Consider the following 57,671-nt stretch of genomic DNA (forward strand, 5'->3'; position numbering starts at 1 on the left):
GTAACAACCGCGCAAGCTGGCGCTTAAGCTGTGCTTTCTCCTGCTCCAGCCGGTCGACCTTATCCAGCAAGGTCAGCGCCACGGCAGTACCTGACCACTCCAGTTCCAGTTCAATACGCAGGCGACAGGCACGCTTCAGATAATGCAGCGCGTGGTAATCAAATATCCAGTCGGCTTGCGGTTGAAGCGGAGCAATCACCCCCAGCTCAACCACTTCAGTCAGCTCTTCTGGCGGGATATCCACCACCTGACAGATTTCAATCACTGTGTAGCGTTGTTCCGTCATCATTTTTCCTCCCATTGCGTGCGGGGATCAAAGGCGGCCTGCTTTGCCAGCTCGCGCCACAATTCTGCGATTTTGTCGTCCCCTTTTGGCGGCATGACTATCCTGAGAATGGCATACAGATCGCCAGTGCTGCTTTTACCGGCCAGTCCCTTACCCTTGATTCGCAGGCGTTGACCATTCTGACTTCCGGCGGGCACCGTCAGCGCTATTTTTCCGCTCAGCGTGGGAACCTGAACAGAAGCACCCAGCGCGGCTTCCCACGGAGTCAGCGGTACCACAATCTGCAAATTATGGCCGTCAATTTCAAACAGCGGATGCGGCGCAATTTTGATTATCAGATACAGGTCGCCGTTAGCTCCGCCGTTGATCCCAGCCACACCCTGACCTCTCAGGCGAATACGCTCACCATCCACCACACCTGCAGGAATTTTCACCTTCAGTGTTTTGGCGACTTCATCGGTCTGGCGACCCATCACGTCAAACACCGGCAGTGAATAGGATACGCTACGGCTCTCACTCTGCAGGGTTTCTTCCAGAAACAGCGGCACTTCCATTTCCAGATCCTGACCGCGCACCGGAACAGCCCCGTGGCTGGCACGCCGGTACCCGCCACCAGCAGCCTGACGGCCAAAAATGGACTCAAAGAAGTCTGAGTAGTCACCATGAGAACTCTGGCTGCCCTGCCGGTGGCCACTTTCGTAACTGTAATCCGGAGGAGGCTGAGAGAAACGGGGATCGTCACGATGCTGGCGGAGCAGATCGTATTCGGCACGCTTTTCGCTGTCTTTCAGCACCTCATAAGCTTCGGCCATCTCTTTAAATTTGCTTTCAGCGTCCTTTTCGCTACTGACGTCCGGATGATACTTGCGGGCCAGACGCCGGTAGGCAGTTTTAATGGCTTTCAGATCTGCAGAGGGATCAACCTCCAGCAGGGCATAATAGTCTTTAAATTCCATATTTTAACACCTTATAGTCACAACACTTGCGGAGAATCATCATCTTCCATCCCTGTTGGGTCTGGATCGCAGCAAGGGGGGTCACTACTCAGTGTAGGGCGAAAAAAGCAAAAAAAGATCATGCCATCCCGCCATTAGCACGGATCACCTGGCCGTTAATCCAGCCGCTCTGCTCGCTGGCCAGAAAAGCGATAACAGCTGCAATATCATCCGGCTGGCCAAGGCGCTGCAGCGGATTCATATTGGCCAGCGACTGGATCAACTCGTCGCTTTTACCGTTGAGAAAAAGCTCAGTAGCTACCGGTCCCGGCGCCACGGCATTGACCGTGATATTGCGGCCGCGCAGCTCTTTGGCAAAAGTACGGGTAAAAGCTTCCACAGCCGCTTTACTGCCGTTATAGATAGCATAACCCGGCATGTTCAGCGCCACTGCCGAGCTGGAAAGATTGATGATCCTGCCACCATCTTTCATGCGTTTTCCCGCTTCACGCAGAGTGTTAAATGTCCCCTGCACGTTGATGCCAAACGTCTGGGTGAACAGCTCATCTGAGTGCTCAACCAGCGGCTGCGTTTTCAGCACCCCGGCGTTATTCACCAGCAGGTCCAGACGGCCAAACTTGCTCTCTGCTGCATCGAACAGGGCGGCAACGGCGGCAGCATCAGAAACATCACCCTGTACCGCCAGCGCATCCACGCCCACGCCTTTCAGTTGCTCCACCACTTCAAGCGCTTCTTTCTCTTTGCTGACGTAGTTAACCACCACGTTGTAACCATCCTCTGCCAGGCGTAAAGCGATCTGCGCCCCGATACCGCGTGATGCACCCGTGACGATTGCTACTTTATTAGTCGAAGTCATGATCTCTTCCTCAATTGAATGTCAGTGTGCAAACAGCATGATTGATATTGCATAAAAGATAATTAAGCGCTAATGAGTAACTTTATTCCGTTTACTTTAACAATGAGGCTGAGATGGACCGTTTTCAGGAGATGCAGGTCTTTGTGAGAATTGCCGAGCGCGGCAGCTTTACCCAGGCGGCCGAAGATCTGCAGATCCCCCGCGCTACCGTCACTAATCTGCTGAAAAGAATGGAGGCGCGGATTGGCACCCGGCTGCTGGAGCGCACCACACGCACAGTTACGCTGACCGATGATGGCAAACGGTTCTACCGCAACTGCGTCAGGCTTCTGGCGGATATGGAAGAAGCGGAAAATCAGTTCCGTAACACCGTGCCGAAAGGTCTGCTGAGGGTCAATATGCAGGGCACGCTGGCAAAGAATTTCGTGGTGCCCGCGCTGGGTGATTTTATGGCCCGCTATCCCGATATTCGTCTGCAAATCAGCGAAGATGACCGTTTTGTCGATCTGGTCAGGGAAGGCATTCACTGCGTGCTGCGCGCCGGAAACCTGCAGGACAGTTCGATGGTGGGACGTCGGGTCACTCAGCTGGAACAGATCACCGTCGCCAGCCCGGGCTATCTGGAAAAATATGGTGTGCCTGAGTCGCTGGAAGAACTGGCAGGGCACTATGCGGTGAACTATATCTCCAGCGCGACCGGCCGGGCCATGCCACTGGAATTCGCTGTCGGCGATGAACTGAAAATCGTGCAGTTACCTGAGCTGGTAGCCGTTAACGGTGCAGACCTCTACACTGCCGCTTCCCTGGCAGGGATGGGCATTGTGCAAATCCCCCGCTATCGGGTTCTGCAGGAACTGGAAGAGAAGAAGCTGGCAATTGTACTGCCGGAGCTGTTACCACCGCCGATCCCGGTATCGGTACTTTACCCACAGAATCGCCACCTTTCGCAGCGCGTCAGGGTATTTGTCGACTGGATTAGCGAAATTTTTCAGTATGTCAGTTAGAGGAGCTGGATCAAGAGAAGTGCGACAGGGAAAGTGATAACCATCAGTCTTTCCCTGACCGCGGTTATCGAGGGTTTCTGGCCGGAACTGTTAATACATAGCGCCTGGCGGTACATGTTTAAACGTTTGAACATAGCAACGAAACACGTAGTTAAAGAATTTTTTCATACTGCCTCTGATTCAAATTTTTTTGGTATAACGCAAAAAAAGTATACAAGAAGGGTTATTTTCAGGCAATAAAATTTGAACCAGATCACAAATTTGACTTGAAGGCGGCAGAGCGAAAGGGAAACAAAAACGGAATAAGCGGAACTGCGCCCGCCACAGAGTGACAAAATCAATCAGGCCAGCAGACCTAAATGTTCCACCAGAATGCTGGTGCCGATGCCGATTAGCACCACGCCACCGAAGATCTCAGCCCATTTACCCATTACCGGTCCAAGGAAGCGGCCCAGCAGAATACCGGCAGACGCCATAATCATGGTGGAAGCACCAATCGCCAGCGCGGTGGTCACAATATTCACCTGCAGGAAGGCCAGACCCACGCCCACGGCCATCGCGTCCAGACTGGTTGCCACAGCGGTGGTCACCAGCAGCCAGAAACCGTGGCGTTTCGGCGCGTCTTCCGTTGCTTCTTTCTTGCGGAATCCTTCCACTATCATGCGTGCACCGAGCACAAACAGCAGTGTGAAAGCGACCCAGTGATCCCAGGCCATCACATAACGACTGGCCGCAATACCCACTCCCCAGCCAATCAGAGGGGTTAACGCTTCAATCACGCCAAAAATTAACCCGGTGCGAAGAGCTTCTTTAAAACTGGGACGATGCAGGCTCGCCCCTTTTCCGATTGCCGCCGCAAATGCGTCCATCGACATGCCAAAGGCCAGAATAAGCGTTGCATATAGATTCATTGTGGTTATACCAGCTTGACGGCCGTGTCACCGCGCAAGCATCAAAAGAACAGATCTCGCATAAAAAATAAGCGCAAGAGACTCATTGAGAAACGCATCCTGCCATGAATTTTCGTAAAAAAAAAGACAATAAAATCAGGGGTTTGAGTATAGCATTGGCTATACTTTTTAACGAATGCTATTTTCCGGTAAGAATAAAGGACAAAAAGGCTAAAAGAATTACTGCCTTAACCGGCACATCCCTGAAGGCATTGGGGGATTATCCGGCAGATAAAGGGTAAAAAGACGGGGGTTAACAAGGGGCAATTTTTTTACGGGATCGTTGCCGGGCGGCAGAGTCACCGCCCTGCATTCCTCACCATACGCGATAAACTTTACCGGTTTCCACGCCATCAATACTGCGGCGGTAGGCCAGAGCAACCCGGCTGGCATCAGCACTTTCAAACCCCGGAAAGAACGGCCCATAACTGTCCAGCGCTTCGGTCAGCACCGTCGGGCTGACGGCATTAATGCGTAATCCTGGCAGTTCGTTAGCCGCCGAGATTACAAAACCTTCCAGCGCCGCGTTCACCGCAGTGGCATTCACACCGGTGCGGATTGGCTGCTGCGCCAGAATACCGGTGGTCAGAGTGAACGAGCCGCCGGAGTTGAGAAATGCTTTCCCCAAAAGCACCAGGCGTACCTGTCCCATCAGCTTATCCTGCAGGCCGCTGTTAAACTGCTCAGTGGTCATCTCACCCAGCGGGCCAAAATGTACGCCACCGGTGGCTGATACAATTGCATCCACCTTGCCCGTTTTTGCAAACAGTTCACGGACGCTCTCTTCCGAGGTTAAGTCGACCTGGAAATCGCCCTGCGTTTTCCCCACGCGGATCACCTGATTGTCGCGGGCCATCTCCTCAACCACACCCTGACCTATCGTGCCCGAAGCACCGATCACTAAAATTTTCATGCTGTTCTCCTGATTAGTCGGATTTCATCATGAAGAAATGCAATCCGGGGATAAATAGCCGATAATTTCGCTCACTCCAAACCCAGAGTTTGTAACGATGGACAAATTACGCAGCATCAGCGCCTTTATTGTTGCCGTGGAAAGCGGCAATTTCAGCGAGGCCGCTAAAAAGCTCGATATCACGGCGGTGATGGTCGGTAAATACGTCAGCCAGCTGGAAAGCGAGCTGAATATCCGCCTGATTGAGCGCAACACCCGCCGCCAGCATCTGACGGAGGCCGGTAAGAGCTATTTTGATGAGTGTAAGCAGCTCCTCGCCCATCTAGGCCGGGCGGAGGCCAATCTGGAAAGCATGAAGCGCTATCCTTCCGGCACGTTGCGTATCAGCGCGCCGCTTAACCTGGGTGCCAGCGTAATTGCCGGAGTAATTGCCCGCTACCAACAGCACTATCAGGATGTGCGGATCGAGCTGGAACTGAGCGATAACTTTGTCGATTTGATTGGACAGGGATTCGATTTTGCACTGCGTATTGGCGAACTGACGGGGGATGAAACGCTGGTTGCCCAGCGACTGGGAGAGTACAAAATGACCATTTGCGCCTCGCCGGACTATCTTGCCCGCTACGGCACGCCGGAGAAACCTGAAGATCTGGCGCAACATCGCTGCCTGAGCAATATGCAATGGAACAAGCGCAACGCCTGGCAGCTGTCAGATACGGTATTCTGGCCGTCAGTGGGCACGTTCAGCAGCAACGATGGGCTGGCCCTTCGCCATGCCGCGCTGGCCGGAGTGGGATTATTGCTGCAACCGCGCATTCTGGTTGCCGACGATATTGCCGCAGGAAAGCTGGTTCCGGTTCTCAACAGCTGGCAACACAGCAGCCGTCCGGTTCATCTTTTATGGCGGCAGGATTTGCATCCTTCCGAGAAGCGCAGCAGCTTTATTCAGTGGCTGCGGAATGAAGTTCCCCCGGCGCTTAATGCCTGAGGATTGAACCGGCGGGCAGATTACCGGAAAATGGCCGCCACTGACCGGAATGGAAGACTAATGAAAAACCCTTTTCTGACTTTTTTAATGCCGATGAGCACGCTGATGCTGGGCTTTCTTTCCGCCCTGTTGTTGCCTGCGCCGTGGTTTGGCCTGAGCCTGACGCACAAACTGGTGGAGATATTCCACCTCAGCGATATCGGCCAGCTCTACACGCTGGTGTTTTGCCTGTGGTTTTTGCTGCTGGGTGCGGTGGAGTATTTCGTGATCCGCTTTATTTATCTGCGTTTTGTGAAGGTATAAAAAAAAGGGCGGATCGCCGATCCGCCCTGAAGTGGCCTGATGTCCACAGCCCGTCAGCCCTGAAGCTGATTCTGTACGCCAGGCAAGCCAGTATGTTTACGCGCTGAACACCATCAGCAGTCCGCTGGAAAAGATCAGCAGTGCGACAAAGAACAGCACAATCGCCGTGACGGCATTGTTATGTTTCATCCCTTCCTCCTCAGAACCACTGACCAAAGCGGCGCATATAAATCCGCTTCATACCCTGAGCCACCACGCAGTAGCCGAACAGCGTGGCCACCAGCCATGGGAAATAAGACCATGGCAGCGGTACCAGCCCGACGGCATGGCCCAGCGGCGAGAACGGAATATAAATGCCCAGCGCCATCACCAGCCCGGTCATCAGCATCACCGGCAGCGCTGCACGGCTCTGGATAAACGGAATTTTTTGCGTACGCAGCATATGCACCACCAGCGTCTGCGACAGCAATCCCTCAATAAACCAGCCGGACTGGAACAGCGCCTGATGCTCCACGCTGTTAGCAGCAAACACGTGCCACATGATCAGGAAGGTAGTGATATCGAACAGCGAGGAAGTCGGGCCAATCCACAGCATAAAGCGGCCGATATTCTTCGCATCCCATTTGCGCGGTTTACGCAGAAACTCTTTGTCCATTTTGTCCCAAGGTAGCGCCAGCTGGGACAGGTCATACATCAGATTCTGAATTAACAGGTGGATCGCCAGCATAGGCAGGAACGGAATAAAGGCGCTCGCCACCAGAACTGAGAACACGTTGCCAAAGTTTGAGCTGGCGGTCATGTTCAGATACTTAATGATGTTGCCAAAGGTCTCACGGCCCTTGATTACCCCCTGCTCCAGTACCATCAGTTTTTTTTCCAGCAGGATAATGTCGGCAGACTCTTTGGCGATATCCGTTGCGGTATCCACTGAAATCCCGATATCCGCATCGCGCAGCGCCGGAGCATCGTTAATCCCATCGCCCAGGAAGCCAACGGTATGGCCGTTATGCTGCAGCGCCTGTAACACGCGGGATTTCTGCTGTGGAGTCAGACGGCAGAAAATGGTCCGTGCTTCCACCAGCCGGGAAAGCTCACTGTCATCAAGACGGGCAATTTCACTGCCACACAGCGGTTCACCAGGCTCCAGCCCGACATCGCGGCAAATTTTGCTGGTGATAATGGCGTTATCTCCGGTCAGCACTTTCACCGTCACGCCGTTTTCATGCAGCGCGGCGATAGCCTGCCCTGCGCTCTCTTTTGGCGGATCGAGAAAAGTCAGCAGGCCGCAGATAGTCAGTTCACGCTCGTCGTCTTTGTTCAGCGGCAGCACCAGCGGAGTGCCTTCCAGGTTGCGCTCACCCACCAGCAGCACGCGAAAACCCTGCTGGTTCAGCGCTTCGACCTGCTGGCACCACTGCTGACGGGCAGCATCATTCAGCGGACGGCGCTCCCCGGCATCCAGCCAGTGGGTGGAAACAGACAGCATTTCATCCACTGCGCCTTTGCAGATCAATTTCTGCTGATTGTGCTCATCAGCGACCACAATCGACAGGCGGCGGCGTTCAAAATCAAACGGCAGCTCGTCGATTTTGCGATAGCGCCACAGTCCGCTGACCGCCATATTGCCCTGGCTGAAGCTGAGGATCGCTTTGTCCATCAGGTTCTTCACCCCGCTCTGATGGCGGCTGTTCAGCCACGCCAGCTGCAGAACCTGCTCATTGTTACGGCCATATGCGTCCAGATGCTGCTCCAGAATAATGCGATCCTGGGTCAGCGTGCCGGTCTTGTCGGTGCAGAGCACGTCCATCGCGCCAAAGTTCTGAATGGCATTAAGGCGTTTCACCACCACTTTGCGGCGGGACATGGCGATGGCTCCTTTCGCCAGGTTGGAGCTGACAATCATCGGCAGCATTTCCGGGGTCAGCCCGACCGCCACCGCCAGCGCAAACATCAGCGCATCGCTCCAGTCACCTTTGGTGAAGCCGTTGATGAACAGAACAATCGGCACCATCACCAGCATAAAGCGGATCAGCAGCCAGCTGACGCTGTTCACGCCGCGATCGAAAGCAGTCTGCGGGCGGGTACCCACCACGGATTTCGCCAGCGACCCAAGCCAGGTGTGATTGCCGGTCGCCACCACTACCGCAGTAGCCGTACCGCTGGCAACGTTGGTGCCCATCAGGCAAATGCCCGGCATCGACAACAGGTCATTCTCTACCGCCTTTTCTCCCATTACCTGAGCGCTGATGCCTGACATCGTGTCGTATTTCTCAATCGGGATGGCCTCTCCGCTCAGCGCGGCCTGGCTGACAAACAGGTCACGTGAGGAGAGCAGACGGATATCTGCTGGCACCATGTCTCCCGCAGAAAGGAAAATAATGTCGCCAGGCACCACGTCCTGCAGCGAAATTTCCATTTTCACCGGCTGAGAAGTTTCACTGCTGCGACGGATCACCGTAGCCGTAGTGCGCACCAGCGATTTCAGCGCTTCCGCTGCTTTGTTGGTACGGTATTCCTGCCAGAAACGCAGCAGGCCGCTGAGCGAAACCATAATCAGCATAATGGTCACACCAGTCAGGTCACTCTCTTCTCCGTGACGCAGCGGAATAAAGTAGTCGGTGAAAAAGCTGACCACAGCCAACACCATCAGCACCCAGATAAAGGGATTGTTGAAGGCCTGAAACAGCTGCACCAGCACGTGCGGCGCTTTTTCATTGGCGACCTGATTTTTACCGTGTTCCAGCAGACGCTCAGCAGCATCTTCTGAGGTCAGGCCATTACGTTGGGTGTTGAGACGCGCCAGGGTGTTATCCAGGCTCTGTGTCATTTCGCTGGCGATCGCTAAATCACGGGCGAGTTTTAAGTTGGCGTTATACATTTTCATCTGCCAGATCCTTAATTTTCTTTTTATTCAGGCGCGGGGAATCTCTCCTACGCATGAGGATTTTTAAGTTTTTTTGGGGATCGGGACGGGGGCAGCAAGCAGGAACGTGCAGGAGGATTACAGAGGGTAGTCACTCCTTATTCTGCTTGTGTACCATCGCCCGCCGCTGGTCGGAGGTTCTTTCATAGTGCGATCCTTGCCCGGCTTCAGCACGGGACAAAATTTAAGGGCAAAACGGGGATGTGACACAAAATTGAGGTGAAACATTGCCCGCCGGTTTTTCGGCAAGCAAACAATGGAGTTGGCTTACCTTAAAGGGTAAAACTTAAGGGGTGACTGTCCAATTGTGGTCTCCATTGATGATTTCGCCGCCACTATAATCCTGCCCGTTGGCGAAGTAAACCCTTAAAAAACGGCATGTTTTCCATAAACATCTTTAAATTAACCCTTTAAAACAATCAATTAGTTGGTAACATGACGTAATTACTTCCTGTTTTTTACCTAAACCATTTATCAACGCTTTGTATTTAACTGCCCGCCAGTGGGCTCTCCTCCCCGATGGCAGATGACGGCGATCAACGTCAGGCGGCGGATTCACTCTATACTTCAGGCGGATCATTGAGAGGACACCCTGTTATGCTGAGAAGGACAAGAATCTTGTTAAAGCGATCGCTGATCGCCCTGCTGCTTTTGCTGATCGTTCTGCTGACACTGCGCGTGGCGGTGACGGAGCGTGGACCCGATTTGCAGCCCTGGCATAAATGGGCCCCGGTTGAGCTGAGCGACAGCCAGATGGATCGGGATAACTGGGCGGATTATCTGCAAAACGAACAGAGGATCTTTGCCGATATGAAGCGCAACGTCAGCGATAAAATAGCTGACACGCCGGAAACGCTTAACCGCTATGCTGAAAATAGCCCGGTTTATCCGGAGCATTTCGCTACCGACTGGAATCGCTCTTATGAGCTGTTGCCACAGGGAACGCCGAAGGGCGCAGTGGTTTTGCTGCATGGGCTGACGGACTCACCTTACAGCCTGCGCCATTTTGCTTTTGATTATCAGCAGAAAGGGTATGTGGCGGTAGCCATTCGCCTGCCAGGCCACGGCACGGTGCCTGCGGCGCTAACCAGAGTGGAATGGAGTGACTGGATGGCGGCCACCCGACTGGCAGTACGTGAAGCGAAGCAGCGCATTCCGGCTGGCGCGCCGCTGCAAATTATCGGCTTTTCCAACGGCGGCGCGCTGGCGATGAAATATACGCTGGATGCTCTGGAAGACCCTTCACTTACCGTTCCCAGCCGCCTGATCCTGATTTCGCCGATGATCGGCGTCAGCAGCTACGCACGTTATGCCGGTCTGGCCGGGCTGCCTTCATTGCTGCCCGCTTTTGCCCGCTCGGCATGGCTCAGCATCCTGCCAGAATTCAATCCGTTTAAGTACAACTCCTTCCCGGTGAAGGCTGCCCGACAGTCATGGCTGCTGACCAGCGCGCTGCAAACTCAGCTGCACCGTGAAAGAGAGAATAATTTGCTGGATAAAGCCCCGCCGATACTGACTTTCCAGTCGGTGGCGGATGCCACGGTGAGTACGCCAGCGGTGATCCGGGCGCTTTACAACCTGCTCCCCAATAACGGCAGCGAACTGGTGCTGTTTGACGTGAATCAGTCAGTGCAGCTGTCGCCGCTGATGCGAAGCAGCGCCAGACACGCCGCAGAACATCTGCTGCCAGCCGCACCGCGAAATTACACCACCACGCTGGTGACCAATATCTCGCCACAGAGCAATGCTGCGGTGGCGGAGACAACCGCAGCCGGTGCCACATCGGCCACTCAGAAGCCACTGGGCATCAACTATCCCGGCGATGTCTACTCCCTGTCCCATGTGGCGCTGCCGTTCCCCTTCAGCGATTCGTTGTACGGCCGCACGCCTGAGCGGCCCAATGAGTACGGCATCAGCTTTGGTTCTCTGACACCCCGCGGTGAGCGTTCAGTGCTGATAGTCAGCCTGGATATGCTGATGCGCCAGACTTCCAACCCGTTCTTTCCATGGATGCTGCAGCGGGTTAACCAGACGCTGAATTAATCCTGCGGCTGGCCGCTGCTGTCACTGAGCAGCAGCGCCAGCGGTTGCCCACCCTGCGTCTGTTCCAGGGCAATTTTAGCTACGATGGTCAGCGGTACGGAGAGCAGCATGCCCACCGGACCCAGCAGCCAGCCCCAGAAGATCAGCGACAGAAACACCACCAGGGTCGAAAGTCCCAACCCGCGCCCCATCAACCGCGGATCCAGAATATTGCCGATCAACAGATTCAGCAGCAGATAACCGCCCGTCACCAACACCGCATCAGCAGTTCCGTTGAAAATCAGTACCTGAACAATCGGGGGAATGGCCGCAATGATTGAGCCAATATTAGGAATGTAGTTAAGTGCAAAAGCCAGCGCCCCCCACAGCAACGCAAAGCGGACATCCAGCGACAGCAGCATCAACCAGATAGCGATGCCGGTCAGCAGGCTGATGGCCGTTTTCAGCACCAGATAGCGGCTGACGCAGTCGAGCGCCCGCTGGATGGCGGCCATGCCCTCTGAAGGACGGCGAAACAGACGCTGTAATTTCCCCGTGAGTAGCGGTACCTCGAACAGCATAAAGACTACGGTCATCAGCAGCAGAAAAATACCGGAGACCGCACCGGAGAGCTGAGTAAGCAGCCGGCTGACCAGATTGATCGTCGCGTTGGGGTCGACCATGGTCATCAGCGCTTCGGTGGAAACCGGCACGCCCAGCTGGCCTGCATGCTGCTGAAAATCCAGTAGCGATTCCAGCATCACCTTACGATATTGCGGTAGCGTGCGGGCAAAATCATTCAGCATACTGACCAGAGAACTCAACAGCAGCGCACCGCCCAGCACAATCACTCCAACCAGCAGCGAAACGGCCAGCACCCGGGGCAAACCAGCGCGCTGTAGCAGCCTGACCAGAGGGTTGAGGATCACCGCCACAAAAAGGGCGAGGATAAACGGCACGACAATTTCAGCCCCGGCCCGGATGCCGGCCAGAATAATCACCAGCATCCCGAGCATAACCACTATTTTAAAGGTGCTTTCACGTGCAAGCGAAGACATCATCCCTCCCCACGAGGACGTTTACACCATTCACGCAGCCGTTGAATGTGCATATATAGCGCGGGAATAAACACCACGCCCACCAGCGTTGCCATCAGCATCCCGCTGAACACCGTCACACCGATGATCTGCCGACTGACCGCTCCAGCACCGCTTGCCAGCACCAGCGGTAGCACACCGAGGATCAGCGAGATGGCTGTCATCATCACGGCCCTGAAACGCTGTTTAGCGGCCTGTTCTGCCGCTTCAGCAATGCTGACCCCCTGCTCCCGGCGATCGCGGGCGAATTCGACGATCAGGATGGCATTCTTGGCCGCCAGCCCGGTCAGTAGCACCAGACCTATCTGCGCATAAACATCGTTAGCAAAGCCCATAAAGTGCAGGCCTGCCACCGCACCTGTCGCTGCGAAGATCACCGAGAACAGCACCGCCAGCGGCACGCTCCAGCTTTCATACTGCGCCACCAGGAACAGCCAGGCGAAGATAATCGCTGCCAGATAGATCAGCACGGCCTGGTTGCCGGTTTGCTGCTCCTGCAATGACATGCCGCTCCAGCTGTAGCTGTAACCGGCTGGCAGATGATCTGCCAGCACCGCTTCCATCGCCTTCATCGCCTGAGCAGAGCTGACTCCATCGGCTCCGGAGCCGCTGACGGCCAGCGCCGGAAACTGGTTGTACTGCATGATGTAAGGTGCCCCTACCGACGGCGTCAGCGTCACCAGCTGGCTCAGGCTTATCGCCGCACCGCTGTCGCTGCGCACCGTCAGCTGCATCAGCTGATCGCTGCGCTGACGGAAGCTCATCTCATTCTGCAACTGAACACGGAACTGGCGGTTGTTGAGAGTGAAATCCCCGACGTTCCTGCCGCCCAGCGCCGTTTGTAACACGGTGAAGATGCGGCTGACTGGCACGCCCATCAAGGCAGCCCGATCGCGATCCACCGTCAGATTCATCTCCGGAACGGTTGCACTAAAGGTGGTGAAAACCCGACTGAGCTGCGGATCCTGATTGGCAGCCATGATCACGCTCTGCCCGATACGCGCCAGCTCCTGTGGGGACTGGCCTTCCATCGCCTGAATCCGCAGGTCAAAACCTGCGGCATTGCCCAACCCGCTGATCGCTGGTGGCACAAAGGCCATCATTGTGGCGGAAGGTATCGTCGCCAGCTGCTGCTGGATCTGCGTCAGGATCCGATCTACTGGCGGGCGCGCCTGCCAGTCTTTCAGCAGCACGATGGCAAACCCACTGTTGGCAGCATTACCGCCGCCCAGCAGGCTGAAGCCGGTAATTTTTATCACGTCCTCTACCGCCGGGTTCTTCGCCACCAGGTTATTCATCTCCTCCATGACCTGCTGCGTTCGTTGCAAAGCCGCACCATCAGGCAGCTGCACGTTGATAAACACGTAGCCCTGATCCTCTTCAGGCAGGAAGCCGCCCGGCAGTTGCTGATAGCCCAGCCAGGTCACCGTTCCCGCCACCAGCATCACCACAACGGTGGTCAGCGCATAACGGCTGACCCTGCGCGACAGGCCTACATAGCCATCGCGGGTGCGGTCAATAACACGGTTAAACAACGCCAGAGGCCCCTTCATCGGCGCAGCACGTCTTTTCAGCAGGCAGGCGCAGAGCGCGGGAGTCAGCGTCAGCGCATTCACGCTGGACAGCACCATCGCCGCCGACAGCGTGACGGCAAACTGACGATACAGTTCTCCGACAATGCCGGGCAGCACGGCAATCGGCACGAAGACCGCCAGCAGCACCAGCGTGGTGGCAATCACCGGCCCGGCAATCTGCGTCAGTGCCTTGCGGGTTGCTCCGGCTGGCGTCAGGTCGGGCTCTTCCACCAGCAGCCGCTCAACGTTTTCCACCACCACAATCGCATCATCCACCACGATAGTCAGTGCGAGGATAATGGCGAACAGGCTGAGGGTATTGGCCGAATAGCCCGCCAACAGCAGCACAGCAAAGGTGCCGAGCAGGGAGACGGGAATAGTCAGCGCCACGATAAAAGTGGCGCGCAGGCTTTGCAGGAACAGCCACACTACGGCCAGCACCACGATCAGCGTCAGGGCCAGCGACACCACGATCTCCTGCAGCGTGGCGGAGATTGGCTGCGTGGCATCGAACTTAATCTGGTATTCCATATCCTGCGGGAAGTTCCGCGCCTGGCTGGCCATCTCCTCACGCACGGCTTTCGCCACGCTGAGAGCATTAGCCTGCGGCGCAGGATAAACCATCAGAAACGCCCCATCAGTGTTATTCAGCGCGGCATTCACCTGATAGTTTTGTGCGCCCAGCTCGGTCTTCGCGATGTCGCTGATGCGCACCATTCCGCCCTGTGGATTGCTGCGGATCACCACCTGGGAGAACTGCTCCGGCGTCATCAGTCTTCCCTGCCCGCTGATGGTCAGCGTGTTCTGCTGAGCAGCGGGAGTCGGTGCGGCACCAATCTGCCCGGCTGCAGCCTGCACGTTCTGCTGCTGCAGCGCCTGGATCACTTCGTCAGTGGTGATGTGCAAGGCTTCCATCCGCTGTGGATCCAGCCAGATACGCATGCTGTAATCGCGGGCACCAAAGACCTGCACATCACCCACGCCATCAATACGGGCCAATGCGTCACGCAGGCGGATGGAGGTGTAATTACTGAGGAACAAAGCACCATGGGTCTGTTTTGGGGACAGCACGCTGATCCCCAGCAGGATATTGCTGGCGCGTTTTCGTACCGAAATACCGTTATTATTCACCTCAGCAGGAAGCTGAGCCGTGACCTGGGAAAGGCGATTCTGCACCTCCACCGCGGCCATATCCGGGTTTGTGCCGTTAGCAAAGGTGATGGTCAGTTGATAGCTGCCGCTGTTGCTGCTGGTCGACTCCATATACAGCATATTGCTGACACCATTGATCTGCGCTTCTATCGGCGCACCCACAGCCTCGGCCACATCCCGGGCACTGGCACCAGGATACAGCGCGGTCACGCTGACCACTGGTGGGGTGATTTCAGGAAACTGTTCAACCGGCAGAATTTTAAGCGCCATGCCGCCGACCAGCGTGATGATCAGAGCAATAACCATCGCGAAGCGGGGACGCCTGACGAAGAAACTCAACATATCTCAGGCTCCTTATTGAGCTTCAGTGGGATTAACCTGCATCCCTGGCCTGACGCGCTGCACGCCAGCAACAATCACCCGGTCGCCAGCCTGCAGGCCGGAAGTCACCACGTAATGCTGATCAACCTGATCGCCCACGGTAATGCGCACGCTCTCCACGCGCTGATCCTGGCCCACCTTCAGTGCGAAATAGCCCTGAGCGTCCTGCTGAAGTGCGGCAACAGGCAGAAGGAGATGCGCTTTTTCTTTCGGCAACAACTGAACGTTGACCACACCGCCAGGCAACAGCAGCTGCTGCGGATTAGCAAAATGCAGACTGACGGCCAGCGTACCGGTCTGGCTGTCGATACGGTTATCCACTGAGGCAAACTCGCCGGTGAAAGGATAGGCCTCGCCGTTGGCCAGCTGCAGCGTTGGCGTCAGTGCCTGATTCGCCCGTTTCGTGTTACCCACCAGCCCGTGCTGGCTGGCGGCAATATAATCCCTTTCGCTAACGGCAATCACCACGCGAACCGGGTCAATCTGTTTCAGCGTCACCAGTGCGCCACGGGCCGGATTGATCAGCGTGCCTTCATGCACCTCACTGTGTCCGGCACGGCCACCGATCGGGGCGGTGATACGGGTGTAACCGAGGTTAAGCCGCTGGGTCTGTAACAGGGCCTGAGCTTCTTTTAAAGCGGCACTGGCCATATCCCGGCTGGCGGCGGCACTGTCCAGCTCGGACTTGCTGACCGCAGTGCCTGCACCGAGACGCTGTAAACGACTGAGGTGCTGTTGAGCATTTCTTGCCTGCGCGCTGGCGTTACTGACCTGTGCCTCGGTGCGGGCCAGCGCGGCATGATGTTCCGCCGGTTCGATCTCAAATAACATCTGACCGGCTTTTACTGTCTCACCATCCAGGAATCCGCGTTTTGCCACTACACCTTCGGTACGGGAAACGACGTCCACCGCACGCATTGCCTCTATCCGGCCCAGATAACGGGTTGGTTGTGCCACGTTTTCACTGGTCAGGGTAGTGACGGCAACAGCAGGAAGAGTGGCAGCGTGTAAAGGCACGGTGAGAGTCAGCAGCCCGGACAGCAACAGCCCGTTCAACGTTTGGTGTTTTAACAGCATCGTGGAGTACCTTCTGGAGTTTTCTGGAAAAATGATAGACCAGAAGTCTATTTGCTGAAAAAAACAGCAACCTGTTTTCGATCAGAAAAAGCGGGGATCGTCGACGCTAATCGCGGCTGATTTAGGATTGATTTAGCTGGCGGGGTCATTTCCTCTGAAATGGCTTGTAACAAGGTGCGTGAGATTAAAAAATTCACTTTTAAGGTCATCAAATCAGTCGAAAATCCGGTTTGCTGATTAAGCATTAAGCAACAGCCAGCATTTATAGCTGACCTGATACTTTTTATAGGCTGATTCGTAGTGAATCTTGCCATAAAAACGCTGATTCACCCTGCCATCACCCGGCAATCCAGCTATCTCTCGCAGGATCCTCTTTTCCGCGCCGGAGGCCTGCTGCGACAGGCTTTTCGCCATTGAATGCGCGTTTAGGGGTGCGTAAGATTCTCTTTCACGTTTTAAAAATAAGAAAGATATATGCAAGCCTCCATCGCACCAACTCTCGACGCAGAAAACGACGCCACGCCCGTAAATTCACGCGGAAAAGTGGTGGTCGCTTCGCTGGTCGGCACCGCTATCGAATTTTTCGATTTCTATATTTACGCCACTGCGGCAGTGATCGTATTCCCGCATATCTTCTTCCCACAGGGTGATGCCACCGTGGCCACGCTACAGTCGCTGGCGACCTTTGCTATCGCCTTCGTCGCCCGTCCAATCGGCTCCGCGCTGTTTGGCCATTTCGGTGACCGTGCCGGTCGTAAAGTGACGCTGGTCGCCTCGCTGCTGACCATGGGGATCTCCACCGTGGTGATTGGCCTGCTACCGAGCTTTGATACCATCGGCGTCTTTGCGCCGCTGCTACTGGCGCTGGCGCGTTTTGGGCAGGGTCTGGGTCTGGGCGGCGAATGGGGCGGTGCTGCACTGCTGGCCACCGAGAACGCCCCGGCGAAAAAGCGCGCGCTGTATGGTTCATTCCCGCAGCTGGGTGCGCCGATCGGCTTCTTCTTCGCCAACGGGACTTTCCTGCTGCTCTCCTGGCTGCTGACCGACGATCAGTTTATGCAGTGGGGCTGGCGTGTGCCGTTTATCCTCTCTGCCGTACTGGTGCTGATTGGCCTGTACGTCCGCGTTTCGCTGAACGAATCGCCGGTTTTCGCTAAAGTGAAAAAAGAGAAGAAGCAGGTCAAAGTGCCAATTGGTACCCTGCTCTCCAGGCATCTGAAAGCGACGATCCTCGGCACGTTCATCATGCTGGCGACCTATACGCTGTTCTACATCATGACCGTGTACTCCATGACCTACGGCACCACTGCGGCACCAAACGGTCTGGGCTTCCCACGCAATACCATGCTGTGGATGCTGATGCTGGCGGTGATAGGTTTTGGCGTGATGGTGCCGATTGCGGGCCTGCTGGCTGACCGCTTCGGCCGCCGCAAAACCATGATTGTGATTACGCTGATGATCATCGCCTTCTCGCTGCTGTTCCCCACCATGCTGGGTTCAGGCAACCAGCTGCTGGTGATGCTGTTCCTGCTGCTGGGCCTGAGCGTGATGGGGCTGACCTTTGGCCCGATGGGCGCACTGCTGCCGGAGCTGTTCCCGACGGAAGTACGTTACACCGGCGCCTCGTTCTCATATAACCTGTCGTCGATTCTGGGCGCTTCAGTGGCACCGTATATTGCTACCTGGCTGGCCCACACTTACGGCCTGTTTTACGTTGGGATCTATCTGGCAGCCATGGCCTGCCTGACGCTGTTTGCGTTGATTGCCAGCAAAGAAACCCGTGACGAATCGCTGTACGACTAAGGTTGTTAGCGCAGTAAAAAACCGGCCTGAAGGCCGGTTTTTTTTCGAGCCGCATTCCCGAATTCGCCTTTGCCCGTAGACAAAAAAATTGAAGCAGCCCGGCCCATATTACTTCTTGCTCTTCATCTGCTGCAGCACGTTACTGCACTGATTCTGCTCATTATCGCTTGGTGAGATGAGTGCCAGTAAGGCTGCCGCAGGTGCCGCTACCACACCCAGCGCCACCGCAGCTGCGCCACGAGCGATCAGTGGACCGGCCTTCACACCCGCATCCGGATTTTTGAACGTGCCACGGACGTACAGCGGGGAACGTAGGGTGATAATACGGATCCCCTTGCTCTCCGGATTGATCGACAGGTCCATTCGTTCGTTGGCAAAATTGGTGGTCCCGCTGATGTTGATGACCGCGTTTTCCGTATCGAAAACAAACAGTTTGGTTGAGGCCAGACCGTTGGTGACGTTCAGATCCGCTGCCGCACAGTTGATGCGCACCTCGCCATCGCCAAACAGCTTGCCGACCAGGTAGTTGCCCACGTTCAGCCCGACGATTTCCATCAGGCTGCGGCTGATCACCCCGTCATTCATCAACAGTTTAAGATCGCCGTTGCTGGTCGCCAGAATATCGGCCACGGAGTTCCCCGTTCCGCTCAGCGTGGCATCACCGTTCATTTGTCCCATGCTGCTCTGCATCGCCGAAACGCTCGGGAACAACTGCTTCAGTTTCAGGCTGCGCACATGAATATCAGCCCTGGCCCGCATTGGCGTGCGGTCACCTTCCATATGAATGGTCGAGTTGAGGTTACCGCCAGCGACGCCAAAGCGCAGCGGATCCAGCAGCAGGTCGCCATTTTTCAGGACCAGGTGCGTGTAGAGATCGCTGAGCGGCAGTGAGTTGCTGTGCTCAATGCGCTTGCCGCTGAACTTCACATCGGCATCCATCACGTCCCAGCTTTTGGTATCGAATTTATCATGCGGCAGCACGCGATCGGCTGGCTGGCTGGAGGCATCGCCCCTAGCCGCCTTCGCCTTCTCGGTTTTTTCGCTCCCCTTCCCGGAGTTCACGCCAATCAGCGGCCCCAGATCGGCTATACGCAGCTGACGGGATTCCAGCGAACCTTCCAGCTTCGGTCGTGGCTTGCCCTGGGTATAGGTCATCGAACCGTGAATATCGCTGTCACCAATATGGCCGTTGAAGTTTTCGTAGCGGAACACCGGGCCATTCTTGTCCTGGAAGCGGGCGATCAAATGACCATCGGTTTCATAAGGCGGTGTATCCGGCAGCAGAATGCCGGTCAGGCCATACAGGTTAGCCAGCGTATCGCCCGAGAAGCGCAGGCGAATATCCAGCCCCCCCATATTCAGCGGATCCTCCAGGCTGCCTTCAACCTGCACGCGCGTAGTGCCATTGCGCAAATCAACCTGCACCGGGAACGGGTTGGTTTTACTGCGAAGCGAAAGCATCCCGCCGATTTTACCGTCGCCGTCGAGCTTCTCATTGTTGTAAGTGCCGCTGGCTTTCCAGCCGAAGACGAAATCAGACGCGCCTTTTTGGGCCACGTCCTCTTTGCTGCCAGCCACCTGAACATAAGGTACCGGCTTGCCCAGCGGATCGACCGTGACCTGAACATCAGCCTTATTAATCGCATCGCGATAAGCAATTTTGCCCTGATCGAACAGGATATCATCGAGGCGGAAAGACCAGGCTGAAGGCGGTTGATTAGGATCGGGATTATCGCTACCGGCCAGATTAAAGGTCCAGTTGTTCTTGTGGTCTGCGGTCTGGATTAGCCTGGCGTCAGGCTGTTGCAGCTTGATCCACGGGATAAATACCTGTTTGCCAAGCAGTGCCAGCGGGGAAATGGTGGCATCCACACGCTGCAGGTGCACCATGGTCACATCAGGGATTTCAGGCGGGTTGCCAAGCATAATGTCTTCGGCATGAATATGCGGCCAGGGCACCCAGCTTCGCCAGCCGGGCTCATCACGATTGCGTTCCCAGCCCACGCCTAAATCGCCCCGGATAGCAAAGGGACGGTTAATCTCCGTCGAGACTTTCTGGTTGATGGTGGGTTTCAGGCGATTCCAGTCAAAAGTTGCGATAACAATGACTACCACAACCACAAGCAACAAAAAAATCCCGACAATCCAGCTGATTGTTTTTCCCGTGCGCGACATTCTTGGTCTCCATGCTCGCTCTTGTCTTCTGTAAAGATAGACGAGAGAAGCGGAAACGGCATCAGATCAGGTGCGGTGGCAGGGCTGAAAACTGGTCAAAAGGCATCTGACGGGCAAAGTAGTAACCCTGTGCGGCACAGGCGGGAGAATTCTGCACCTGAATCCATTCATCAATGGTTTCAACACCTTCCACGATGACGCCCTTACAGTAACGGTTAATCAGCGCCAGCAGCATGTTGAACAAATTCCGGCCTTCTTCTGATTTTCTCAGCAGGATGAACAGCTCGCGGGCCATCTTGATGTAGTCATATTTCAGTTCGGTCAGCGCCGAAAAGTTTGCCATCCCCGAACCGAAATCATCCAGCCACAGCGGCCCCAGTTCGGGCATTTGCGAGATAATCTTTTCCTGAGGCAGTGCATGGTGTTCCACCAGTTCAAAGCGCACCCAGGGGCAACGGGCAATCAACTGCCGGATTGAGGCGTTATGCTGAATGGCCAGCAGCGTCGGGCCATCGATGTTGACCGAAGCCACCATTTGCCCATCCGCAAACTTGCTTTCCCATATTGCCAGCAGCTCCAGCTGCTCACGAACCACGTGTAGTCGCTGCGCAATGTCAATCGCGGCGAAATAGGACTCCGGCGATAACCTCTGGCCCGGCGCGGAAGGGTGAAACACCGCCGTGAGCAGCTCAATTGCCATCAGACTGCCGGTCACCCGGTAGATAGGCTGAAACGTATAGGTGCGCTGACACTGCTGCCAGTACAAACGCTCTTCTTGTTGTTTTTTAACGACAATTGAGGAAGGAAGCCGGTGACTGATGTTCTTCAGCACCATGTTGTTGACCCTTTAATAAGATGAGATCGCGCGGGGAAGATCTCCCGTCACCCAAGTATCGGCATCAACCTGTATAATTTTATCGTGATTGTGCACCCTTATGCCGTCTCATCATCGCCCCACCGCTGCGCTTTCAATCGCTTTAACAGACAGCTTTTTAACCGTTTCTTCGCGCTTTACATAAAAATAAAACGTTGTTTTAAAATATTGACTCTGCCGGCCAGCAAAGCCAGACTGGAGCAAATTAACAGCGAGCTGATTACTATGACAAAGAAGACCATCGCCGTTATTGGCGAATGCATGATCGAACTTTCACAGAAGAGTAGCGACCTGAGCCGCGGCTTTGGTGGCGATACTCTGAACACTGCGGTTTACATCGCGCGTCAGGTTGATGAACAGCAGTTGAGTGTGGATTACGTGACCGCGCTGGGCACTGACACTTTCAGCAGTGAGATGATCGCGGCGTGGCAGCAGGAAAAAGTCGGCACCTCGCTGATCCAGCGAATGGAGAACAAACTGCCGGGCCTGTACGTGATTGAAACGGATGCTCAGGGCGAGCGGACCTTCTATTACTGGCGCAACGATGCCGCCGCCCGCTTCTGGCTGGAGGGCGAACAGGCCGATGAGATTGCCCGGAAGCTGGCCCAATTTAATTACCTCTACCTGAGCGGCATCAGCCTGGCGATCCTCAGCCCACAGAGCCGGGAAAAGCTGATGGCGCTGTTGGCTACCTGTCGGCAGAACGGCGGTAAGGTCATTTTCGATAACAACTACCGCCCGCGCCTGTGGCCATCGGCGGAAGTGACTCAGGCAGCCTATCAGGTGATGCTGGCCTGCACCGATATCGCCTTCCTGACGCTGGATGATGAGACCCTACTGTGGGGCGAAGCCAGCGTGGAGCAGGTGATTGCCAGAACGCGGGCGGCGGGTGTAAACGAAGTGGTGATCAAGCGTGGCGCGGAGTCCTGCCTGGTTTCGCTGGCAGAGCAGCCACTGATTGAAGTGCCTGCGGTAAAACTCCCGGCCAGCAGCGTGGTGGACACCACCGCTGCCGGAGACTCCTTCAGTGCCGGTTATCTGGCTGTGAGGCTGAGCGGTGGCTGCGCGGAAGAGGCGGCCCGCCGCGGCCATCTGACCGCCAGCACGGTGATCCAGCATCGTGGCGCGATTATTCCGCTTTCCGCCATGCCGGAATAAGGGAGCGGCCTGTCCACGCAGGCCGTTATCTGATGCCAGGCAGCGACAGCAGCCAGGTTTCACGTTGGGCTTCGATGAGTGCGCCACGCTGAGTTTTATCCGGGGCATGAAAGGTCGCCCGCCGGACAAACTGCTGATAACGCGGCTCGTGCAGGCTGTTATCCGCCTGAGAAAGCAGTGGGATCAGCCTTTCACAGATGCGATCCCGGGATTGATAGGGCCACGGTCTGGTGCTGTCAGTCCACTGAGCCATAAAGTCCAGCGCGGTGAGGATCCCCACCTTCTTCGTACCGCTGGGATCGTTGGCATCCGATCGCCAAAGATCGCCAGCACCGGATCGCTCGGCCAGCACCGCGAGGGCAACCAACGCCTGCAGATTAAAATAGCTGTAGTGAAACGACCGGGTACGCGCCAGTTCCAGCGGCTGGCTGCCATCGGCTGATATCTGCTGCTGCATTCGCGCTCTGGTCGCCCTGACCTGTTGCGTGATAATCGGCGTTTTCTGCAGATACCAGGCGATCCCCGCGAGCTGCACGCTGTACCAGTTACCGTGATTATTCGCCGCCCTCGCCTCACGTTTGCCCGCCTTGCTGTTCTCCAGCCATGTCAGATACTCCTGCATCCAGCTCTGCATTCCCTGTTCGTCTTCCTTCCGCCAGCCAGATGCAGCACGCAGCAGGATCAGTGAATCCACCACGCGGGTGGCAAAGTAGCGACCATCAAGGATGCCGCTGGAGCGCCCCGCTGCCACTCCCGGTACTCCCTGGGCAAAATTAAGGTTGGGGTTCATTTTGCTGGCGGGATCGAGAAACCAGTGGCGCAACAGCGCAATGGCCTTGTCGGCATACTTCGGTTCACCGGAGAAATACCATGCCAGCGTCAGCACCTGCACGCGGGAGGTAAACGCCGCCAGCCTGACGCCATCCGACTGATTATTTTTACTGGCAGGATTAATCTCCCCATCGCGGCGGATCCACCGGTCATCAGGGTGCTGCGGATCCGGCCACCAGTAGGCGCTCAGGCTCAGATAGTCATGCCTGCTACCACCGGGTGGCAGCAGGCCTTTCTCCGTTACGCTCATCAGCGGCTGAGCCAGATCCTTGTCCGCCTGCCGCTTCAGTACCTGCCAGGCTTGTTGAGTTTGCGCCGCCGCCTGGCCGCTCGCCAGCCGATCCCTGACCACCGCCATCATCGTCTGGTCGAGAAAAGCAGGTGACATCGCTGCTGCCCGCAGGCAGAAAAACAGCGCAATAAGAGCCAGAAGACGGGTCATGCTCAAGCCTCCCCGGGCCACGGTTTTCTCCTGCAAAGCGAACACACACCACAGTAAAGCACAAAGTAAAATTATTAGCAGATTACCCCGTATAAATCGCAGAAGTAATCAATAAGCGGCAGATAAAAACAGATACCCCAATATAATACCCGACACCTGGCCTTAATTAATCATCATTCAACACTCAGACGTAAACTGACCTTTCACTCTGGCAGAAAAAAACATAAAACCCATAACCAGGCTGAATAAGAATACTCCTGAAAAAGGATCCTCCACAGAATGAGTAACTCATAATGATTTGAATAGATTAATAATTAACTAAAATCCCTTTATCGCCGATTCAGTAGTAAAACCATTAAATCATGGTTTCCTTTAAAAACACACAGATAACCAGAAACCATGAAAACCAGAATAGTTGTTTACCCATCGTCTGGGTATTGTCTGAAACTGACTGGCACGACCGCTATTTGCTGGACGTATTATTATTAAACAGGCGATGCTTATTACTGCACCCGGACGACAATTTCATCGCGGGCTCTTTCACTTTAAATAACGATAAAAAGGAGTGCCTATGAAAGCCGACATTATTAATATCTGGCCCACCGGGGATGCACCCGGTGCCAGTGACTCCCGGGTGCAGCCTCAAATTGTTGACCTGGCCAAAGAATATGAACCTTTCGATCGTGCCGCCTCCGGCGTGCGCTGTCCTGAAATCGCCTTCTGGTATCCGGAGGAGTCCAACGGCGTGACGCTGCTGGTCGCCCCGGGCGGCGGATTTGAGCGCGTTATGATCGACAAAGAGGGCAGCGCGCTGGCGATGTTCTTTACCGCGATGGGCTACACGCTGGCGGTGATGACTTACCGCTTCCCGCAGGATGGCCACCACGAAGCCGCCGATGCGCCGTTATCCGATGCCCAGCGGGCTGTCCGCGTACTGCGCCATCGCGCCGCGCGGGGCCTGAACGGCAAGCGTATTGTGATGATGGGTTTTTCCGCCGGTGGGCACGTGGCGGCCAGCGTCGGGACGCGCTTCAATGAAAAAATCTATCCGGTGCAGGATATCGCCGACTCGCTGACGGCAAGGCCCGATGCGCTGGTGCTGCTCTATCCGGTGATCAGCATGCGCGAAGGGCTGGCGCATACTGGCTCGCGCCTCCGCCTGCTGGGCGAGCACCCCACACAGCGTGAAATCGATGCCTACTCAATGGAAACCCGCGTCAGCGAACAAACACCGCAGACCCTGCTGATCCATGCGGTGAATGACGAGTCAGTCCCCATTAATAACAGCATGGTGATGTTCAGCGCCCTGCGTGAAAAGAAAGTCTCCAGCGAGCTGCACTTTTACGAAAAAGGCGGCCACGGCTTCGGCATCCGCAATGTGGCAGACCTGCCGCTGGCCAGCTGGCCGATGCTGGTTAACGAATGGCTGCGCGCCCGCGTGTGGTGAATGTGCGCCACGCTGACTTCCGGGTTTCTCTTACCACCGGCCATAGGGATAAGTTTTGTCTTTGATAAACTCTGGCGTTTCGCCGTAATACTCATAGCCATCAGGATGTCGGGTAATATTTTTGCAGACGTCCAGCTTATCCCCGGAGACGGTTTTCAGGTTAACCACCGGAACCGGGTAATTATCCCCGCCCCCGCTGTTTTGTAACCACACCCGCACTTTCCCCTCCGGTGCCAGCCCGAACAGCAGGGTGTCATACCACGCGGGCTTGCCCGGACGGTATTTGTTGGCGGTGGGTGACTTCATCTTCTGCCACACCGATTCCGGGAAAAACAGGCTGGTTTCATACCCCTTTTTATCAATGATTGAGTCCCAGCAGAACACCATATACTGCGGCGGGTAATCCGCCCGATTGAAGTGAATGGAGCTGCGCCTGACATTTTCACTCCATGTGCCGACGCTGTAAGGATTGTCCTGGGTACTGTCCAGCGTATTAAAGCTGAGCAGATAACCTCTCGTATCAAAAATGCTTGCGTGAGTCACCAGTGCGGGCAGTGCTTTGGGGGTAAAAAAGGCAAACCTCCATTTGCCATACGGCAACGGATAGTCGCCCCAGTAAAACGGCGAGGTTTTTGTCTGTCCCTGACAGCCGCTCAGCATCAGCAGCAGCGCGGTGGTGCGTTTTATCAACATTGTTTTTTTCCTTCCATATTATAACCGTACGGCACCAGCGTTCGTCGGGGCGATGGGGAAAGCCCAGCGTTTCCGACGGCGATAATCCTCCCTGAATGCTGCCCGCCACGTCCGTTAGCCGCGCATTCCAGTGCGCGGAGCAGTGAATATAGTCCGCAATCAGGTCATATTCCGCCGCGCTGAAGCTGCCCGTCTTCTGCCCCTGCCGAATAGCGCTGATCATAGCCGGGTCCTGCGAACAGATACGGTTAGCGAAATGACGTGCGGCGGCAGCGCCCCGGCTGAAGCCGAAAAGGTCGAACTGCAGGTTGTTAATCGTAAAGGGAGCATGAGCCACCGCCTCCCGGATGTTGGAGAGGGCCTGCTGTATAGCAGCGGGCAATTGCGCCACCGCATCATCCGTTTTGGCCACCACGCCGGTATCGGCAATCCCCAGCACCAGCCCCACCGTGCTGTCCGCCTCGCCCGCCCGGGTGCCGATGCCCTCGATATACACGGCCTGCTGGGCCTGCTCACTGTCGGCGGGAAATCGCTGTTTGTATAGCGTGCTCAACCAGTGCACGTTGGTGTAATAACCGGTGTGGCTGGTGGCCCCGACGCCGCTGATGCCCATCATCTCCCGTGCCGCCTGGTTCAGGATGGACTGCGCGTCGGTATTGCTCAGGCTGAAATGCTTGCCGCTACACGCTGCCAGCATGTTCTGAGTGTTGACGGCGTTATTGCCGGTGCCGTCAAAAAACACGCCGAGTGTCAGGGTGATTTCACGGGATTTACGGGCGCTCTGTGCACGCTGCTCAGGTTCCGGCCGCCGGGCAGCAGGAATAATTGCTTCCGGTTCAGCCGTCCGTCGCTGCACTTCAACGCCGGTGGGTCGGGGTTTGCCGCCGGAATGACGGTAGTCGCGACGGCTGACCGATCGCTGATATTCGTTCAGTATCCTCTCTGCTCCTGATGGAGAAAATGCAGACGGATCGCGACAAATCAGCTGGCCCTGCTCATTCAACATTCTGGCCGAGGGACTATCTGCAGCGAGAAGCCTGGCAGATTGCAGAGACTGAACAGGTGCCAGAAGAAGCGGATGCTGGCGAGTTTGCCACTGATGATGAGATGAAAGCCACCTTTGGTAAATGGGGCCAGTATCAGAAAGCCCCGTCCTTCTGGTGAAAGACGGGGTTTGTGGATCAGGAAAACCCAATTTTATGGGACTGTATAACTCAGCCAGTCGTTATACAACCTGGCCGGGCAGCCACTCAGTTCTGTGAAGCAGGGATATCCGACACTTCCGGCTTGGTTTCATCCACTGGCGCGGCAGGCGCTTCCGGCGCTGGCTTCATAATTTTCTGCCAGCTCTCTTCCAGTACCTTCACGTTGGTTTCGGCCTCGCCCTGCGGCTGCATCAGCACCATGGTCAGATCCTGCGACAGCTGCTGGCGCAGCTCCTGATTCATCATCTGCAGCGTCAGGCCGGACAGGAAGCTCTGGCGTAGCTTCTGATACTGTTCAGGCGCGATATCCACCACCGCATTCTGTTGCGAACGCAGACGCTGGCTCATCAGCACATCGGTATCCGTCCGCGCATAGGTGGCGAACAACTTGTTCAGCTCCGCCGTTTTCTGCGCCATCAGCGCATCGAACTCTTCCTGCGGCAGGCCGTTATCCCGAATATTCGCCATTTCATGCGCCACCAGGTTCAGGTTGCTGGTCAGCGTGTTGTTGTCAGCATCCAGATTAATGGCGCACTGCGCACGCTGATACAGCACACGGCAGTCAAAGCCCACCTGGACCTTCTGAGCTTTGTTCTCACTCAGTACTCGCTGAACGTGCCAGAACAGCGCCTCGCGGGCCAGATCGCTCTGCCAGTAACGCTGCAGATTCTGCGAATCGCGGATTGGCTGCCAGGGGGTATCCCACACCAGCGACAGGCGATCCTGATTAACGTTGCTGTTGATCAGGTTAACTGGCTGTGGCGGCAATGGCGACAGCGTAGGCATTGGGGAAGGCGCATTACGCTTGCCCTTCAGCTGCGAGAAGGTTTTGTTGATCTGCTCACCCAGGCTGCGGCTGTCCACATTACCGACCACAAACAGCGTCATTGCATCTGGCGTGTACCACTGCTTATAGAAAGCATTGAGCTTGTCGATATCCACCGGCGCACTGGCTGCCGTGGCCGGGTCATGGCCCAGCAGCGCTGACCCCTTCAGGCGATAGCGCCACCAGGCATCCTGCGGATTGGCAGGCCAGGTGGCAATCGGATCGTCCGCGCCCAGCGCGGCATTGACCGTCTGCTCATTAATGGTCATCCCCCCGACCGTCGCCGCCAGCCAGTTCATGGCTTCTTTTACCACTTCCGGGCGGTTGTTCGGCAGACTCAGGGTATAAAGAGTGAAATCATAAGAAGTGATGGCCGGTGGCTGCGGACGATCGGGATCGATACCCTGCTGCCACAGCGAGCGCTGTTGAGCAGTATCGAGCTTCGCGTTATGCACCAGGGCTAAACGCGGCAGTAAGTGGCTGTATCCGCGCTGCTGGGTATTTTCCACCAGCGAGCCGGTATTGATCATCAGACGAACTTCAACACGATCGCTGGGACGCTGCGGCGTTGTCAGAACCTGCCAGCTGAAACCATTATCGAGTTTTCCCTGCTGCCAGGCGGGATCGGGTTGGAGTGTTTCAGCCTGCACAGTGCCGCTGGCGGCGGCCAGCAGTATCCCACCAACCAAAAGACGAATTCTGGTGCCCTGCATGTGAACCCCTACTCAATCACAAACCAAAAAAAATCACTGGCGATCTACGGCCTGCTGCTATCAGTCGAAAGGATAACTCAGGGAAGCCGCTGTTTTAGGACGGAACAGCTTCTTAGACCACGCATCGGCGGGGATGTCCCACCGGAAAGTGAAAAATGATAAAAATCTCTGGGGGTTATTATGCAAATGCCCGCCGTGAGGGCAAGTCACGGCGGGCATTTGTCAGGATATTTAGTAAATTAACGAATTACAGCGAGGTTTCAGACAGCTTTTTTGCCTTTTTTGGTGCTGAAAGCGTCTCCTTAAGCTGTTTTTCATCCAGTTGATCAACCCACTTCGCCACCACGATAGTCGCCACACCGTTGCCGACCAGGTTGGTCAGGGCGCGCGCCTCGGACATAAAGCGGTCAATCCCCAGGATCAGTGCCAGCCCGGCGACCGGTAAATGGCCCACCGCCGACAGGGTTGCCGCCAGCACGATAAAGCCGCTGCCGGTCACGCCAGCCGCCCCTTTCGAGGAGAGCAGCAGTACCACCAGCAGAGTAATCTGGTGCCAGATATCCATATGTGCATTGGTAGCCTGAGCAATAAAGACCGCCGCCATGGTCAGATAAATTGAAGTGCCGTCGAGATTAAATGAATAACCCGTTGGGATAACCAGCCCGACTACCGACTTTTTACACCCCAGCTTTTCCATCTTATCCAGCATCCGCGGCAGCGCAGATTCGGAAGAGGAGGTGCCGAGCACAATCAGCAGCTCTTCTTTGATATAGGCGATAAATTTGAAGATGTTAAAGCCGACCACGCGGGCAATCAGCCCCAATATCACCACCACAAACAGCACGCAGGTGATATAGAAGCAGACAATCAGCTGGCCGAGCTGCACCAGCGAGCCGACGCCGTATTTGCCGATGGTGAAGGCCATCGCGCCAAACGCGCCGATCGGAGCCAGGCGCATGATCATGTTAATAACGCCGAAAATGACCTGCGAGAAACCTTCGATAAAGTTGAACACCAGCGTGCCTTTATCGCCCATGCGGTGCAGGGCAAAACCAAACAGGATGGCGAACAGCAGAACCTGGAGAATATTACCACTGGCGAAGGCACCGATCACACTGCCAGGAATAATATCCAGCAGGAAAGCGATAACGCCCTGCTGCTCCGCCTGCTGGGCATATACCGCGACGGCTTTGGCATCCAGCGTGGCAGGATCAACGTTCATCCCGACGCCAGGCTGCAACACATTCACCACCACCAGGCCAATAATCAGCGCAACGGTACTGACAATTTCAAAATAGAGCAGTGCCACGGCACCGGTACGGCCCACCGCCTTCATACTTTCCATACCGGCAATACCGGTTACCACGGTGCAAAAAATCACCGGAGCGATAATCATCTTGATCAGTTTTACGAAGGCGTCGCCCAGTGGTTTCATCTGGGCACCCAACTCGGGGTAGAAATGCCCCAGCAATACGCCGATGGCGATAGCTGTCAGTACCTGGAAATAGAGGCTTTTGAACAGGGAGGTTTTCATAAAAGTGTCCGTTAACGACTGGATTGCGAGTGAACTTGTTGTAATTATCGACTGACTTCAGCGCGAAAATAACACTCTGTTAACGGGATTGATATAAATTGACACATTCTGACGCGACTGACGCGCAGTTTTAAGAGCTGAATCACTTCAGCGCCAGGAATACCCTGAGTGATTTGAGTCCAGGGCTACCCTTTGCAGGCGGCCCCGTCAGTCCGGCAGCCGCCCGGCGAAATATTTGTCGTTAAATACCTGCACCGGTAAAGCCTCAGAGTAGAGATAACCCTGGCCGATATGGATACCGCAGGCTAGCAGCCAGCTGCGCTGTTCCTGGGTTTCCACCCCTTCAGCGATCACGTCCAGCCTGATGATGTCGGCAATTGCCGCGACAATCTTCACCATGGTGTCGTCGTGAGGGAGTTCACAGACAAAGCTGCGGTCCATCTTCAGTTTGCTGATTGGCAAAGATTTAAACCGGCTCAGCCAGTTGAGGTTGGCATAACCCATCCCGAAATCATCCAGCGCCACCGACACCCCGACCTGCTGTAGCTCGCTGAGCAGGCGCAGCGCCAGCTCCGGTTCGCCGACCTGCGCCGTCTCGGTGATTTCCAGCATCAGGCTGCCAGGGCAGATTTGGTGGCGGGCAATCAGCTCCCGCAGATGGTTCACCATATCCGGCTCGCGCAGTTGCACGGCGGAAAGGTTGACGCTGAGAGTCAGTTTAATCCCGGCTTTCTGCCACGCAGCCAGCATCCGGCACGACTCCCCGAACACCCAGCGGCCCAGTGAACTAATCACACCAATCTCTTGCGCATTGACAATCAGATCTTCCGGCAGCGCCCAGCTACCGTCCGGCTGGCGCATGCGTAGTAAGGCTTCCGCGCCCAGAAGATCGCCATTGCGCATATCAACCTGCGGCTGCAGGAACAGGGAGAACTTCTCTTCTTCCAGCCCCTGCAGAATATCGTGCTCCTGGGTCAGCCTCTTGTGCGCCCGCTCCATCATGACCGGGTCGAAGAACAGGATCTGGTTTTTGCCCTGGTGGCGGGCCGACATCATGGCGGAAGCCGCCCGGCTGAGGAAATCCTGTGCGCTGAGCTGGCTGGAATCACGCTGCGCCAGGCCAATGCTGACGTTCGGGCGCAGCTGCATCTGCTGCAGCGCCACCGGCTGGTTAAGACGCATCAGCAGCAAACGGGCCAGCCGCATCGCGCGGAACGGGTTGTTGGCGCGCTTAGCCAGCAGCACCAAATCGCTGCCTGAGAGCTGCCCGATCACCGTCTGACTGTCGATGCAGTTCCGTATTTTTTCCAGCAGCGTCAGCAACAGGGCATCGCGCTGCTCATCCGTCACCACGCCGTTGGCTTCCTGCAGCGTTTCAATACGCAGCACCAGCACGGTGAATGACTCCTCCTCAGCCAGCGAATTGAGATGCTCATGCAGCAGCGCGAGGAACAGCGTTTTGTTCGGCAGATTGGTCAGGGCAAAATGGGTGGTCAGACGGCTCATTTCATCATGTACCGCCCCGGTGACCTGCTGATTGCGGTTGTAGCTGCGGATCAGCATTCCCAGTTCATCATCGCAATGGCGATCTGGCAGCACCAGCTGGTGTGATATGGCCTCCTGCGGCGGCAGATCCTGCAACTCTCTGGCAATCACCCGCAGTGGCCGGACAATCAGCCGGTTAATGCACCAGCTGATGGCCACAGAAAGGATCAGTGCCAGCAGCAGGTAAGTGGTTACCATGGTCGACAGCGCACTGAGGATAAACTGATACACCCGCCATGAATCGGCCTGCAGCACCAGCAGCGCCAGCGGTTTCGGGTTGGCAGGCTCTACCGAATAGAGCGGTACGGTGATTTTCACCGGCAGTTCAAAAATCCTGGCGATAAACTCCGGCACCGGTCTTGCCGGTTCAAAATCAGTGTGCAGGGCCTGCATGCCGTTCGGCAGCACCACTTCAGCCCGCGCCAGGATCCCGGCGGGCTTGAGCGAATCAAGGATCAGCTCGGCCTGGCTGATATCGGCCTTGAGCACCGCCCGCGACAGCGGCTGACGCACGGTATGCGCAACGTTTTCCATCTGCTGGGCGTAGTCAATCCTGCGCTGCTGCACAAAATGAAAAAGCTGAATGACGATAAAAATACAGATGGTGACTGCCGCAACGCCTGAAACCGTCGCCATCTGCTTTATCGTTAATGAACGACTCACGCGCAAGCCTGCTCTCCAAAACGGGATGCCGCCACACCGGGGCGGCAAAACAGCCCTGAGTATATCGTATGGCGGGCACTTGTTAAGTTATCCCTGAAAGACGAGAGCGGATTAGGTGCTTTCCGAGGGAAACCAGACGCTTTTAAGTATTTTTTATCCTATTTTTCCAAAATAGATTCGGGCTGCAGAAAGGCGGCCAGCGAGTACAAATCGGTCGGGAACCGATTTGAACAGCGCTTGTGCTGGCCCGCAGGGTGAACCTCAGGGACGAGGTTCATAAATCCCCAGCAGCTTACTCAGGTAAGTGACTGGGGTGCACTCGTGCAGCCACCGCATCTGCAGCTCGAAGTATGATGGGAAAAGGGTTATTTGAAATCAGCGTATGGCGTCAATGGCTGCGGCGGCATATCCAGATCGCCTTCCCAGCCCGCCATCGAATAGCGCAGATAGAGCAATCCGTGGCTTGGGGTGTAATCTTTCGCCTGCTGAATATCCACGCCAGCTCCCAGCGTCCAGTGGGCAGTCAGGCGTCGTTCAATCACAGCCCGCAGCGTGTAACCAAAACCGCGGCTGCTGCTGTCACTGCTGGTGGGATTATTGCTGGTCAGCGAACCGAAATCCACAGGATAGCGAGGTTCGCCACTGGTGCGCGAGTGCGACCAGGAAACCGAACCGCCAAGATCCCATGACCAGTTTTCTGTGCGCTGGCGATAAGTCAGCGGCACGGCGAGCGAGCTGTAGCTTTGCGGACTGTAATACCCCCCCTGGCCAAGCGAATAGTCGCTGAGATCGTGAGCGTAGTGCCACAACATGCCGTTCAGGCCAATAGTGGCCCGGCGATTATCTTCGTTGATCAGCTTGTAGTAATAGCCCACCATCAGCCGCTCGCGGGAGTTATTCTCAACGTTTTCACCGGTGATTTGATGAGCGCTGAGATTGGCCCAGACGCCGTTGGCTTCGCCCTGATCATAACTCAGACCAATGGCCCCCCCGGTCGCCACCACGCCTCCCCAGGTTTTTCCACTGAGCTGGTTCGGATCTCGCGCGCCGGCAAACGCCAGCAGCGAGCTGGAGATTGGCCGCCGGGAAGCGGTCAGCGACACCCCCAGATCCTTCACGTCGGTGTTCCAGGTAACGCCCCCAACCCAGTTGGTGACCTCAAAGCCCAGCGGCGTGGTGCCGATATCCGCCGACCATGTCTCGCTGTTATAACCAACCCCCACGCTGGTTCCGTTCTGGTGCTGGCGGTAGTCGCGGTTACAGACCGCATCGTCGTTGGCACAGGTGCCAAAGTTTTCGTCAACATTCCCGCTGCTGTTGCGTGAAAAAGTCCCGGCAGAAACATCCACATTATCCAGCCGCAGGAAGCCTTTGCCTTCGGCAACCGGAGTTTCCGCCTGCATCATGGTGGTATGAGCGGTGAAGTCCGAGACACCGCCAGTACCTTTGTCGCGGGAGTAGTTTTCTTCCAGCGTCAGCGTGGTGTCCTGCTGGCGGGCGAGGCTGGCGGCATCGCTGCGGATCCCCCGCTTCAGCCAGTCATCCATCTTATCGTTGCGCGTCAGACGGGTGAAATCGTCAGGCTCTTCCGGTGGTTTGGGGGTGATACCACTGGCCATCATCGCCTGGCGATAATCTGCCAGCGCGGCTTGCGGCTGTTTCTGACTGGCTTCCAGCCGCGCCGAGTCCCGATAGACCAGCGCGCTGCTTTGCGACGGCATCTCTTTCGCTGCCAGCGGCTTGAGGCTGGCGTAAAGCGCCCGGGCGCGATTTGTGTCACCCACGCTCAGCCAGGCATTCGCCACCCTTCGCCCGGTATTCACACTTTCTGTTGCGGCTGAGGCTGGCAGCTCTGTCAGCTGCTGACGGGCTTCCGGCAATCTGTTCAACGCCACCAGTGCCTCGATCTCACCCAGCCGCGCATCGTTATTCTGTGGCTCTTTCGCCCGCACAGCACGATAGCGCTGCAGTGACTGTTCGCTCTCACCCCCTTCCAGCGCCCAGTCAGCCTGAATTAACTCAGTCCGCGTTGAGGGCAGAAGTGTGCCAAGCAGAGCCATCGCCCCGGCCTGATTGCCGGAAGTGCGCAGCTGCTCAGCTCTGGCGACAGCAATGTCGGTCTCCAGACGTGTATTCAACTCTTTGATATCCTGTCCCACTTCGCCTGCGGCAGAGCATGCAGCTGGCTGAGAGCCTCATCAGGACGATTGCTACCGGAGAGATAGAGCGCGTAAGCATAAACCTGGGTAGTATCGGCTGGCTTCTGGCGCGCCATTGCCGCCATCTGGTTGTCCGCCGCCTGCGGCTGGCCTGCCTGACGCAGCGCCTCCGCCAGCCGGTAATTCAGCCAGATATCATCCGGGACATCCTGCTGCGCCTGGCGGTATTTGTCCGCTGCCTGCTGCCAGTTTTCTTCCCCGACCAGCTTATCACCTTCGGCACTCAGCGCATTGCTGCGCAGGGCGACCAGCGAACCGCCCAGAGCACGTTTTTGCCCGGCAGGCAGCCCGTTAATAAACGCCATCGCTTCTTCTGGCGACTGCTGTTGATAGAGAGACGCCAGCCTTCTGGCTGCCGTGGTATTGGTGGGGTCAATCCGCAGCGCACGACGGAAATGTTCTTCCGCTGCCACCGTGTTCTTCTGCGCCAGCGCCACATCGCCCAGGCCGATTAACGCATAACCATCCGTACCATCCAGCCTGCGGGCCTGCTGATAATTGCGGTTCGCAGCGGCCAGATCCCCCGTCGCCAGCGCTTTATCGCCCCGCGCCACCGCCAGCCAGTACTGGTTAGATTGAAGCAGGCTGCGCCATTTGCCGATATCGGTGCCCTGCGCATCCGCCACAATCGCCCGCTGATACCAGATGTTCGCTTCTTCACGATTATTGGCGCGGGAGTAAGCCTGCCCCAGCGCCCCAAGCAGGTCGGGGTCATCCGGCGTGGCTTTCAGCGCCGCCTTCAGGGCAGGAATGGCGCTGGAACTTTGACCGCGACCAATCAAAGCCAGCCCGCGCAGGCGCTGCTGATAGGCCGGATCGGCCAGCATTTCTTGCTGACGGGCCAGTTCGGCGAGGCCATCGGTCTGCGGCTGGTCACTGGTAAAGGTGGCGAGGTAGTCCTTCAACTGGGCCACCGTCTGTGGCGTCACCGGCTGTGACTGGATGCTGCTCAGCCAGAGTTCAGCGGCCTGATCGCGCCCGGCAGGATCGGCTGAGATAATTTTCAGCTCCCGTACCGCTGCGTCGCGGTCATCCCGGCTTAGCAGCATCTGGGCAATCGCCATCCGCACGCTGACGTTGCCCGGCGCATCCCGATCCAGCGCCTGCAATTTGGTCAGCGCCAGAGACTGCTGGTCAGGCAGACGAGCCGCCAGCCGCCAGTACTCCAGCGCAATGTCATCTGAGGGGAAAATGCCCTTAAACTGCTGGTCGTAAGCCGCCCGTGCATCGAGAAGCCGTCCGGAAGCAGCCAGCAATCTGGCCTGCTGCAACTGCTGCCGTCCCTCATCGGAAATCAGCATAATGCTGGCCTCCGCCTGACGGGTGGCGGCGGAATCCGGCGAGATTTTTTTCAGCTCAGCCATCAGTTGCCGGGCTTTATCCTGCTCACCCTGATGCAGGGCGAAGCGAATTTGCGCCGCCAGCACCTGTGGATTATCCGGGGCGATTTTGCCCAGCCGGTACAGCGACTGGGTGACCAGATCGTACTTGTTGGTAGACTCTCCCACCCGCACCTGCTGCAGCAGCCAGTCAACCGGCTCCACCTGCGCAGAAGAAGAAGCGGCCAGGCCGCCGCAGCTCAGCGGCAGTAAGAGTGCGGGCAGGAGCAGGCCCGACAGCGGACGTTTCACTAGATATCGTCCTCGTCACCCAGGCGACGACGGCTCACGCTACGCATCAGCCTCCACACCAGCAGGCCGAACAGGATCACCACGACAGCAGCGAACACTGCCAGCAGGACCGGGTGCGTCGCCAGCATATTCCAGATGCGCTCCCACCATGGCAGATGGCCGACCCAGTAGGTATCGCCAACGCGCAGGCTATTGACGCCGGATTCACGAATAATCGAGGCGGAGCCGAAGACCGCCGCGCGTTTTCCACTGTCGATCAATGCACCGTTCAGTAATTCCCAGGCTCGCGGGCTGTCTGCCAGCAGGGCCACCACGCTGCGCTGCTCATGGAACGGCGACTGAAAGCCCACCAGCGCGGCCATCGCTCCGGCAGAACTGATGGTGGTCTGGCTTTCGGCCTTGCGGTCATCAGGTGAGGAAGCCTCTTTGCCGAAGGCGGTCTGACGGTTGGGCTTGTTGACCCAGCTCTTCGCCGCCTGCACCAACAGGGTGATTTTACCGTCGTCGCGCAGATCTGCCGGGATTGAGCCGATCATCAGCAGGTCGGCATCCTGATCTTTCGCCTTGCTCCAGTCATCGGTCATCTGCACTTTCAGCGCCGGATAGCCGGTCTGCGCCGAGATGTTGCCCAGCACATTCAGCAACGCGCTGACCTTGCCGGTTTCCGGTTTGTCATTCACCAGTACCAGCGTCTGCGCCAGGTCGGCATTCCGGCTGAACGGGAAGCCCGCGTTGGCGAAAGCGCCCAGCGACGGCATCTCGATATAGTGGCGATATCCGGAGAAGTCGATGGTTGAATCGGGGTCGATCACCACGTGGTTGCTGACCGGAGTAACCGTTTCGCAGCGCCCTTCGTTAGTGGCATTGTTAAAAGTACCGTCGATAAAGGTGCTGGCATACTCAAAATCAAAGCGCATCTGATTAACCACCCCGAGGCGTAGCGCCGGTATAGTCAGCTGAGTGTTGTCATCCAGCAGGCTTTGTACCAGCGGAATACGCAGCAGCTGCTTACCAGCGTCACGCTTGCTGGTCAGCGCATAATCCTGCACGAACTGGTCGTTCAGGTTGAGCGCCAGCCGCGAACCGTCGTCCTGCACCGGCGAGGTGTAGCGGTATTTAATATCCATACCAATACCCTGCGCCCGCACCAGGAACAGATCCGGTGGCAATTTCAGCGTCAGAGAGATCGGGTTGGGCTGCATACCATCGCCCTGCAGCTGGCCCTTATACTGCTGTAGCTCGCCAAAGGTGGTGGCCCGGTCAGTACGTACCCAGTTTGGCGCATCATAAGGCTGACGCGGGGCGAGATCCTTCACGCCATCCACGACTGAAACCTGCCCGCGCAGCAGCATTTCGCCCTGGGCGATCCCCTGCACGACGGTCAGCAAATCATTATCATCACGGCCCAGAATCAGCAGCATTTTCTCATAGGGAGCCTGCGGCTGACTGACCATCTCCACCGTCGGCTTATCCACTGGTGGCAACTCTTTCAGGAAGTCAGGCCGCTTATCGTTGGTGGCAAAGACCACCGCATGACGCTGCTCCGGTAGCTGGTTATACAGCACCGGGAAGGTCTGCCCACGCCAGTCGGCTTTGGTACCGAACCAGGAGGCCAGCACGGCAGCCGCACGCTGCTGACCCAGATCGGGCGCAGAGGCAAAAACCATCGGCAGATTCAGCGGGCGGCTGTCACGCGCATCGAAGAACGGTTCCGGGAAGTGCGACAGATCGTCTTTCAGCGGCAACTTTTGCATCGAAAGATCCAGCGAGCTTTCTTTGCCGATATCCAGCCAGATAGCGCTGTTGGCCGGGTTCTCACAGATATTGGCGTAGTGACCGACCAGTTCAAAACGGATACGGTTGGAATCACTGATAAAACGCGGATCGATCGGCAGCTGGATCTGGTTATTTTTCCCCAGTTGATCCTGGGAGATGGTGATCAGTCCCACCATCTCGTCATTCAGATAGATCTTGAGGTGCGACAGCGCAGGCAGCAGCGAAGGTGAAGGCCGGAAGCTGAGGTTCAGTAACGCTTTGGTCACCACTTCATCGCTGCGCACGCCAAACTCAATCTGCCCTTGTGGACGAATACCCTGCAGGTTGAAACTACCAGGTGCCGGGGCAACGCGGGCGAAATCCAGCGTGGTATTGCGCACCGGCGCGGCAGGATCGAACGCGATCGGTGCCGCAAGGCTGTCCGGAACGGCAGGAGCAGCAGCCGACTCCGGCATCGGTGAAGGCGGGGTTTCCGGAGCGGCCTGAGAAAGCGGCATCACTCCCATCAGCAAAGCGGTCAACCAGCGTAATTTTATCGTCATTTTGTCATCATCAACCTGGATTCAGGGCATTGCGGGGTCAACTCGCCCCACACCCTTAGGGAAAAATGAGGCTAACCAGCGCAGCAGGCGGGTCAGCGCAGCGAAAAGTTTGCGGAGCGGCTGCGAGCCATATTCGGCCAGGCGCAGATAGCCCTTAAAGCCCAGCAGCACAATGTCGGCAAGGCTCTGGATCGGTTTGTCTTCCGGGAAGCTGTCCTGCCACAGCGCCCAGGTGTCGGCGCGGGCAAAAGTACACTGAATGAATTCCACGTGTTGTTCCGTGGTCAGTTCATGCAACCGGATCCCCACGCGCCGTCCGAAAGTCCTCTGGACGTAGCAGGAGAAGCTGAACTCCTGCTGCCCACGGCGCAGCAGCAGATGCACTTTATCGTTCTCTTTCAGTACGTTTTCTTCACGCAGCTCCAGACCCACTCCGCCATCGGAATAGTCCCGCAGCGTGCAGGGAAACATATGGCCGTCGGCACGTGCCAGTGCCGCAGGCATGGCGATCTCCACCCTGTGCGCCTCGCGGATCTGCCGTGCTTCAACGGAGACCGCTACCGCACCGCCAAGAATGACCATGTTGTAGAGCACCCAGACCAGACTCACTACAACCGTCAGCACCTCGCGCGACGGGCCATAGTGCAGTCGCCAGAATGCGGCCAGCACACCAAGCAGGTTAATCAGCACCAGGAACATATAAGGCCGGGTGATCACCCAGTCCAGGTGCTGCTCTTCCACCAGCCCACCTTTGGAAGTCACGTTGAACTTGCCTTTGTGCGGATTAAAAAGTGCCACCGTGGTCGGGCGGGCGATGTACCAGGCCAGCACCGTCTCGTACACCTCACTCCAGAACGAGTGTCGCCAGCGCCCCTGAATTCGCGAGTTGGTCAGGCTGGTGTGTACCATATGTGGCAGCACAAAAATGGCGATGGACAAAGCCGGAGCGTAGATGATGTAGGCGTGGAACAGCAGGAAAGCCAGCGGAGCCAGCAGGAAAATCAGGCGTGGAATACCGGCTAAGAAATGCAGCGCTGGCTGGATGACCGGCAGAAGAGCGCGGATACCCGCAGCGCCACCTTCTACAACCTGATCCCGCTGCATGACGGCACACGCGAGCTGGGCAGCACCAAAACCGCGCCGTGGCAGCCAAGGGCTAAGCAGCTGTTCGATCAGCTGGATACCTTCCTGAATAATCTGGATAAATCTGGCCGTCGCGTGATGGTAATTGTGGTGCCAGAGCATGGGGCGGCATTACAGGGGGACAAGATGCAAATGTCCGGCCTTCGCGATATCCCAAGCCCGAGTATCACTCACGTGCCGGTTGGCATTAAATTTGTTGGCATGAAGGCACCGCATCAGGGCCAGCCGCTGAATGTGGAAGCCCCGACCAGCCTGCTGGCGATTTCCGAGCTGGTCTCACGGGTGGTTGACGGACAGGTATTCAATGCCGCTAACGTTAATATGTCGGTGCTGACTCAGAATCTTCCGCAGTCGCAGGTGGTGTCTGAGAACGACAACGCAGTGGTGATGATGTACCAGGGCAAACCGTGGATCCGGCTGAACGGCGGTGACTGGGTGGCTTATCCTCAGTAAGAATTGCCGTCCATATCATAGCTGGTGCGCTGCCAGCGATCGTCCGGCCGGTTGGTGAAAGAGAGCAGCCTGGCCGGTTTCACTGCACTGACAATGCTGCCGCTGGCATTCGTTGTCACCGCATTCCAGTTTGCGGAACAGTGGAGATAGCGGCTGGCCAGCAAATCTGTCTCTGCAGCCGTGAATTCTTCAACTGGCTGGCCGCTGCGCACTGCTTTGCCCTGCCCGATCGCTTTTTCGCACAGGCTGTCCAGTTCAGCTGGCAGGTTGAGTGCCGGATCGGCTTCCTCTATCGGTCTGAATCTGGCACCAGCCTCCTGAGCCGCATCCACCATCACCCTGAGTGCCACCTTCGCCCAGTCGTTACGCACCGTTCGCGTAACCGCAGCGGCGGCCCCGCTGCGTTTCTGCAGCATCCCGTAATGGTCCGCTGGCATGCGGTCATCGGACCAGGTGATGATCTTTACGTCGTTGTTACGCACAATGGGTCCGACCGCTGGGAAATCAGGCAGCGCCTTAATTTCCTCTGCGACTCTTTTATAAAGCCTGGTTTCTTCATCTGCAGTGGAAAGCGACACGGTTTCAAACTGGGGCCGGGTGAGAAAATAGTGTTCCGTTTCTTCCGGATGGTAACCGCCGCCAATATCAGAATGCACACCCGCCAGAACCAGTTCGGGCCAGGCTGGTTTGACACTGTTCAGGGCAAAGTTAAAGCGGCATTCGTGGCGGGCAGCGATCTGAAAGACTTTCTCCGCCACGCCGGGCCTGAGCATGAGATTAACCTCACCAGTTTTTGCCGCGTGGGGATTGAAGCCATTCTTCGCAGTGCCAACAGCCGCCACCGTATCAAAGAGGCCGAGGAAGCGAACTTTACCTGCGGGTTTGCCGGCATACACTTTCCCTGCCATTCCCGCGGCAATAGCACTGACGAGCGCGCTGTCTTGAGCAAATACCCGGTTGGCAAAGTGTCGGGCAGCCGCTGCCCCACGGCTGAAGCCGAAAACATCGAACCGCACTTCACTGACCGCAGGCGTGGCAGCTGGCAGGCTGGCACAATAGTCACTGAGAAGCCCGGCAATGCTGGCAACGGCCTTATCCGTTTTGGCGATGATGCCCCGCTCTCCCGTGCCCATTGCCATACCAACGGCCATATCGGGTTCCCCCTCTTCTGTGCCGATCCCTTCGATATAAAGGCTGAGCTGCACTTCTCCTTCCCGGCCAACAGCTTGCGTTTCATAGAGCGTATTCAGCCAGTGAATATTGGTGTAGTAACCCACATGGCTGCCGAGCGCGCGATCCCGGTAACCAAGCTCCTGCTTTGCACACTGGGCGAGCACGGAGAGTGCATCTGCATCCTCCAGCCCGGTCGTTTCCGCCGAACAGCCCTCCAGCCCAAAACGGGTGTTGAAAGCATTGTTCGCGGTTCCATCAAAGAAGATACCGAGTGTAAGGGTAACGGCGGTGATAGACTCTTCGGCCGGATCATCTGTAAGCAGATTGAGTGAATCGTTCATCAGCGTGTCCTGTGAATTTTTAGGTTCAGTAGACCGCCTGTTTGTGGGAGCCGCAACCGCCTGACGGTTGCCTTTTTTAAACACTTACGTGCAAAAATTAGCAATTCATTCAGATGATTATAGATTTTATTGCGGAACCGGACTGCTCTGGAGAGCACTCGGTGAAATTCATTTTGATTAAACAGTCTGGTTTTAAATCGCCTGCCGTTTACTCTCCTGCTTACCCAGCCACTTTCCCGTTACGCTTAAAAAACAGTAAGGTCTGGAATTTGTTGAGTTATATATTCCGGAAGGAGGTTAAAATCGGAATTATTCCCATGAAAATAGTCATCAACATAATCTGCTTTAAATAAAAATAACAAAATCAATAAGTTAAAAATTAACTCAAAATATGCAACAGTAAATTTTTTTTCATTACATCATTTTTAATTGCGTGTAATTATTTCACTTTATATCGCTAATGTTCTACATTTATTAAATCATAAATATAACATGACTGCTTAGTTGTTATTCCGGAGGCAAATTTTGTTTAATTCTGATGAAGATGATACAAACCACGTCATGATCGGTGAAGCCGCCATGAATCTTATCTTCAACAGGGAGGAAATCAGTCCTGGTTCACTTATCAACCAGCTGCAGATTATGGCCAGTAATGAAGAGGACGACGATCGCCTGCTGAAGATCTGGGAGGCCAGAAAATGGCTGCTGGATTTTCGTAAAGGCAATGTCTCTTCTGCGCAAGGCCAGAACTGGCTGGCCTCACTGGAAAGGCAACCTGATGGTCGGTCAAAAGAGGCCGATATCCGTTCTGGCCGGGCTGGAAACGCCAGAGAAAAAGAGTGACGTACCCTCTGCACGCCAGAAACCTGAGTTAAGGGGTCGGACAGATTTCATTTCAGGGAATGTCCGACCCGCATTTCACCGTCGGTTGTCCAGGTTTTTTTCGCCTGTACACCGACGGCACCCCTTCATAACCCACTGAATTTAATGAATTAGCATTTTTTTCTAAAAACCCCCGCGTTATCGAACTCAGTATTACTGTACAACTTCGCCATAGCTGTATAACTTTAGCCTGGCATTTACTAAACACTTTCTGAACTTTGCGACTGAGGGTCACTACCATGCGTCAGGACGGATCAAACCCTAAAACTGAAAATGACATCAGCCGTTATTTTAGCGAGGCGATCATGCCATCGCAGCAGGAAACACTGGGCCAGATCGTGGTTGAAATCTTGCGCGCAGGGCGTAACCTTAATCTTAAATCCATTTGTTCCCGTCTTTTAAGACGTCTTGAGCATGCCTCAACGCCTGAACAGGCGCGGCATTATCACGAGCTGATTGGCCTGTTGTTCGGCCGCGGAGACTGAGTTTTCTCGCGATAAGTCAGAGATGTTGGTATGTACAAAAACGAAGATGAAAAACTGATCGATATCCTGCTTGGCGAGGCCGTGATGGTTTTGCTGAAAGAGGATGCTGCCATCAGCAACGCAGCCCTGATCAAACAACTCCATGCTATGGCTGCTGCTGAAAGCGATGCAGCCAGACAGCTCACGTTCAGGCGTGCCATCAATGAAGTCAGAAACTACTCTGCCCCGAAACGTGATGGCTTCAGTCAGGAAATCCGCGACAGCGACAACGTGATGCACCTGTTCACCAATGAAGAATCCCCGGACGGCTCCAAGAAGCACTGACAGGCTTCCATTTGCTGTTGCAGGCAGGATAGCGGCAGCGAGTAAGCCAGACGCCTGAGTAGCGAAACAAATTGGACGGATTGAAGGGCGTGGTGTGACAGCTGGGTCGGGGTACCCGGCTGTTAGTGGAAACTTTCGAGAAGATTGCGAAAAGCCTGCTGATAAATAGCCTTAAGCTGTTCATCTGTATTCTGCGCGCTGTGCGTCTGCAACATAATCAGCACGCTTTTCTTGTTCAGAGGCTCACCTGCCTCAATCAGAGCCGAAACAGCCCTGCCTATAACCGCATAGATATCGGATGGATAATCCCGCTCATTGCCCTGCAAATGCCCCCCTTATTCAGGCCGGATGTGTAGATATTTTATCACTACATCCCCGGCTTTGCACATTAAAGGCTGATTATCCACCGTTTTAATGCGATCGCTCCTTCAGTGCCAGCCAGGCCAGCAGCTTCAGACTGGCAGAATAATAATCTTCTTTGCTGTCCAGTTGGTCAGAGAGATAACCACTGTTCAGGGTCAGGTCACGTACCGCCAGCAGGCCACCCGCCATGTTGTAAGGCGCTTTGTTATTGCTCATCACATCAATCCAGGCTGGCGTCTGCGACCGCGAGAAGCTCATCCAGAAGTGCTGGAACGGCACCAGCTGCAGGCTTTGCGCATCGTACCAGTAAACATACAGCGGCACGCGGATAGCGTCATAGCTGAAGCGCGGCGGCCATGCAGTGGCGGGTGCCACTGTGCCATCAGCGTTCAGCGCGACCCAGTCCACCGGCAGCCCGGCATCGCCAAAACGCATCTTCGACAGTAAGTCCATCCCGCTGTCAATCAGGTTGGTCCAAACCTTCAGATGGCTGCGCCGGGCGAAATCCCGCCAGGCCGGAAAGAGGAAATAGGAGGGATTGAGCACCACATAGCTGGTTTTATTGAAGCCCTGGTTGCCCGGCAACATCACGGTATGACCACCGAAGGTGATCACATCCCGGCTGACGATAGCCCGCTGGATTCGATCGGAAGCCTGCAGATACTCATTGTTCTGCCACTTCTCTCCTGCCTTCAACAGCGCCCAGGCTATCAGCACATCGCCATCGGAGGCGTTATTCTTGTCCGCCACCGGATCGGTAGCGGCAGGATTGTACTTCCAGTAGAAAAGCCCGTTCTGCGGGTTTTTCAGATGCTGTTGCGTCCAGCGCCACAGGCTGTCAAAGCTGCTGCGGTCGTTGTACCACACCGCCATCAACATGGCGTAGCCTTGCCCTTCGGTGTGGCTGACATTGTTGTTACCGGTGTCCTGAATGCGGCCGTCGCTGGTCATAAAGCGGCTTTTAAAGCTGCTCCAGCCATCGGCGGCGCTGGCTTGAGCACAGCCCAGTACCATCGCTATTACCATAACGCTCGCCCTGAGCAGAGACATCTTCACCTTCCTCACATCTGGTAGCGGAAATTTAAAGTCGCTTTACTGTCGGTTTCTTCACAGACCAGGCGCACCGCAGGATTGCCGGCACTGTTGCAAAAATCCGAAGGTGATAAACTTATTGTCATCTTTTGCTGACGGAGCAGCACATGAACCCATTCAAAGGCCGGCATTTTCAGCGTGACATCATCCTGTGGGCGGTACGCTGGTACTGTAAATACGGCATCAGCTACCGCGAATTGCAGGAGATGCTGGCTGAGCGTGGTGTGAATGTCGATCACACCACTATTTATCGCTGGGTTCAGCGCTATGCGCCTGAAATGGAAAAACGACTGCGCTGGTACTGGCGTAACCCTTCCGATCTCAACCCATGGCACATTGACGAAACGTACGTGAAGATAAATGGCCGCTGGGCTTATCTTTACCGGGCCGTCGACAGCAGGGGGCGCACCGTCGATTTTTATCTCTCCCCGCGTCGTAACAGCAAAGCCGCATACCGGTTCCTGGGTAAAATCCTCAACAACGTGAAAAAGTGGCAGATCCCGCGATTTATCAACACGGATAGAGCGCCCACTTATGGTCGTGCACTCACGCTGCTCAAACGCGAAGGTCGATGTCCGACTGACGTTGAACACCGACAGATTAACTACCGGAATAACGTCATTGAATGCGATCATGGCAAGCTGAAAAGGATAATCGGTGCCACGCTGGGGTTCAAGTCGATGAAAACGGCTTACGCCACGATTAAAGGTATTGAGGTGATGCGTGCACTACGCAAAGGTCAGGCCTCAGCATTTTATTATGGTGATCCCCTGGGTGAGATGCGTCTGGTAAGCAGAGTCTATGAAATCTAGAGTTTTTTAATAAAAAAAAGCTACATCATCCCGAACTTTGCAACAGTGCCGCACAGACGCTGTTGCCACTTGAGGCCACGGCCCAGCAGAGGGTTGTCCACCCGGAAGATCTGTGTCATGCCACGTGCCCAGCGGGTACGCTGAATAATATGCAGACCCAGACGCTCTGTCGCCAGACCGGCCGCCAGTGGCAGCGCCAGGAAGGCAGATTTCCAGCCACGACGCTGCATTTTCAGCGCGGTGTGGGCATCTTCGGTCACGGTTTCAGTGGCAAAGCCGCCAATTTCTTCCAGTGCCGAACGGCGGATAACCGCACAGGACCCGCAGAAGAAGGTGGCGTTCCAGTTATCGTTACCCTGCTGAACCGGGCCGTAAAACAGCGCCCCTTCGTTCGGGATTTCGCGCGCGGCTTTCAGATTACGTTCAAACGGGTCCGGCGAGTAGAAGTAGTGCGGCGTCTGCAGCAGTGCCAATTTAGGATCTTTCAGGAACGGCGCAACGGTGGCCTGCAGGAAGGCACGTGTCGCCACGTGGTCGCAGTCAAAAACGGTAATCAGTTCACCTTTGGTGATGCGCATCGCGTGGTTGAGGTTACCGGCCTTGGCATGGCGGTTATCGTCACGGGTGATGTAGCCCACGCCCACATCGGCAGCAAAGACCGCAAACTCGCTGCGCTTGCCGTCATCCAGCAGGTAGATTTTGATTTTGTCGCGCGGGTAGTCGATGCACTGGGCGGCCAGAACGGTGTCACGGACCACATCAAGCCTTTCGTTGTAGCTCGGCACGTAAATGTCTACAGTCGGCCATAAGTTGAGATCCTCCGGCATCGGCTCGATGGTTCTCTTAAGCGGCCATGATGTTTGCAGGTAGCCAAGGATCAGGATCACCCAAACATACAGCTCGGCGATAAATAACCCGATACCCAGAATCGCTTCGATTTCAGAATTAAAAAATAGCGTCTCAGTGGCGCGCCAGTATATATAGCGAGTCGACATTAAAGCCGAGAGAAACACCATTACCATTGAGATCTTGTGGCTTTTACTGAGGCCCATAACAAATACAATGGCGATACCAATCAGGCCAAAAATATATTGTTTCTGGCTGTCCATTGGGGTGATCACAATCACTGCGGCGAGCGGGAATAATACCAGCAGCAGCAGGTAATACAGGATTTTGTTCATAAGTCATCCTGAAAACGAAACTATTATTCTTTATCGGGGCGCGGGAGCACCCCGGGATTTCAGGCTTCCATTCCGGACGGCTCCGCCGTCGACTAACGCGATCCCAGCGGGGCCTGCATCTCACCGTCACCCACTTTGATATTGAGCAGCGCGGCAATACGCTTGCCGACAATCTCGATATCAAACGCGGCGGCAGACACCTGGCTGAAATCAAATATGGACTGCTGCGAAGCATTGGCTTCCGCCACGCTCTCATCGCGGTTCACCACGCCCAGCAACCGGTCGCCCAGCCGCTGCTGCATAAAGGCCGTGACGTCACGGCTGATATTGCGGCGGCTGTCGCTCTGGTTCAGCACGAAGTAGTGACCGGAGCGGTGATTCAGCGCGCTACCGATCATTTTTTCGTTTTCAATTTGTGGCAGCAGCGACAGCGAAGCGGTGTCTGCCAACATCACCACAAGGTGTAAATCGGCAAGATCGGTCATCGCCTTGAGGGCCGGGCCCGGGTGAAAAATCAGCCACGATCACCAGGCCAGGATAGTTGAGGACGGTGTGTAAGCCCCGGGCAAGGAAGTTCGGGTCACGGGATAAGTTATCTTCGAATTCAACACGTTGTTCTTCTGTCACGTCACCATAGGGCATCACAAAAATATTGCCGCCGGTGGTGAGGATGGACTGGCTCCAGTCAGGCGAACTGGCGGATTTTGCCACGAAGCCACGGCCATCGGAGAGAGGCACGCCAAAATGCAGGCGCAGCGCGTTCTGCACGTCGAAATCTATGGCTAAAACTTTGCTGCCTCCACGGGCCAGGGTGTAAGCCAGGTTGGCAGCCATTGTGGTTTTACCCACGCCACCTTTGGGAGAACAAACACAGACTAACGGCATGAGGCGATTCTCTCCAGCAGAGGTTGCAGCAGGATATCTTTAGATAAAGTGGTGACTTGCTGTTCCGAACCGGTGCTGAACAGTTGTTTAAAGCGCGACAGATCTGCAGACGCGGACAGTGCCTGACTGGCGGGCTGCGGGGCCGCAGATTGAGCCACAGCGGGTGCGGGCTGATAAGGCTGATAAGCCGGAGCAGCAGGTGGTGCCTGTACAAAGGCCGGTTGCGCTGCAGTCAGTGCCGTCGCAGCCTGTACCGGGGCGGTGTCCAGCGGGTTAGCAACGGGAGGTTGCTCAACCACGGCCGCTGGCTGCGGCTGTTCGGCGATCGGTGTCGGTTTAAGCGAAGCTGAGATGCTGTCCAGCAGCGATCCACCGGGCTGTGCTGCCGGTTTAGCGGCAACAAAAGCCGCCACGTTCGCGGGCTGAGCGGGACGTTGTGGTGACTGCGGTTGTGCCGGAGCAGCCCGGGAAACAGGCGGCGTGATCGGGAGGCTGAACAGATCTTCAGCAACCGGTTGAGGTGCGGCAACATGCACGCTCTGGCCATTCCCTAAAGCCGACTCTGCGCCCTCATCCATTAACTGTTTGATAATAGCCCAGTTAGCGCTGTCTGAATTCCGGGTCTGTTCAGACATGTCCTTGAATTAGATATGGTTTGTTTGCATTTTTTCTTTAAAACGCTGCAGGTCATCATAACTTTTCATGGGAATGATCACGGAGAGTGGGGGGAATTTTGCGGCAATATATCATACAATTTTCATTTGCATCGGATTATTCTTACTGCCCATAAGAAATTCATTTCAGTAAATATTTCACTCTTCAGGATTCATAAAGCCGATAATTTCGCTGGCTATCAATCAACTTTGTTATTAGTTGCCTTAATTAAATAATTGCTTCAGGGTATTTAAATATTATCTCTGTTAAATGGCTGAAGGGTCAGTCACGAATTACACAACTTCTTTTAGTTTAGCAATACTTTAGCCATCGTTATCAAACAATATCCTGTTCAGCTTGAAAATTTGACATAAGTCACTTAACGCTGGCCCTGATCCCCTACTTTCTTCCGCCTGCCAGCCGCGTAGTTTAGCCGCAGCACAGCAGGCCACTTAAGTGCAATGGCACCCTGGGGTCGTTAATGCCTGATTTCTTCTGATAATTCCGGAAGCCGGTCGAGTACTCGCAGGAGCTTGATGGGGAAAGGGTTGGCGATCATTTACCGGAAAAGGAAAACCGTCCGTAAAAGAAAAAGGGCGAATTGCTTCGCCCTTTGGAGTGAGTGGCGTTGCCACGGCATCGGCAGGCGTCCTGCTTCCACTAACGTGACCGCTGCAGTCAGTTATTCACCGCGACGATCACAGATCAGTTACCGACCGGCTGGCCTTCATCCTGATCCACTGCGAAGCAGGCAATCTGCTGATCGCCATATTGCTTCAGCTGCGGTTGTAGTTCCGTGCACGGGCCAAAGCGACGGCGGCAGCGCGCGTTGAACGCACAACCCGGCGGCGGATTCAGCGGGCTTGGCAGCTCACCGGTGAGCTTGATGCGCTCACGACGTTCATCCGGGTTAAGACGCGGTGTGGCAGAAAGCAGCGCCTGAGTGTAGGGATGGCGGGGGTTAGCGAAAATCGCATCCTTACTGCCACGCTCCACGCACCGTCCCAGATACATCACCATCACTTCGTCAGCGATATGCTCTACCACCGACAGGTCGTGAGAAATGAATACGTAGGAAAGGCCCAGCTCCTGCTGCAGGTCCATCATCAGGTTAAGCACCTGAGCACGTACCGACACGTCGAGCGCCGAAACCGGCTCATCGGCAATCAGCACGTCCGGATCCAACATAAGTCCACGGGCAATGGCGATACGCTGGCGCTGGCCGCCGGAGAACATATGCGGATAGCGATCGTAATGTTCGGTTTTCAGGCCGACCTTCGCCATCATCTCCAGCGTTTTTTCCCGGCGCTCCGCCTTGCTCAGGCTGGTGTTAATCAGCAGCGGCTCTTCGAGGATCTGACTGACCTTCTTGCGAGGATTCAGAGAACCGTAAGGGTTCTGGAAGACAATCTGAATCTTCTGGCGGCGCAGCTTCTGGGCGGCCGGATCGTGCTTCAGCAGATCCTGGCCCTGATAAAACAGCTGACCTTCCGTCGGCGTTTCAATCATCGTCAGCAGGCGACCCAGCGTGGATTTGCCACAGCCAGACTCCCCCACCACCGCCAGGGTTTTACCGCGCTCCAGGTTAAAGGAAACGCCATCCAGCGCTTTCACCAGGCGCTCCTGGCCAAACAGCCCTTTCTTCACCGGGTAGTGTTTTTTCAGATCGATCGCCTGCATCAGCAGCGATGAATTAGCTTGTTCAGGCTTCATAAGTTGGTCTCCCGGCATCGTCCAGCGGGTAATGGCATTTAGACTGACGCCCTGGAATATCACGTAATTCCGGTTCTTCAGACCGGCAGCGGTCGTTAGCATACGGGCAGCGCGGGTTAAGCAGACAGCCGTTCGGACGATCATACTTGCCCGGCACCACGCCCGGCAGAGAAGCCAGACGTGCCTTATCGGCCGCAAACTCCGGCAGCGCACGCAGCAGCGCCTGAGTATACGGATGACGCGGCGCTTTAAAGATATCCACAGCCTTACCGGTTTCCACCACCTGCCCGGCATACATCACGATGATATGCTGGGCAGCTTCGGCCACCAACGCCAGGTCGTGAGTGATCAGGATCAGCGCCATATTCTCCTGACGCTGCAGATCGAGCAGCAGCTCAATGATCTGTGCCTGAATGGTCACGTCCAGCGCAGTGGTCGGCTCATCGGCAATCAGCAGTTTTGGCCGACAGGCAATCGCCATGGCGATCATCACGCGCTGGCTCATCCCACCGGAGAGCTGGTGCGGATAAACATCCAGACGGGAAGCCGGGTCAGGAATGCCCACCTGGGTCAGCAGGTCAATCGCGCGCTGGCGACGGGTCTTTTTGTTGCCGCCCTGATGCACTTTGATCGCTTCCATAATCTGGAAGCCGACCGTGTAGCAGGGGTTCAGGCTGGTCATCGGATCCTGAAAAATCATCGCCACTTCCGAGCCCACCAGCTGGCGGCGCTCTTTTTCGGAGATGCGCTTCAGGTCGCGCTGGTTAAACTCCAGCTTGTCAGCCATCACTCTGCCGGGGTAATCAATCAGGCCCATGATCGCCAGCGAGCTGACTGATTTTCCTGAACCGGATTCCCCGACGATGCCCACTACCTGGCCCTGTTCAACCTGGTAGCTGATGCGGTCAACCGCACGGAACGGGGACTTTTCATCACCGAAGTGCACTGACAATTTATCTACATTTAATAACGCCATCTGCTGCCTCTTACTGCTTGAGTTTCGGGTCGAGGGCATCACGCAAGCCGTCACCCATCAGGTTAAATGCCAGAACCGTCAGCAGGATTGCGACACCAGGGAAGGTGACCACCCACCAGGCACTTTGCGCATACTGCAGCACGTCGGAGAGCATGGTGCCCCACTCCGGCGTTGGCGGTTGCGCGCCCATACCCAAGAAGCCCAGCGCGGCCATATCGAGGATCGCGTTGGAGAAGCCCAGCGAAGCCTGCACGATCAGCGGTGCAAGGCAGTTAGGCAAAATATTGACGAACATCTGGCGCATCGCGCCCGCACCGGCCACGTTTGAGGCGGTGACGTAATCGCGATTCACCTCAACCATCACTGCCGCGCGGGTCAGTCGGATATAATGTGGCAGGGCCACGAAGGTCAGCGCGATGGAAGCGTTAACGATCGACGGGCCGAAGATGGCCACCAGCACCAGCGCCAGCAGCAGGCTTGGCAGCGCCAGCATGATATCCACAAGACGCATAATAGTGGCGTCCGTGGCACCGCCGACATAACCAGCGATCAGGCCAAAAATGACCCCGAGGATCAGCGACAGCACCACCACCAGGCAGCCAACCAGCAGCGACAGGCGGGCACCATACATCAGGCGGGACAGCACATCACGGCCCACGTCATCAGTCCCAAGGATAAACTTCCAACTGCCGCCATCCTGCCAGACCGGCGGATGCAGTAATGCATCACGGAACTGATCGGCCGGAGCATGAGGCGCGATAAAGTTGGCAAAAACGGCGATTAAGAACATCAGAACCACGTACACCAGGCCGATAACCGCGCCTTTGTTACGTTTAAAATAGTGCCAGAACTCCTGCAGAGGGGTCATGGGCTTGGGTGCAGCGGGAACGCTGCCTGGATCGACTAAAGACATCCTGGCCCCCTTATTTCTTGTGGCGAATGCGTGGGTTAACCACGCCGTAAAGCACATCAACCAGCAGGTTGACCACGATAATCAGCGTTGCCACCATCAGCACCCCACCCTGAACCACAGGATAGTCGCGACGTTGCAGCGCATCGATTAGCCAGCGACCGAGGCCCGGCCAGGAGAAAATCGTCTCGGTCAGGATGGCCCCAGCTAACAGCGTGCCCACCTGCAGACCGATCACCGTGACCACCGGCAGCATGGCGTTACGCAGCGCATGCACGACGATCACCCGCATACGGGTCAAGCCCTTGGCGCGGGCAGTACGGATATAGTCCTCTCCCAGCACTTCCAGCATGGCCGAGCGCGTCATACGCACTATTACCGCCAGCGGAATGGTGCCCAGCACAATTGCTGGCAGGATCATATGCATCACGGCATCTTTAAAGTCGCCAGGCTCCCCCCAGAGCAGGGTGTCGATCAGCATAAAACCGGTCAGCGGCTTGCTGTCGTCGAGGAACACCGTATCGCCAATGCGCCCTGCCACCGGGGTCAGGTTCAGCTGCACCGACACCAGCATGATCAGCATCATTCCCCACCAGAAAATCGGCATGGAGTAGCCGGTCAGCGAGATGCCAACGGCGGTGTGATCGAAGATGGAGCCACGCTTAACCGCAGCCAGCACGCCCACCGGGATGCCAACCGCAACAGCAAAGATCATCGCGCAAATGCCCAGCTCCAGCGTCGCTTTAAAGCGAGGAACAAATTCCTGCCAGACCGGGATGCGGCTTTTGAGGGAAATTCCCAGATCGCCATGGAGCACGCCATAGACGTAGGAAACATATTGTTGCCACAGCGGCTTATCCAGCCCCATCTGGGCCAGAAGCTGAGCGTGACGTTCAGGAGACATTCCACGTTCTCCAGCCATAATCAGCACGGGGTCACCCGGGATCATGTGGACAAACGCGAAGGTTAACAAGGTGATGCCAATAAACGTCGGGATGACAAGTCCCAGACGTCGGAGTATGAACTGCAGCATAATCCGGATTCTCTGTAATTTCCCACCGGCTCATGACCGGTGAGATTATAATTGCTCACATCTTGCGGCCGGATAATTCCGGTCGCGACGCTCAATAAGCGCCTTTACCATTTTTGCTTCCGGGCGATTGCCGACAGGTTGCGGCCATGCAGAAAGTGGGGAAAGGGCCGGTAAACCGGCCCGCCTCATTATTCCTGAATATCGACGTTCTCGAAGTGATGCTTACCTAACGGATCCACAACGTAGCCAGTGACTTTCTTGCTGACCGGCTCATACACGGTGGAGTGAGCGATGATCAGCGCAGGTGCCTGGTCATGCATCACAACCTGAGCCTGTTTGTAGTATTCAATACGCTTGTTGTGATCGGCTTCAGCACGAGCAGGCTGAATCTGATCTTCAAACGGCTTGTAACACCAGCGGGAGTAGTTGGAACCGTCCTTCGCCGCAGCACAGCTGAACAGCGTGGCGAAGAAGTTATCCGGATCCCCGTTATCACCGGTCCAGCCCATCATCACGGTCTGGTGTTCACCGGCTTTAGCACGCTTCAGATACTCGCCCCACTCGTAAGTCACGATCTTGGCTTTCACGCCAATTTTCGCCCAGTCAGACTGAATCATCTCCGCCATGCGGCGAGCGTTCGGGTTGTACGGACGCTGAACCGGCATTGCCCACAGGTCGATAGAGAAACCGTCCGGCATGCCCGCTTCTTTCAACAGCTCTTTCGCTTTAGCCGGGTCGTAAGCGTAATCCTGCACCGAGTCGTTGTAGCCCCACATGCTTGGTGGGATCAGGTTTTTAGCCGCCTGGCCAGCACCCTGATACACCGCATCGATAATCGCTTTCTTGTTCACGGCCATGGTCAGCGCCTGGCGAACTTTCAGGTTATCCAGCGGTTTCTTCTCGGTATTGAATGACAGGTAGCCGACGTTCAGGCCTGGCATCTGCATCAGGTTGATATTTTTATCTTCCTTCATGCGGGCGATGTCAGCCGGGTTCGGATATGGCATGACCTGGCACTCACCTTTCTGCAGCTTGGCGTAGCGCACTGACGCATCCGGCGTGATGGAGAACACCAGGCGGTCGATTTTTGGCTTAGTGCCCCAGTACTGGTCAAACGCTTTGTACAGGATGCGGGAATCTTTCTGGTACTGCAGCAGCTGGAACGGACCGGTACCCACCGGGTTCAGGTCAACCTTCTCAGGCGTTCCGGCTTTCAGCATATTGTCAGCGTATTCCGCAGACAGGATGGAAGCAAAGTCCATGCCCAGGTCCGCCAGGAATGGCGACTCCGGACGGGTCAGCACGAAGCGCACGGTGTTGTCGTCCACTTTCTCAATTTTGCTGATCAGTTTAGGCATGTCCATGCCTTCGAAGTACTCATAGCTGCCGCCAGACACACCATGATACTTGTTGTTTTTATCCAGCTGACGTTCGAAGGAGAAAATCACGTCATCAGCATTGAAGTCACGGGTAGGTTTGAAATCTTTGGTGGTCTGCCACTTCACGCCTTTACGCAGGTGGAAAGTGTAGGTTTTGCCGTCAGCGCTGACGTCCCATTTTTCCGCCAGGCCAGGATGGATTTCAGTGGTCCCGATTTTGAACTCAACCAGACGGTTGTAGATCGGCACGGAACTGGCGTCATAGGTGGTACCGGAGGTAAACAGCTGCGGGTTAAAGCCTTCAGGCGAACCTTCTGAACAATAAACCAGGGTTTTCGCCTGGACGCCTGCGGCAACTGTCAAAGCGATCAGGCTCAGACCTACCTTCAGCATCCCTGTTTTAGACAAGGAAATACTCATGCTTCTGCTCCAATTATGATGTGGTGTTGTGTGCACTTCCGCCGGACCTTGTTTTTTTTGTACGGTCCTGACGTTTTTCAGCGGAGGGAATACGGCTTCGGGAAACTCTGACCCGTGGAAACCATCAGACAAATCCGTATCCCTTTTCACTTGAGGCATCAATTTGTCAACAGTTGCAGGTAACGTCAATACAACTGTCAGGTATTTACACAGAGTGTGAGAAACAGCAAGCAAACATAAAAAAACCTGAACACGCCTTTTTATAGCGTAAAGATGCATACAATCGGTCAAATGGCAGATTTATCTAAGACTTTACTATTTTTAAGCAGCAATTTGCTCCGAAAAAAAACTAATAAAATAACCCGATAATTGGCTCAATATTGAACGATACACTTTGCTTATGACAGACTTTCCAGCTAAATATTCTGCAACACTGGCATAAGAATTGATCAGGGAGTCAGAAACGGACATAAGCGAAACGCGACGCGAATTAAGCGCTTGATCGCAGGCGGGATAAGGCTTTTATGCTCGTTTAGTCGAATAAATTGGACTTAGTACAGAGAGCCGTTTTTTTCAGCAACAGTATAAAATTTTGTGAAACAGGTGGCCGGGGTGAGGTGCGTCTGCGAAATAAAAAAGCCCCCGGTCCCGGCAGGACAGAGGGCTTCAAAGGGACGTTAAATCAGATTATCAGAGCTTGTTTGCCACCGGTGGCTGCACCGCCTTCGCAGGATCGGCACACCAGTTATTGGATTCTTTGATCCCACCGTCCGGCGAGGTGTAACCCAGGCAGCCCATAATGGAGTCGAACAGCTCATAGTGACGATGGGTCTTGCCTACGCTCTGCTGGGCTTTGAGCCGCTCAAAAGCGCTCAGGTTTTGTGGGTCCGCCAGATATTTATCCGAGGCCCACACTATCATCGGCACGCGAAACTGCTCAGGTGGAGCCATGTTGCGTGGCGTGCCGTGCAGGTGCATATTATCGCTGATCGATTCGCCATGGTCAGCCGCATAGAAGACGATGGCCTTCTTATCACGCAGCTGGTCAAACACGCTGTCCAGCACGGTATCGGTGTAGAGCACTGAGTTATCAAAGGCGTTGATTAACATCGCTTTGCTGCAGGTGTCGTCCACGCCCATACATTCCGGCTGATAGCGCGCGAACTCACGCGGGTAACGTTGGGAATACAGATAGTGCGAACCTTTGGTGTGCAGCACCACCAGGTGTTTCCCTTGTGGATGACGGTCAACAGACTTCTTCAGCTCGGGGATCAGCAGCATATCGTCCACTGACTTGCCCTGATTCTGCTTCTCAGAACCAATCTGCTCGCGGAATGCGTAGTTATCCGCATCGGTATTATTGTAAAACCACACTTCACTCTGCATGGCGAACAGCTCGGAGCTGAAGCCCAGCCTCTTCAGGACGGCAAAGACGTTTTGCTCTTTTAATGTCCGGCCCGGCCCGTCATCCGTTCCGCCTTCACGCACAAACATACAGCGCAGGGAGAGCTTGGTGGCGGTATCGCAGGATTCACCGCGGAAGGCCACCAGGTTCTTCTCTTTCGACAGCTTTGGCGTGGTATCGCGGTTATAGCCCAGCAGGCCCATATGATCCCAGCGGGTGGTTTCACCAATCACGAATACCACATAGGTATCGTCCAGCCCGGCAGCAGGTGGGTTGTAGGTAAATTTCTTCGACGGATCGAACAGGTCTTCGCTGTCCATCCTCTCGTCGTAGCTGGTGTAGGCAAACAGCCCCAGCGCGGAAAGCCAGTTTGAAGGCAGATAGGAGTGCGCCACCACTCCACCGTAGCTCGGCAGATCGATGTTGGTCAGCTTCTCGTTATTGTTCTGCTGCTTGTCAAAATAGCGAATTGGCAGCCAGACCAGCGCCACCGCCAGCAGCAATATGAACAGCGGCTTCAGGCGCTGTCCGGGGGTTTTCATCTGCTCAAGCAGCGTAAGGCGCAGGGAGTTGCGCCAGATCAGCAGCAGCGGTATCGCGCTGACCAGCACCATCCACAGCACAAAGTGGTAGCCAATCACTTCTTTCGACAGATCGGTGTCGGTGGTCATTACCGAAGCCACGATGCCGTAGCCAATCACCACGTTGAAGAAGCTCATATAATAGCTGGCAGCGACCGAAATCAGCAGCAGCGTGGTAGCGGCGATACGCCAGAAAATCCTGCCGCCCAGCGACAGCAAGCGCATCAGGAAGAAGGTCAGCAGGACGATAGCCACCACTTCTGCCATGGCGGAGAGCCACTGTGTGGCTTTGAAATGGGCCAGAAACGGGTCGAAACGACGATAAAAGACCGGAATGTTCAGGAAGATCCCGATGTAAAATGCCAGCAAAAAAGACAGCTTTTGCTGAGTCAGTGATTTTATATAATTCATGCAACCTTTATCCTGGCGTAACTTAAACGGTTCTTAAACAAGTCCAAACGCTAATCAGACCTTACCGTTGCGCCAGAGTTCGGACATCAGGTCGATTATTGGTGGGGACTGACCGTCCCAAATGATTCTGAGAAAAAGAGGCCAGATTCTCAGCAAGCGGCGTAGTTAAACACATTACCGGGAATTTATCCGCTCAATCGGTTAAACAGCGCAGTAATTAAGCAATATTTATTGCGTCAAATGCCACTTAAACCGGCCAGATTGAGCAGAGGCATTAGCCAGATGGAAACGGGCTGGAGGAAGGAAAAGAGGAGCTGAAACCCTATTGCACCAGGGCAGCAGCCGCTGCCCTGGTGAGGACTCACTATCAGTTAATGATATTCAGAGTCACATCGATGTTGCCGCGGGTGGCATTGGAGTAAGGGCAAACGATATGCGCTGCATCAACCAGTGTTTTCGCCTCTTCCGCATCCATCCCTTCCAGGTGGATGTTCAG

40 protein-coding genes and 6 pseudogenes (2 of these 46 cut by a window edge) are annotated in these 57,671 nt (G+C 55.6%); 12 read left to right on the forward strand and 34 right to left on the reverse strand.

The window, feature by feature from the left end; all coding sequences use genetic code 11:
• From AC3Y5R_RS14780 to AC3Y5R_RS14790, 3 genes are all read right to left on the reverse strand, one after another.
• Positions 1–289: the 5' portion of a chaperone modulator CbpM gene (locus AC3Y5R_RS14780; protein ID WP_489921976.1), read on the reverse strand. 17 nt of this gene lie to the left of the window's left edge; 289 of the gene's 306 nt are visible here — the first part of the coding sequence; the start codon lies at positions 287–289; its stop codon lies beyond the left edge, outside the window.
• A complete protein-coding gene (gene cbpA, locus AC3Y5R_RS14785) occupies positions 286–1,242 on the reverse strand; it encodes a curved DNA-binding protein (protein ID WP_489921977.1) in 957 nt (318 codons plus the stop codon). Before cbpA ends, AC3Y5R_RS14780 begins: the two co-directional genes overlap by 4 nt.
• Positions 1,243–1,360: 118 nt before the next feature.
• Positions 1,361–2,098, reverse strand: coding sequence for an SDR family oxidoreductase (locus AC3Y5R_RS14790; RefSeq protein ID WP_489921978.1), 738 nt, complete (start codon positions 2,096–2,098; stop codon positions 1,361–1,363).
• A 113-nt stretch (positions 2,099–2,211) separates the two neighbouring features.
• Between AC3Y5R_RS14790 and AC3Y5R_RS14795 the strand changes: the two genes are divergently transcribed.
• A complete protein-coding gene (locus AC3Y5R_RS14795) occupies positions 2,212–3,102 on the forward strand; it encodes a LysR family transcriptional regulator (protein WP_489921979.1) in 891 nt (296 codons plus the stop codon).
• Between the two features lie 90 nt (positions 3,103–3,192).
• On the opposite strand, the gene azuC is transcribed toward AC3Y5R_RS14795, so the two are convergent.
• From azuC to AC3Y5R_RS14810, 3 genes are all read right to left on the reverse strand, one after another.
• A complete protein-coding gene (gene azuC / locus AC3Y5R_RS14800) occupies positions 3,193–3,270 on the reverse strand; it encodes a stress response protein AzuC (protein ID WP_489922023.1) in 78 nt (25 codons plus the stop codon).
• Between the two features lie 173 nt (positions 3,271–3,443).
• Entirely contained in the window at positions 3,444–4,013 is a 570-nt protein-coding gene (gene mntP, locus AC3Y5R_RS14805) for a manganese efflux pump MntP (protein ID WP_158780660.1), read from the reverse strand.
• Between the two features lie 355 nt (positions 4,014–4,368).
• Entirely contained in the window at positions 4,369–4,965 is a 597-nt protein-coding gene (locus AC3Y5R_RS14810; RefSeq protein ID WP_489921980.1) for a short chain dehydrogenase, read from the reverse strand.
• A 97-nt stretch (positions 4,966–5,062) separates the two neighbouring features.
• On the opposite strand from AC3Y5R_RS14810, the gene AC3Y5R_RS14815 reads away from it, so the two are divergent.
• A complete protein-coding gene (locus tag AC3Y5R_RS14815) occupies positions 5,063–5,953 on the forward strand; it encodes a LysR substrate-binding domain-containing protein (protein WP_489921981.1) in 891 nt (296 codons plus the stop codon).
• Between the two features lie 60 nt (positions 5,954–6,013).
• Positions 6,014–6,256, forward strand: a complete 243-nt coding sequence (locus tag AC3Y5R_RS14820; protein ID WP_158780664.1) for a DUF1158 family protein — start codon at positions 6,014–6,016, stop codon at positions 6,254–6,256.
• Positions 6,257–6,455: 199 nt separating this feature from the next.
• On the opposite strand, the gene mgtA is transcribed toward AC3Y5R_RS14820, so the two are convergent.
• Entirely contained in the window at positions 6,456–9,140 is a 2,685-nt protein-coding gene (gene mgtA, locus AC3Y5R_RS14825; protein WP_489921982.1) for a magnesium-translocating P-type ATPase, read from the reverse strand.
• A 636-nt stretch (positions 9,141–9,776) separates the two neighbouring features.
• Between mgtA and AC3Y5R_RS14830 the strand changes: the two genes are divergently transcribed.
• Positions 9,777–11,222, forward strand: a complete 1,446-nt coding sequence (locus tag AC3Y5R_RS14830) for an alpha/beta hydrolase (RefSeq protein ID WP_489921983.1) — start codon at positions 9,777–9,779, stop codon at positions 11,220–11,222.
• Here the strand turns inward: AC3Y5R_RS14830 and AC3Y5R_RS14835 are convergent.
• The 4 genes from AC3Y5R_RS14835 to AC3Y5R_RS14850 all read right to left on the reverse strand — a co-directional run bounded on the left by AC3Y5R_RS14835 (position 11,219) and on the right by AC3Y5R_RS14850 (position 16,896).
• A complete protein-coding gene (locus AC3Y5R_RS14835) occupies positions 11,219–12,259 on the reverse strand; it encodes an AI-2E family transporter (RefSeq protein WP_489921984.1) in 1,041 nt (346 codons plus the stop codon). The two genes, AC3Y5R_RS14830 and AC3Y5R_RS14835, sit on opposite strands and share 4 nt — an antisense overlap.
• Entirely contained in the window at positions 12,259–15,366 is a 3,108-nt protein-coding gene (locus AC3Y5R_RS14840) for an efflux RND transporter permease subunit (protein WP_489921985.1), read from the reverse strand. Before AC3Y5R_RS14840 ends, AC3Y5R_RS14835 begins: the two co-directional genes overlap by 1 nt.
• 12 nt (positions 15,367–15,378) lie before the next feature.
• Entirely contained in the window at positions 15,379–16,482 is a 1,104-nt protein-coding gene (locus tag AC3Y5R_RS14845; protein ID WP_489921986.1) for an efflux RND transporter periplasmic adaptor subunit, read from the reverse strand.
• A 237-nt stretch (positions 16,483–16,719) separates the two neighbouring features.
• Entirely contained in the window at positions 16,720–16,896 is a 177-nt protein-coding gene (locus AC3Y5R_RS14850) for a hypothetical protein (protein WP_489921987.1), read from the reverse strand.
• 60 nt (positions 16,897–16,956) lie between these two features.
• Here AC3Y5R_RS14850 and AC3Y5R_RS14855 point away from each other — a divergent pair, with 60 nt between their 5' ends.
• Positions 16,957–18,285 (forward strand): MFS transporter, encoded by a 1,329-nt coding sequence (locus tag AC3Y5R_RS14855; RefSeq protein WP_489921988.1) that lies wholly within the window; start codon positions 16,957–16,959, stop codon positions 18,283–18,285.
• A 108-nt stretch (positions 18,286–18,393) separates the two neighbouring features.
• On the opposite strand, the gene AC3Y5R_RS14860 is transcribed toward AC3Y5R_RS14855, so the two are convergent.
• Entirely contained in the window at positions 18,394–20,460 is a 2,067-nt protein-coding gene (locus AC3Y5R_RS14860; RefSeq protein WP_489921989.1) for an AsmA family protein, read from the reverse strand.
• Positions 20,461–20,521: 61 nt separating this feature from the next.
• On the reverse strand, positions 20,522–21,295 hold the full coding sequence (gene pdeH / locus AC3Y5R_RS14865) for a cyclic-guanylate-specific phosphodiesterase (RefSeq protein WP_489921990.1): 774 nt from the start codon (positions 21,293–21,295) through the stop codon (positions 20,522–20,524).
• Positions 21,296–21,559: 264 nt separating this feature from the next.
• Here pdeH and kdgK point away from each other — a divergent pair, with 264 nt between their 5' ends.
• Positions 21,560–22,492, forward strand: coding sequence for a 2-dehydro-3-deoxygluconokinase (kdgK, locus tag AC3Y5R_RS14870; RefSeq protein ID WP_489921991.1), 933 nt, complete (start codon positions 21,560–21,562; stop codon positions 22,490–22,492).
• Positions 22,493–22,517: 25 nt separating this feature from the next.
• On the opposite strand, the gene AC3Y5R_RS14875 is transcribed toward kdgK, so the two are convergent.
• Entirely contained in the window at positions 22,518–23,765 is a 1,248-nt protein-coding gene (locus AC3Y5R_RS14875) for an alginate lyase family protein (protein ID WP_489921992.1), read from the reverse strand.
• 571 nt (positions 23,766–24,336) lie between these two features.
• Between AC3Y5R_RS14875 and AC3Y5R_RS14880 the strand changes: the two genes are divergently transcribed.
• The gene (locus AC3Y5R_RS14880) at positions 24,337–25,212 is read left to right on the forward strand and encodes an alpha/beta hydrolase (RefSeq protein WP_489921993.1); all 876 of its coding nucleotides are present in this window, start codon (positions 24,337–24,339) and stop codon (positions 25,210–25,212) included.
• 30 nt (positions 25,213–25,242) lie between these two features.
• Here AC3Y5R_RS14880 and AC3Y5R_RS14885 read toward each other — a convergent pair whose 3' ends face one another.
• The 8 genes and pseudogenes from AC3Y5R_RS14885 to AC3Y5R_RS14920 all read right to left on the reverse strand — a co-directional run.
• A complete protein-coding gene (locus AC3Y5R_RS14885; RefSeq protein WP_489921994.1) occupies positions 25,243–25,812 on the reverse strand; it encodes a DUF2931 family protein in 570 nt (189 codons plus the stop codon).
• Positions 25,733–26,911, reverse strand: coding sequence for a hypothetical protein (locus tag AC3Y5R_RS14890; protein WP_489921995.1), 1,179 nt, complete (start codon positions 26,909–26,911; stop codon positions 25,733–25,735). Before AC3Y5R_RS14890 ends, AC3Y5R_RS14885 begins: the two co-directional genes overlap by 80 nt.
• 244 nt (positions 26,912–27,155) lie before the next feature.
• Positions 27,156–28,649: a M16 family metallopeptidase gene (locus tag AC3Y5R_RS14895; protein ID WP_489921996.1), complete on the reverse strand. Its 1,494-nt coding sequence runs from the start codon at positions 28,647–28,649 to the stop codon at positions 27,156–27,158.
• Between the two features lie 247 nt (positions 28,650–28,896).
• Positions 28,897–30,183 carry a dicarboxylate/amino acid:cation symporter gene (locus AC3Y5R_RS14900; RefSeq protein WP_489921997.1) on the reverse strand — a complete coding sequence of 429 codons (1,287 nt, stop codon included), beginning with the start codon at positions 30,181–30,183 and terminating at the stop codon, positions 28,897–28,899.
• 207 nt (positions 30,184–30,390) lie between these two features.
• A complete protein-coding gene (gene hmsP, locus AC3Y5R_RS14905) occupies positions 30,391–32,397 on the reverse strand; it encodes a biofilm formation regulator HmsP (RefSeq protein WP_489921998.1) in 2,007 nt (668 codons plus the stop codon).
• A 359-nt stretch (positions 32,398–32,756) separates the two neighbouring features.
• A pseudogene (gene bcsC / locus AC3Y5R_RS14910) lies at positions 32,757–36,241 on the reverse strand (cellulose synthase complex outer membrane protein BcsC).
• Positions 36,241–38,559, reverse strand: coding sequence for a cellulose biosynthesis cyclic di-GMP-binding regulatory protein BcsB (bcsB, locus tag AC3Y5R_RS14915; protein WP_489921999.1), 2,319 nt, complete (start codon positions 38,557–38,559; stop codon positions 36,241–36,243). Before bcsB ends, bcsC begins: the two are co-directional and overlap by 1 nt.
• A 21-nt stretch (positions 38,560–38,580) precedes the next feature.
• Positions 38,581–39,591 (reverse strand): annotated as a pseudogene (locus AC3Y5R_RS14920) (PilZ domain-containing protein); the annotation flags it as partial.
• On the opposite strand from AC3Y5R_RS14920, the pseudogene bcsG reads away from it, so the two are divergent.
• A pseudogene (bcsG, locus tag AC3Y5R_RS14925) lies at positions 39,586–40,155 on the forward strand (cellulose biosynthesis protein BcsG); the annotation flags it as partial. The pseudogenes AC3Y5R_RS14920 and bcsG sit on opposite strands and share 6 nt — an antisense overlap.
• Here bcsG and AC3Y5R_RS14930 read toward each other — a convergent pair.
• A complete protein-coding gene (locus tag AC3Y5R_RS14930; protein ID WP_489922000.1) occupies positions 40,149–41,669 on the reverse strand; it encodes a T6SS phospholipase effector Tle1-like catalytic domain-containing protein in 1,521 nt (506 codons plus the stop codon). The pseudogene bcsG and the gene AC3Y5R_RS14930 overlap by 7 nt on opposite strands.
• A gap of 525 nt (positions 41,670–42,194) precedes the next feature.
• On the opposite strand from AC3Y5R_RS14930, the gene AC3Y5R_RS14935 reads away from it, so the two are divergent.
• The 3 genes from AC3Y5R_RS14935 to AC3Y5R_RS14945 all read left to right on the forward strand — a co-directional run bounded on the left by AC3Y5R_RS14935 (position 42,195) and on the right by AC3Y5R_RS14945 (position 43,360).
• Positions 42,195–42,512, forward strand: a complete 318-nt coding sequence (locus tag AC3Y5R_RS14935; RefSeq protein WP_489922001.1) for a hypothetical protein — start codon at positions 42,195–42,197, stop codon at positions 42,510–42,512.
• A 278-nt stretch (positions 42,513–42,790) separates the two neighbouring features.
• Positions 42,791–43,036 carry a regulatory protein YcgZ gene (ycgZ, locus tag AC3Y5R_RS14940; RefSeq protein WP_489922002.1) on the forward strand — a complete coding sequence of 82 codons (246 nt, stop codon included), beginning with the start codon at positions 42,791–42,793 and terminating at the stop codon, positions 43,034–43,036.
• Positions 43,037–43,066: 30 nt separating this feature from the next.
• Positions 43,067–43,360 (forward strand): hypothetical protein, encoded by a 294-nt coding sequence (locus AC3Y5R_RS14945; RefSeq protein ID WP_489922003.1) that lies wholly within the window; start codon positions 43,067–43,069, stop codon positions 43,358–43,360.
• Between the two features lie 411 nt (positions 43,361–43,771).
• On the opposite strand, the gene AC3Y5R_RS14950 is transcribed toward AC3Y5R_RS14945, so the two are convergent.
• Entirely contained in the window at positions 43,772–44,773 is a 1,002-nt protein-coding gene (locus AC3Y5R_RS14950; RefSeq protein WP_489922004.1) for a family 8 glycosyl hydrolase, read from the reverse strand.
• 149 nt (positions 44,774–44,922) lie between these two features.
• On the opposite strand from AC3Y5R_RS14950, the gene AC3Y5R_RS14955 reads away from it, so the two are divergent.
• Positions 44,923–45,627 carry an IS6 family transposase gene (locus AC3Y5R_RS14955; RefSeq protein WP_489922005.1) on the forward strand — a complete coding sequence of 235 codons (705 nt, stop codon included), beginning with the start codon at positions 44,923–44,925 and terminating at the stop codon, positions 45,625–45,627.
• A 50-nt stretch (positions 45,628–45,677) separates the two neighbouring features.
• Here AC3Y5R_RS14955 and AC3Y5R_RS14960 read toward each other — a convergent pair.
• The 10 genes and pseudogenes from AC3Y5R_RS14960 to AC3Y5R_RS15005 form a co-directional block, all read right to left on the reverse strand.
• A pseudogene (locus AC3Y5R_RS14960) lies at positions 45,678–46,808 on the reverse strand (glycosyltransferase); the annotation flags it as partial.
• 92 nt (positions 46,809–46,900) lie between these two features.
• A pseudogene (gene bcsQ, locus AC3Y5R_RS14965) lies at positions 46,901–47,693 on the reverse strand (cellulose biosynthesis protein BcsQ).
• A pseudogene (gene bcsO / locus AC3Y5R_RS14970) lies at positions 47,684–48,337 on the reverse strand (cellulose biosynthesis protein BcsO); the annotation flags it as partial. The pseudogenes bcsQ and bcsO, both read right to left, overlap by 10 nt.
• A gap of 715 nt (positions 48,338–49,052) precedes the next feature.
• Entirely contained in the window at positions 49,053–50,060 is a 1,008-nt protein-coding gene (gene dppF, locus AC3Y5R_RS14975) for a dipeptide ABC transporter ATP-binding subunit DppF (RefSeq protein WP_489922006.1), read from the reverse strand.
• Complete coding sequence (gene dppD, locus AC3Y5R_RS14980) at positions 50,050–51,036, reverse strand: dipeptide ABC transporter ATP-binding protein (protein ID WP_158780692.1); 987 nt, start codon at positions 51,034–51,036, stop codon at positions 50,050–50,052. The genes dppF and dppD overlap by 11 nt, the downstream gene beginning before the upstream one ends.
• A gap of 10 nt (positions 51,037–51,046) precedes the next feature.
• On the reverse strand, positions 51,047–51,949 hold the full coding sequence (gene dppC, locus AC3Y5R_RS14985) for a dipeptide ABC transporter permease DppC (RefSeq protein ID WP_158780693.1): 903 nt from the start codon (positions 51,947–51,949) through the stop codon (positions 51,047–51,049).
• Positions 51,950–51,959: 10 nt separating this feature from the next.
• Positions 51,960–52,979, reverse strand: coding sequence for a dipeptide ABC transporter permease DppB (gene dppB / locus AC3Y5R_RS14990; RefSeq protein WP_158780694.1), 1,020 nt, complete (start codon positions 52,977–52,979; stop codon positions 51,960–51,962).
• Positions 52,980–53,167: 188 nt separating this feature from the next.
• Complete coding sequence (gene dppA / locus AC3Y5R_RS14995) at positions 53,168–54,778, reverse strand: dipeptide ABC transporter periplasmic-binding protein DppA (protein ID WP_489922007.1); 1,611 nt, start codon at positions 54,776–54,778, stop codon at positions 53,168–53,170.
• 690 nt (positions 54,779–55,468) lie between these two features.
• Positions 55,469–57,175, reverse strand: coding sequence for a kdo(2)-lipid A phosphoethanolamine 7''-transferase (gene eptB / locus AC3Y5R_RS15000; protein WP_489922008.1), 1,707 nt, complete (start codon positions 57,173–57,175; stop codon positions 55,469–55,471).
• Between the two features lie 367 nt (positions 57,176–57,542).
• Positions 57,543–57,671 carry the final stretch of an organic hydroperoxide resistance protein gene (locus AC3Y5R_RS15005; protein WP_489922009.1) on the reverse strand. It continues 300 nt past the right edge of the window, so 129 of the gene's 429 nt are visible here — the last part of the coding sequence; its start codon lies off the right edge, out of view; its stop codon occupies positions 57,543–57,545.

The organism is Erwinia sp. 009765445, assembly GCF_058137865.1.

Coding starts and splice junctions, on each gene's coding strand:
- cbpA (WP_489921977.1), bottom strand. CDS start 1,242: ATGGAATTTAAAGACTATTATGCCCTGCTGGAGGTTGATCCCTCTGCA.
- AC3Y5R_RS14790 (WP_489921978.1), bottom strand. CDS start 2,098: ATGACTTCGACTAATAAAGTAGCAATCGTCACGGGTGCATCACGCGGT.
- AC3Y5R_RS14795 (WP_489921979.1), top strand. CDS start 2,212: ATGGACCGTTTTCAGGAGATGCAGGTCTTTGTGAGAATTGCCGAGCGC.
- azuC (WP_489922023.1), bottom strand. CDS start 3,270: ATGAAAAAATTCTTTAACTACGTGTTTCGTTGCTATGTTCAAACGTTT.
- mntP (WP_158780660.1), bottom strand. CDS start 4,013: ATGAATCTATATGCAACGCTTATTCTGGCCTTTGGCATGTCGATGGAC.
- AC3Y5R_RS14810 (WP_489921980.1), bottom strand. CDS start 4,965: ATGAAAATTTTAGTGATCGGTGCTTCGGGCACGATAGGTCAGGGTGTG.
- AC3Y5R_RS14815 (WP_489921981.1), top strand. CDS start 5,063: ATGGACAAATTACGCAGCATCAGCGCCTTTATTGTTGCCGTGGAAAGC.
- AC3Y5R_RS14820 (WP_158780664.1), top strand. CDS start 6,014: ATGAAAAACCCTTTTCTGACTTTTTTAATGCCGATGAGCACGCTGATG.
- mgtA (WP_489921982.1), bottom strand. CDS start 9,140: ATGAAAATGTATAACGCCAACTTAAAACTCGCCCGTGATTTAGCGATC.
- AC3Y5R_RS14830 (WP_489921983.1), top strand. CDS start 9,777: ATGCTGAGAAGGACAAGAATCTTGTTAAAGCGATCGCTGATCGCCCTG.
- AC3Y5R_RS14835 (WP_489921984.1), bottom strand. CDS start 12,259: ATGTCTTCGCTTGCACGTGAAAGCACCTTTAAAATAGTGGTTATGCTC.
- AC3Y5R_RS14840 (WP_489921985.1), bottom strand. CDS start 15,366: ATGTTGAGTTTCTTCGTCAGGCGTCCCCGCTTCGCGATGGTTATTGCT.
- AC3Y5R_RS14845 (WP_489921986.1), bottom strand. CDS start 16,482: ATGCTGTTAAAACACCAAACGTTGAACGGGCTGTTGCTGTCCGGGCTG.
- AC3Y5R_RS14850 (WP_489921987.1), bottom strand. CDS start 16,896: ATGGCGAAAAGCCTGTCGCAGCAGGCCTCCGGCGCGGAAAAGAGGATC.
- AC3Y5R_RS14855 (WP_489921988.1), top strand. CDS start 16,957: ATGCAAGCCTCCATCGCACCAACTCTCGACGCAGAAAACGACGCCACG.
- AC3Y5R_RS14860 (WP_489921989.1), bottom strand. CDS start 20,460: ATGTCGCGCACGGGAAAAACAATCAGCTGGATTGTCGGGATTTTTTTG.
- pdeH (WP_489921990.1), bottom strand. CDS start 21,295: ATGGTGCTGAAGAACATCAGTCACCGGCTTCCTTCCTCAATTGTCGTT.
- kdgK (WP_489921991.1), top strand. CDS start 21,560: ATGACAAAGAAGACCATCGCCGTTATTGGCGAATGCATGATCGAACTT.
- AC3Y5R_RS14875 (WP_489921992.1), bottom strand. CDS start 23,765: ATGACCCGTCTTCTGGCTCTTATTGCGCTGTTTTTCTGCCTGCGGGCA.
- AC3Y5R_RS14880 (WP_489921993.1), top strand. CDS start 24,337: ATGAAAGCCGACATTATTAATATCTGGCCCACCGGGGATGCACCCGGT.
- AC3Y5R_RS14890 (WP_489921995.1), bottom strand. CDS start 26,911: ATGTTGAATGAGCAGGGCCAGCTGATTTGTCGCGATCCGTCTGCATTT.
- AC3Y5R_RS14895 (WP_489921996.1), bottom strand. CDS start 28,649: ATGCAGGGCACCAGAATTCGTCTTTTGGTTGGTGGGATACTGCTGGCC.
- AC3Y5R_RS14900 (WP_489921997.1), bottom strand. CDS start 30,183: ATGAAAACCTCCCTGTTCAAAAGCCTCTATTTCCAGGTACTGACAGCT.
- bcsB (WP_489921999.1), bottom strand. CDS start 38,559: ATGACGATAAAATTACGCTGGTTGACCGCTTTGCTGATGGGAGTGATG.
- AC3Y5R_RS14930 (WP_489922000.1), bottom strand. CDS start 41,669: ATGAACGATTCACTCAATCTGCTTACAGATGATCCGGCCGAAGAGTCT.
- ycgZ (WP_489922002.1), top strand. CDS start 42,791: ATGCGTCAGGACGGATCAAACCCTAAAACTGAAAATGACATCAGCCGT.
- AC3Y5R_RS14945 (WP_489922003.1), top strand. CDS start 43,067: ATGTACAAAAACGAAGATGAAAAACTGATCGATATCCTGCTTGGCGAG.
- AC3Y5R_RS14950 (WP_489922004.1), bottom strand. CDS start 44,773: ATGTCTCTGCTCAGGGCGAGCGTTATGGTAATAGCGATGGTACTGGGC.
- AC3Y5R_RS14955 (WP_489922005.1), top strand. CDS start 44,923: ATGAACCCATTCAAAGGCCGGCATTTTCAGCGTGACATCATCCTGTGG.
- dppF (WP_489922006.1), bottom strand. CDS start 50,060: ATGAAGCCTGAACAAGCTAATTCATCGCTGCTGATGCAGGCGATCGAT.
- dppD (WP_158780692.1), bottom strand. CDS start 51,036: ATGGCGTTATTAAATGTAGATAAATTGTCAGTGCACTTCGGTGATGAA.
- dppC (WP_158780693.1), bottom strand. CDS start 51,949: ATGTCTTTAGTCGATCCAGGCAGCGTTCCCGCTGCACCCAAGCCCATG.
- dppB (WP_158780694.1), bottom strand. CDS start 52,979: ATGCTGCAGTTCATACTCCGACGTCTGGGACTTGTCATCCCGACGTTT.
- dppA (WP_489922007.1), bottom strand. CDS start 54,778: ATGAGTATTTCCTTGTCTAAAACAGGGATGCTGAAGGTAGGTCTGAGC.
- eptB (WP_489922008.1), bottom strand. CDS start 57,175: ATGAATTATATAAAATCACTGACTCAGCAAAAGCTGTCTTTTTTGCTG.